Genomic DNA, 57,671 nt, shown 5'->3' with positions numbered 1-57,671 from the left:
TAGCTGTGCCTCGACTGCTATCATAGAGCAAAACTGGCTTGTCTTTGCGAATAGCCGACATCGATTGCTCAAACTGGGCAGCTGGAAAATTACGGGCTCCCAAGATATGTTTTTCATGGAAAGAACTTGCATCACGGACATCAAAGAGTTGACCAGTATGAAGCAGCGCTTCAAATTCCGCATTAGGAATATATTTAGCCGCTTTACGTGCGCGATAATAGTTCCAAACCAGCCAGCAAAGCAAAGCTAGCGCTGCAATCAACAAAATAATGGTAAAAACAGACATTTCTTCTCCTTATTTGATAAATTGACTGGCTAGACTAGCGGCTCCGATGATCCCAGCATCATTTCCCAGCTCCGCTATTTTTACTTTTGTAGAACGACGAACTTGTGGGAAAGCATATTTTGTAAAGTAGTTTTCGACACGGCTACGTAGGAATTCTCCCGCAGCTGAAACGCCTCCTCCGATGACTACTGAATCTGGATTAAGGATATTTGAAATGTTTGCTGTCGCCAATCCTAAGTAATAAGAAACCTTTTCGACAACTGAATCAGCAAATTTATCACCTTGAGCAGCTGCTTGGAAGATATCTTTACTACTTACCGCTTCACCATTATCAATCGCAGCCTTAATGAGAGAATCTCCCTCGTACTCCTCAGCCAAATGGCGCGCTACACGAACAACCCCTGTTGCTGAAGCAACTGTTTCTAGGCAGCCTTTATTGCCACAGGTACATTCAAAACCATCCTCTGGCTCTACAATGATGTGCCCGATTTCGCCACCAGCACCTGCAACCCCGTGAATGAGGTTTCCATCCGCAATAACACCACCACCAACACCTGTTCCTAGAGTTACGAAAACAACATCAGGGTTATTGGCTCCTGCACCTACCCAACGTTCACCTAAAGCGGCCACATTAGCATCGTTATCAATAGCAAATGGAATGCCAACCTCCCTTTCGATAACTGAACCGACCTCTTGCGTGTCTGCCCAATTCAAATTGAAGGCTCCTGTAACTGTTTTTTTCTCACGGTCAACAGCACCTGGGGAACCCATACCAATTCCAACAAAATCATCTTTGGTTAAACCATACAAAGCCAAACGGTGTTTTAGAGAGGCCACAATGTCAGGTACAATATGCTTTCCACCTTCCAAAATATTGGTTTCGATAGCCCATTTTTCCTGTACTTGTCCATCAAGTGTCAAAATACCAAATTTAATGGTTGTTCCGCCAAGGTCAATACCTAAAAGTTTCTTAGTCATGTTTATCTTCCTTTTCAAGTTCTAGTCTGTGCTCGCGTCGTAAAATTAATTCAGCTTGCAGATAGTCTTCTTTTTCAATTAAGCCATTATCGTAGAGCCGTTCAAGCTCAATTTTCATGACTTCAATATCATAAAGCCTTTTGCCAATGTAAACATAAATGCCAAACCGTTTTAAGAGTTGTTGCACATCAAATAATGTTTTCATATATGAATTTTAACAAAAATTGAAAGCTTTTTCAAGAGGAATTACGCAACCGTTTGCTTAAATTATAAAAAATAACAGAGCTATATAATGCCCTGCTATTTAAACTTATTTACGGATGCCTGGAGCTTGTCCCAATTCAGCTTGCAACATCCAGATTGTTTTCTCGGCGTCAGCTTGTGCAGCTGTAAAAAGATCATTGCTTGGTGCATCGCCTTCTTCATCTGTTACATCAAGTCCAACTTGGTAAAGATTTGACAAATAAGTGTAAACTTCTACCAAGCGATTCAAATGATCGGACATTGACTTATCCCAAGTTCCTACTGATTCTTCCAACTTAGAGTTATCATCAAATTCTTTCAGAGTCGAAAATGGATTGCCTCCAATAGTAATCAAACGTTCACTCATTTCATCAAGATGAGCATTTAAGCCATCCATGAGCTCATCCATCTTTGGATGAAGGTAGAAAAATCCTGAACCACGCATGTACCAATGAACTTGATGGACAATGGAAGCTGCTTTAGAAAGATCTGCCACTGCTTGATTGAGAACAGCTTTTGTTTTAACATTTTTATCAGCCGATTTAGCTGAAATATTGTGGGTAACTGAAGCGTAAATGCTTTCAACGATTGTTTGAGTCATAATACTTCTCCTTTTCTATGTCGGACTGACGTTAAATCAGTTAGTGAAACTTATTTAGAATGATTCCTATCATCCTTACACTTTTATTTTAGAACTATTCTAAATATATAGCAAATAATCTGTTTATAAATTATTTTTCGAATAAATAAGTATGATGATAATGACAAACTTAACTTTTCTCTTTTCCTCATCGCAACTGGCTTGGGCACAAGTTTACATGCTGCTACTCAGTCTTATCCTTACTCTCTATGACTGCAAATATCAGGCCTACCCTCTCCTTATCTGGCTTCTAGGAAGCTTACCTCTAACCTTTTTCTTTCCCTTACAATTGTCGACCATTCTTCTTTTACTTTTAGGAATCCTGGCAGAGCTGATTGAGTTAAAAATAGGCAGCGGTGATTTTTTCTATCTGGCCAGCCTGAGTTTAGTTTTAAATTGGCAGAAGCTTCTTTGGCTCATTCAGTTAGGCAGCTGGTTGGGAATTATCTATATCATTTTATTTAGGAAATGCAAAAAAACGATACCTTTTGTACCGTTTTTGTCCCTAGCCTATGTTCTAATCTTATTGATTTCACTTTTTTAAGTAGTTGCTTCATTTTTAGCAATGGATTCATGATTAATCTAAGTCTTTTGGAAAATGATAAAGCTGTGGGTAGTGATCGCATTCAGGATTTTTAGGATGACAAATGGCACGACCAAAACGAATCATGGCGTGGTGCGCAGCATACCATTCCTCTGGCGGTAAAACTTCCATGACCCGCTTTTCAATTTCTAATGGTGTGGCATCTTGTTTGCAAATCTGATGGTGTTTACAAATGCGACTCACATGAGTGTCAACCGCGAAGGCTGGAATTCCAAAACCAACACTCAAAACAACATTGGCAGTCTTTCGACCAACACCAGATAAACTTTCTAGCTGACTACGAGTATGGGGAACTTGTCCATTAAAATCACGAAGCAATTGTTGACTACATTGATGTAAAAAACGTGCCTTGTTGCGATAGAGCCCTAGCTTGGAAATGTAGGGCTCTATTTCTTTTGGTGTTGCTTGAGCAAAAGCTTGCGGATTGGGAAATCTTTTGAATAAAGCTGGCGTGACCTTGTTTACTGCAGCGTCTGTCGTCTGAGCAGACAACATAACGGCGACTAACAATTCAAAGTTATTGCTAAAGTCCAAGGTTGGTTTAGCATCTGGAAAGAGTTTGATAATTTCCCTAAGAACATAACGTGCTTTAGCTTTAGATAACATATAACCTGCCTTTTCTTTGTTTTTTTTTTAATAATGATAACATTATTAGCAACTTAAATCTTGTTGAACATTTACCAAAATCGGTTCTAGCTTTCTGCAATCATTACCAACGATTTGATAGCTTGACGCTTGTCCATAGCTTCATACGCTGCTTGAATATTCTCCAGGTTAAAAGATTGTGTGAAGATTTTGCCTGGATTGATTTCTCCCTTGAGAACAGCATTTAAAAGGACCGTTTTGTCATGAGTTGTGACCGAAGCAATGCCCCCGCGTAAGCCGATATTTTTCCAGAACAGTTGATTGGTGTTCAATTCTGCTTTTTGTGGCACACCTACGCGACCAATCACAGCACCTGGGCGGGCAACTTTGATTGCAGTATCTATAGATTGTTCTGTTCCAACACATTCTAAAATAGCATCTACACCACAGCCATCTGTTAAAGCCATAACTCTTTCTACCGCTTCATCGCCACGTTCTGCAACAATGTCTGTTGCACCAAACTCCAAAGCTAATTGTTGACGATCTTCGTGACGGCTCATAGCGATAATACGCTTTGCGCCCAGCATTTTAGCAGCAATGATACCGCATAAGCCAACTGCGCCATCTCCCATGACAACCACTGTATCATTCTCTTTGACTTCTGCGGTGAAGGCAGCATGATAACCCGTTGCCATCACATCAGATAAGGCCAGAAGAGAGTTTAAGGTTTCTTCAGAATAATCACTAGGCTGTCCAGGAACCTTTACCAAGCCCCAATCAGCATTGTAATAGCGGACATACTCAGCTTGATAGCCAATATTGTGTGCACCAGGATTATTTTGACAATTGCCATCAAAACCAGTTTGACAGGCAACACATCGGCCACAACCGTGGGAGAATGGAACAATGACAAAGTCTCCTTTTTTAACCTGACTGGCTCCTGTTCCAACCTCTTCAACGATACCAATCGCTTCGTGCCCTGCTAAAGTATCTTTGTCACGTTTAGCAATACCGCGATACCACCATAAGTCCGAGCCACAAACACAAGCACGTAAAACACGAATAATAGCATCCGTTTCTGTTTCTAATTCTGGTCTTGCAACCTCTTCTACTTGCATTTTCCCAGGTTCTTTAAAAATTGTTGCTTTCATGATAAGCCTCCTTTTTATATAAGGATTATTCTACGTTATTTTTGAGAAATAGACAATTAATGGATACTTTGCCTATTTTTATAGACGAAAAAATTGGTATTATCATGCGCTTATTCGACAATTTTTGAATCCTGACCCAACAGTTTCTATTTTTTAAAATGACTCCCTTGTGAAACAAAATCTGCAATATCATCAGTCTTACCTTCATGTAGACCTGCAACGATTTTAGAACCGACAATAACCCCATCTGAAGCCTTATTAAAGCGTGCGATATCTGCAGCTGTCGATACACCAAAGCCTGTTAATACTGGAATATCTGCCAACTCTGTCAGATGTGCCAAATGTTGATCAAGGTCATCACGGTAATTACCTGTTTTCCCTGTAACACCGTTGATAGCAACCGCATAGATGAAACCTTGAGCATCCTTAATCAAGGTTTTTTGCCGTTCAATCCCTGTTGTCAAACTTACCAAGGGAACCAAGGCAATATCACTTTCTTCCAAATAAGGCTTAATCATGTCTTCATGCTCATGTGGCAGATCAGGAATAATCAAGCCTTTGACAGAAGTCCCAGCCAAGTCGTCAATAAAATGCTCAATACCATATTGATAAACAGGGTTGATATAGGTCATGATAACCAGAGGCACATCAGTCCTTTGCTCCTGCAATTTCTTCACAATGGCCGTCAGATTGACACCTTTTGCCAAGCTGCGCTGACCGGCCAGTTCAATGACTGGACCATCGGCAACTGGATCGGACCATGGAATACCGACTTCAATAGCTGAAGCTCCGCTATTTTCCAAAAAAGTAATGGTTTCAAAGAGTCCGTCCAACCCCTTGTCATGGTCACCAGCCATAATATAGGGAACAAAAATTCCTCTTTTACTGTCTTTAATCGCTTGAAGATGCTGCGTTAATGTTTTTGTCATGTCTTACTCCCCTTTATTTTCTGCTTCAAAACGTTCTTTGACCTGCATAACATCCTTGTCACCACGGCCTGACAAGCAGATGATCAGCGACTGGTCCGGTCTCATATTTTTTGCAACCTTCTGTGCCAGAGCAATAGCGTGGCTAGATTCTAAGGCTGGAATAATGCCTTCTAATCGAGACAAGAGCTTGAAGCCTTCCAAGGCTTCTTCATCAGTGATGGAATCATAGGTCGCACGACCAATTTCGTTGAAATAAGAATGTTCTGGCCCAACGCCTGGATAGTCAAGGCCTGCCGAAATAGAGAAGGCTTCCATGATCTGACCGTGTTCATCTTGTAAAACATCCATAAGAGCACCGTGCAAAATTCCCGGACGTCCTTTAGCAAAGGTCGCTGCATGCTTGTCTGTATCCAAGCCTAGGCCTGAAGCCTCTGCACCGTACATAGCTACTGATTCATCATTGACAAATGGGTAGAACATACCGATAGCATTTGACCCGCCGCCAATACAAGCCATGACCGCATCAGGCAACTTGCCACCTGTTATTTCAGCAAACTGACGTTTGCTTTCTTTTCCGATAACTGATTGGAAATCACGGACAATTTCTGGAAACGGAGCTGGGCCAAGAGCTGATCCCATGATGTAGTGAGTATCATCAATGCCTGCCACCCAAGCACGCAAGGCCGCATTGACTGCATCTTTGAGCACGCGCGAACCATCCGTTACACTATGGACCTTAGCTCCTAAGAGCTCCATACGAAAAACATTGAGCGCCTGACGTTTAACATCTTCTTCACCCATGTAAATAGTGCATTCCATGTCAAACAGTGCTGCTGCGGTCGCCGTTGCGACACCGTGCTGACCTGCCCCTGTCTCAGCAATGATTTTTTTCTTACCCATGCGACGCGCTAGGAGGACTTGTCCGAGAGCATTGTTGATTTTGTGCGCCCCTGTATGATTGAGATCCTCACGTTTAAGATAAATCTGAGCTCCCCCGATATAGTCTGTCAGACGCTTAGCGTGATAAAGCGGAGTTTCACGACCAACATAATTTTTTAGGAGGTCATCTAGTTCAGCTTGAAAGGCGGGATCTGCCTTTGCTTCACGATAAGCCTTATCAAGTTCAATAACTGCTGTCATCAGCGTTTCTGGGACAAATTGCCCACCAAAATTACCATAAAATCCTTTAGCATCGGGTTGTTGATATGTCATGCTTTCACTCTTTCTATAAATTGTCTAATCTTATCTAAGTCCTTATGCCCGTCAGTTTCTACGCCAGATGACACATCCACTGCATAGGGCTGAAAAAGGGCTTGCGCTTCTCTCACATTTTCTGCTGTCAGACCGCCTGCGATAAAGCAAGGCTTCTTAATATCCTTCTTCGCTAGTAACTGCCAATCAAAGGGCTGACCACTGCCAGCCACAGGAGCGTCAAAGAGCAAAAAATCTGCTGTACTGTCAATTTGGGCTCGGTCATCTCTGATTTGGATGGCACGAATGACAGGCACTGAAATCTCTGCTATCATCTCCGCAGCGAAGTCTCCGTGAATCTGGACCAGATCAAGCTGCACCGCAGCGATAGCTTCCTCCAATTCCTGCAAGGAAGGACTGACAAAAACACCGACTTTTTGGGTGCTTGCCGGAATACCCCTTGCCAGTTCACTTGCCTGCTCTAAAGTCACCTGACGCTTACTTTTGGCAAAGACAAAGCCGATATAATCAGCACCGCTTTTAACCGCTGCCTCTACTGCCTCAAACGTTGACAGTCCACAAATCTTAACCTTTGTCAATCTGTAACTCCTTTATTTTATCTGCTACGTTATTAGCCGTCATGAGGGCTGTTCCCACCAAGATAGCATTGAAATAAGGTGCAACAGTCTGCGCATCCTCTGCTGTAAAGATTGCCGACTCTGAAACGTAAACAGGATTCTCTTTGAAGTGCGTTGACAGCTCCAAGCTGGTATTGATGTCAGTCTTAAAAGTGACCAGGTTGCGATTATTGACACCGATAATCTCAGCACCAATGCGGTGAGCAACCTCCAGTTCTGGCAGGTTGTGAGTTTCGACCAAAACCTCTAAACCAAGTCCTGTCGCAAAGTCATAGAGTTCTTTGAGGCGATCTTCTGTCAGAGCGGCTACAATCAGTAAAACCACCGTTGCCCCAGCATTGCGGCTGCGAACAATCTGTTTTTCATCAATGATAAAATCCTTAGCCAAGGTCGGAATGGCAACTGCACTTGAAATCTGACGCAGGTAATCAATGTCACCTTTGAAGAACACTCGGTCTGTCAAGACCGAAATCATGGCAGCCCCACATTCTTCATAAGTTTTTGCCTGCGCCACAATATCCACATCAAGGTTAATGTCACCCAGACTAGGACTAGCTTTCTTAACTTCAGAAATAACCTGAAGTTTATCCTCGTGGGATTTGAGGAAGTCATAGAGGCGATAAGTCTGGCGCAGTGGCTGCAGGTCTTCCATGAAAAGCTCTGCTACTTCTTTTTTCTTTTGTTCTAAAATGGTTGGTAAAAATTCTTTGCTCATACTTGTACCTCTTGCAGCTGTCTGAGTTTGGCAAGAGCTGAACCGTCTGCAAGTAACTGACGAGCTAGAGCCACACCATCCTTTATACTGTCAGCTTTGCCATTAGCATAAAAGCCAAGACCTGCATTGAGGACAGTCGTCTCAAGATAAGGGCTGGCTTCATTTTGGAGAACGTTGAGTAAAATCTTGGCATTTTCCTTTGCATCGCCGCCAACGATGTCTGCCAGTTCAACCTTTGGCATATCCAAGTCTTCATAGGTAAAGCTATGCTGGCTAATCTTGCCTTCTTCCAAGAGAGTATAGGTGTTAGTGCCATAGAGCGCAGCCTCATCCATGTTATCTGGCCCTGTGATAACAAGAGCACGTTTTCGGCCAAGTTTCTGCATGGCTTGAGCAGCGATTTCCTGCAATTCTACACGATAGAGTCCCATGAGCTGAGTGTCCAAATCAATGGGATTGGCTAGGGGACCCACCAAATTCATGATTGTTGGGATGCCCAAGGCCTGACGTGCCGGGCCGATGAAACGCATGGCTGGGTGCATGGTTTGGGCAAAAATAAAGGCCAAACCGACTTCCTTCAAGGCTTTTGACAGGGTTTCAGGGGTCGCTGCAATATTGATTCCCAAGGCTTCTAAAACATCAGCAGAGCCTGATTTTGAGGATACCGAGCGATTACCAGCCTTGGCCATTCGTACGCCTCCAGCAGCTAGAACAAAGCAGGCAGTCGTAGAAATGTTAAAACTATAAGATTGGTCACCGCCTGTACCGCAGTTACACATGGCATCATCAAAGGGCTGAGGCAACTCCGTCGCATGCTTTTTAAGGGCACGGACAATTCCCGTAATTTCAGCAGCTGTCTCTCCCTTGGTTTTTAATCCCATGAGAAAGGCAGCAATCTGACTTTCCGAGACTTCGTTTTGTAAGATTTTATCAAACAGGTCTTCAACCTGCTCTTCAGACAAATCCTTGCGGTTGGCAATTTGTGTCAAAATTTCTTTCATCATTTTCCCTCTTTCTTGATTCTTTCCAGCCTGATAGCAAGATAAATTCCCAGTTTTTTGACTCCTGCAAGCTTGCGACAAGATCTCTCCTAATCTTTTTAGATCTGTCCTTGCTGGACTAAACTATTGAGTGACTAGCCCAACAAAATTTTCAATCATCTTTAAACCATCTGGTGAACCGATACTTTCAGGGTGATATTGTAACCCATAGATGGGCAGGCTCTTGTGTTGAATCGCCATGATTTCCTGATCATCTGTCGTAATAGCTGTCACTTCAAAGTCTGCTGGCATCTCCTCAACGACGATGGAGTGGTAACGCATGATGGGGACCTCTCTGGCAATTCCCTTAAAAATAGGCGACTCAGCTTGTAGGATAATTTGGCTTTGCTTGCCATGCATGACTTGCCTGGCTAGCCCCAGTTTACCACCGAAGCTTTCAGCAATAGCTTGATGTCCCAGACAAATACCCAGAATTGGTTTTTTGCCTGCAAAATCTTGAATGAGGGCTTCCATTTTACCCGCGTCAGCTGGCCAACCTGGTCCTGGTGAAAAGACTAGGGCATCTGCTTGATGGGCTTTCTCGTGAAGTGCGTCAGCATCATTACGAAGCACTTCAACCTCCGTAAAAGTCCCCAAGTACTGGGCTAGGTTGTAGGTGAAGGAATCATAATTATCAATCAATAAAATCATCTGGCATCTCCTATTCTCGTCATGGCCTTGGCCTTGTTAATGGTTTCGTAAAATTCATTTTCAGGAAGGCTGTCATAGACAATCCCTGCTCCTGCCTGCACATAAGCCTTATTATTTTTGAGAATCATGGTACGAATGGCAATGGCAAAGTCCATATCACCACTAGCTGACAGGTAACCGATAGCTCCCGCATAGATACCACGTTTTTCTTTTTCCAGCTCATAAATGCGTTTCATAGCCCGAATTTTAGGGGCTCCTGATACTGTTCCAGCTGGTAAGGTTGACTTAAGGGCATCCATAGCGCTAAGCTCATCTAGCAGCTCAGCTTTCACTACGCTAGTCAAGTGCATGACATAGCGGAAGAATTCCACTTCCATGTATTTTGTCAGGCGAACACTACCATTTTTAGCAATCTTGCCAATATCATTGCGGCCCAAATCAACCAGCATGCGATGCTCAGCGGTTTCCTTGACATCTTGAAGCAAGTCATCAGCTAACTTGGAATCCTCTTCATCACTCTTACCTCGCGGGCGCGTCCCTGCAATAGGATTAGTAGTCACGATACTATCTTTAACAGAAACCAGACTCTCTGGACTAGCACCGATGATTTGATAGTCTTCAAAATCATAAAAATAGAGGTAATTAGAGGGATTAGTCACACGTAGATTGCGATAATAGTCTAGCGGATCACCTGAAAAATCACTTGAAAATCGTTGACTAAGGACACACTGGAACATGTCTCCCTGACGAATGAGTTCCTTAGCCTTGGTGACCATCTCTTCAAACTCAGCCTGCTCTAGATGATTTTTAAAGGTAAGACTTTCCAAATCCTGAGGGCTAAATTCATTGACCGCCTGTCTTTGCAAATCGCTAATAACCTTTGCCAAAGACTGTCTGACAGCATCATTGCTGCGCTTACTGTAGATACTGTCTTCAACAACGAAAATCTTTTCTTTTTTATGATCAAAAATCAGATAAGACTCATAAATAAAGAAATGCAAATCAGGTGTGCCAATCGTATCTTCTGGAATCTGACCGATATCCTCATAAAGACCAACCATATCATAGCCAACAAAGCCAATAGCGCCACCAGCAAAGGGCAAATCCGAGGAATGCTGTTTGACCGTCAGCTGACTCATGTAGTCCAGTGGATCAGCCTCAATAGCTCTGCCATTTTCATAAAGAGTGCCATTCTGATACTTAACCTCAAAGACGGGGTTATAAGCAATGATAGAGAAGCGGGCATTCTCACGATCACGGGGAATGGACTCCAAGATAACCTTGTGATTGCCCCGCACACGCATGTAAGCCGAAATCGGTGTCAAGGTATCTGCATTTAAAATCTTTTGCATAAAAGCCTCTTTCTATTTACTAATCATTACCATTATTTGCTCTTCTTTCCAAAGTAATGAAGGCATCAATCATAGCTCGCCAGATTGCCTCTGCAACGTCGGGTGATAAACCCACATCAACAGCTTGTTGACGGCATCTCTCAAGAATTTGAGCTACTCGGTCAGATGCTTGGATCGCCTGTTCATCATTTTTAGGTTTTAGCCATCCAGCTTCTTCAACCAAAGTTTGTCTTTTCGCTAGAAGGCGAATAAGCTGACTATCGCAGTCATCAATATCTCTTCTAACTTGAGTTAAATTTCTCATGGGCTTCTCTCCTACTTCCTTTCCAGAAAACAAAACCCTCGCACAGCAAAAACACTGTGCGAGGGCGTTAGTCAATCTAGCGCGGTGCCACCTCAATTCACGGATTTGTATAGTCTACTTCCGCAATCTCTATCTCCTCTAACAAGAAGTTGCACGATAAGGAGTGCCGTCCAGAATTCCTATGATTTAGAATTCTCATTAGTCATAAAAACAAAAAACCTCACACAGAAAAATCTGTGTGAGGACGTTAGTCAAATCTAGCGCGGTGCCACCTCAATTTACGGATTGTATAATCTACTCCCGTAATCTCTATCTCCTCTAACAAGGAGTTGCACGATAAGGGGTGCGCACCTGAAGACTATGTTTTATCTTCGTTTTATCTCATCAGCCCAATTTTCACAACTACCTGCTACTTGTTCACAGTAACCACAAGCTCTCTGAAAACAAATCCTTGCTACTTTCTGATATCTACATTCTACTACAAGAATGATAAATGTCAAGCCCTTATACCAATTTTTTCTTATTATTTCCGAATATTTTTACCTTTCAGACAGAAATAATAAGGAAATCTAGTCTTCCAATTGTAAATAAACGACTCGTTTTTCTGGAGTAATCAGAGCTTCCAAACGATTGAGGAGTAAAACTAGCCAAGTAAAAGCAAGGAGAAAGGCTGACATTTCAAAAGCTGTCAGTGACAAGTAGTGAATGACCTGAAAGGCGATTTCCAAAAGAACCAAGGCACCACCAATGACATAAGAGGTAATCATAAAGTCCTTGGTGATATTGGGGAGTAGCCATCTAACCCCGACAATCAAGGCAATGATAATATAGACTAAGTAACCCGCCATATCAGTATGAATGGCATGCGAGCTAGCATCATTGGGAAAATAACCCACCGCGCCTAAATCGAGTCCCAATAGAGTCAACAATACCCGTAGAACAATTAGCCGCCATGATTTGCCATAACGTTGACTGAGTGCCACAAAGAGGTAGTCCACCAAGGCTATCAAAATAAGAGCTGACAACATTAGTGTAATATTGAACTGCCAACTATCACGCGCCCGCTGGGTCCCTAAAAAGCTGAGGTTAACCTGCCACCAGCGCCTGCTGCTATTAGTCGCCATGGCAATCAAGACGCCGCTCATCATTATTACAGTGAAGAGGCTGGTCAACCAACTGGATTTAATAGACTTGGCCAATTGACTAAAAACCACGATGACCGCATAGGTCATAACCGCAAATAAAACGGTCGAGGTGAATTGGTCAAAGGAAGCTCCCGCAAATAATTGTCCCAAAAGCCAGGCAAAACCCAAGAGCCCCAAAACAATGATAACCGCAAACGAAGCCACAACGACTGGCAATATCCGCCAAAAAACACGGCCTTTTAAATCTCCCAGAAAATTTGCCCGATTTAAAATAAAGTGAATCGTGAAAAAAAGCAAGCCAACACCTGCACCCAACGTCAAGAGAAAGGCTGTAATCGAATAATCCCCAGTTAAGGGCACCTGCTTTATTTTCTGGGCACTAACAATAATAAAAAAGATCAGCGCAGATAGGGCTGTTGCCAAAAACATAATCCAACTGGGAAGATCTCTTATCGAGCGCTCCGCCTGCTTTTGAATAACCAAATGGTTGCTATCTAAAATTGCCTGAATAGGCTGGCCTGATACTAATTCTAACTGCTCTACCACATCATCAGGCAGGTAAAGCTGATTTCTTTTTTCCTTCAAAAAAACCTCACTTTCTACTTGTTTATTATAATATGACAGCCTGAGTTTGTAAAATACTGCTCTTTTAAAATCAAAACGACAGAGGTTGGTTTCAACTTGTTCAGGCTAGTATTCTTTTAGGAACAAGATAGGTTAGACAGATTTTAGTCACTTATCGCTTAGGCTAGCTGAACTCAAGATAAATCCCCTATAAATCGCACAATACCATTGCTAACTGGAAACAAGGCTATACAAACCGCATCAACCTATCACCACATAAAAATCATGACACAAGATGTCAAACTAAAAAGTCCTAGAGTCAAAGAAATAGCAAAATTTCCAGTAGCTATAGGACTATTATATTCATTCTGTAAATTTTTATGCTGCATCACAGCCACTCTCGTTCTTGAGCAATTTTAATGGCTTCGACACGATTGCTAGCACCTAGTTTGTTAAAGATAGAGGTCATGTAATTACGGACAGTGCCATTGGAAAGGAAAAGTTTACTCGCAATTTCCTTACTGGACTTACCGAGGGCAACCAAGTGCAAAATCTTCATCTCCTGCGAACTCAGAGGATTATCATGATTCATGATAGTCTCCATAAGCTCTGGCGAATATTCTTTCTTGCCAGCTAAAACATTGTGGATGGTTGACATAAGCTCTGAAATAGAGCGGTCTTTGAGGACATAAGCATCAACACCAGCTTTGACAGCACGCTCAAAATAACCCACGCGCTTAAACGTAGTGACCATGACAACTTTGACATTGCTGTTTTTCTTAGCCCATTCTAGAACATCAAGTCCTGTTTTCTTTGGCATTTCAATATCTAAGATAGCTACATCAATCACTTCTTTTTGTAAAATGCTAATAGCTTCTGATCCATCCTTGGCTTGTAAGACCTTGTCCACATCATCTTCCATGAGTAAAAGCTGGCAGAGGGCATCGCGCAGCATGGACTGATCTTCAGCAACTAGTAATTTCATTGTCGGCCTCCTTCTTCTAAAGTCACACGTATAAGGGTTGGATCTTGACTAGATAAAATCATGACATCTCCCGTGACCAGTTGTAAACGTTCCCTTATCGAATGCAGCTCCTCACCAGTCAACTGGCCAAACCCACAGCCATCATCGCTAACATCAACAATCAACTTGTCACCCCTGTAGAGTTTGATATGGCACTGATTGGCTCTAGCATGCTTGATGATATTGGTGGCTAATTCGCGCAAAATCATGGTCATGCTAGACTGGATAACTGGCGATAGCGCAGCTAAGTCCAGCCGATTATCTATCATCAGGTCAATCTCTGACATAGCAAACATCTCTGCGATATTGTCCAACTCTTCAGCTACCGTGCGGTATTTGAGATTGTTAATCAGCTCACGGACATTTTTCATGGACTCTTTACTAATCTGGTTGAGATCTAGCAATTCCTGACGGACAGCATCCAACTTCTCCTTGTCCAATTGCCGCAGCGCCAGCTCCGTCTTCAAGGTCATCATAGCAAAGGTATGCCCTAACGTATCGTGCAAATCACGGCCAATCCGATTGCGCTCATTTTCGGCGGCTAAGAGATTGATTGTCTCATTTTTCTGATATAGTTCATCCTGCATCTCACCTTCTACTCGCAGATTATACTGAGAGTAAGTCATAAAGAGAATGAAGATGGGAACAATGGTCACCATAACGTGTTCAATAAAGCTAGTAGCTCGTATCTCCCCGCCAATAACCGTTATCAATAGAGCTAGAAAATAGCTGAGTGCTCGATAGGATCTAACCTTATCTCGAAAACGCCAAACCAAAAGATTGCTGTGAAAAAAGAAGAACCAGGCGAATCCACCATCATAAACACACGACATGTAGACCGTGTAAGCTAGAGAATAAAGCCAAAGAACCGCAATTATCTTGTGGTAAGTCTTTGAAATTCTCACGAGAACGACATAGGAAAAAGCAAAGAGAGCTGTTGGCACTAAAGTCCATAGAGGATAACCCAGAAAAAGAGCTCCAGCAATGGGATAGGCCATAAAAATCAAAGCCAAATAATAAAGCAAGTTATAATTCTTAAAAAGGCGAAACATCATTTTACCTCAAGTTTTTTTCCGACTGCCAAAGCAATTGTTAAAACTATGATAGCATATCCTACGAGAATGAACAGGGAGCGAACAGAAAAATTATCTTTGAAGTAAGAAATAAAGAGATTGTTGAGATGGTAGGTCGGTGTAAACTTAGCAATTTTTTGCATAAAGTCAGGGAAGGTTTGTACTGGCATCCAAAGTCCACCTAAGACTGCCATGCCCATGTAGAAGATATTGGCAACTAAAGATAAGGTCTGTGAGGATTTGATGTGGGCAAAAAGGGCACCAAAAGGCATAAAACAGACTGCTCCTACAAATAAAAGCCCTGCACTCATCAGCCAATCCCCAGCAGACATATTGACACCCTTAACGAAGTGGCCGATAGCAAAAACCGCTATGATAGATAAAGCAAAATAAACCAAAATGCTCAGAATTTTGCTGACATAATATTGCCAAAGAGGAACCGGACTATGGACGATTGTTTTAAAACGATTTCCTTTACGATCTTCTTGAAAAGCATAAGGCAGGGTAAAGAAAGCAAAACTGAGACTGGAAAAGGCTGTCATTTGTATCATATATTGGCGAACCCAAAAGACTTGCTGCTCCTTAGGCATATTATCTGCCCAAATACTGGTGAAAAGCAGGAAGAAACCAATAGGCATCCCAATAGCTAAAATCAAGTCTGAAAGCGAGCGCTTATTGATAAGGTACTCCTTATATAAAATGGCTTTAAATGTTTTCATGGTCTCTCTCCTTTGCCATATCAAAAATCGTATTTAAAAGCGTACGATTGGTCATTTCAATATCCTCAATCGGGCATTTGGCTTTTGCCAGCAAGTCCCAGATGAGCTGCGGCTGTTTGGTGGTGAAGGAAATGGTATCTGTCTTAACGTTTAGGTCACTAATAGCCTGTCCTTTAATAACTGATAGGTAGTCAACAGGCAAAGTGAAGACTTTTTCCTTATCCTCAGCTCTCAAGAGATAAGGCGTTGTATCGCGCAGCAATTTTCCCTCGTGCAAGACCAAAATCCTGTCTGCCGTATGTTCCACTTCTTCAATGTAATGGCTGGAATAAATAATGGTCTTACCAGCCCTCTTTAGCTCAGCAACAATCTCCCAAAAACGCTTGCGGGTACTGGTATCCATGCCAGCTGTTGGTTCGTCTAAAATGAGAATATCAGGCTGACCCACTAACACTTGAACAAAAGTCAAGAGACGTCTCTGACCGCCAGAGAGCTTTTCAGCAAACTGATTTTTCTGCTGCGCTGTAAATTGCAGCAAATCATCAATTTCCTGATTGGATAAGGGATTAGAATAAATCGTTTTTTGAAAGTCTAAAAGCTCTGAAACTTTGAGCTTCTGCTCAGTCTGATTTTCTTGGAAAAGAATGCCAACTTTAGATTTCAGTTGCAAAGCTTGCGCTGACTGACCAAGGACCGTCACTTTTCCTCCTGTTGGCACATAATCTCCCAGCAGGCAGTTAAAGAGGGTTGTTTTTCCCGAACCGTTGGGACCAATCAAAGCCAGACAGTCACCTTCTCTGACCTCAAAAGAAATGTCCTGCAAAACTTTTTTCGTTTTAAACTGCTTGGATAAGTTTGAAACGCTCATAACAGTGTTCGTCATATTATTTTCCTCCATTTCATGTTTTTCGATCTAATAGATGACTGGACAATCACCATAAGTATCGGTAAAGATGCTCACTCCTGCAAAAAACAACTGCAACGATGCCATAAATGATGACAGAGGTTATATTTTTCATGAGATATAGCTCCCTTTCTTTATGCCTTTATTCTACTGGAAAATAGCTGCGCTTTTTAGCCTATAATGTCATGACAAGACGTGACAAAAGTCATATTGCCTAGCATGAAAAAGAGACAAGAAGACCTCCATAAACAGAATAAATACTCTCCTGTTAATATTCAACTCGCTTTCCACCCTGTGGTTTGATTCTTGAAAATACAGCATTTCCTTGAGAAAATCTGATAGTAGGAGATCAAATCGGGTAAGCCTATCAACCAATTATGAGAAGTCTAAATATACAAAAAAACCTTTAAAGAAGCAGATTCTTCCTTAAAGGTTTTACTTAGTATGAAACGCTTTTCACTCAAAATATTGTCACTTCCCCATCATGCCAGCTTGAAGCTGGTACATCTTGTGATAGGTCCCTTGCTTGGCGAGAAGTTCCTCGTGGCTGCCAGACTCAATAATCTTGCCCTTGTCCAGCACGTAAATGCAGTTGGCATCTTGGATGGTAGATAAGCGGTGGGCAATGGCAATGGTTGTGCGTCCTTGACGCATTTTGGCAAGAGAGTTTTGCACGATTTGCTCGGTTTCAGAGTCAATATTAGCTGTCGCCTCGTCCAAAATCAGGATTTTAGGCTGACTGGCCACTGTTCTGGCAAAGGCCAAGAGCTGACGCTGACCAGTTGAGAAACTTGACCCGCGTTCGGCCACTGGCGTGTCATACTTGTCAGGTAATTTCTGAATAAATTGGTCCGCATCAACAAACTCTGCCGCTTCTTGAACAGCCTCATCAGAAATATCCTGATACATTTTAATATTGGACTTAACAGTACCGTGATAGAGGAAAGGTTCTTGCAGCACCAGACCAATATTCTTGCGTAACTCTTCTTGGCTGTACTGACGAATATCCACACCGTCCAAGAGGACTTGCCCATCCTGAAATTCATAAAAACGCATAAAGACATTGATGATGGACGATTTCCCAGAACCCGTTGAACCAACAAAGGCAATGGTTTCACCCTTTTTCACTTCAAAGGAAATATCGTCCAAAATTTGATGCTTGCCATCGTAAGAAAAACTAACGTTCTTGAAGGTGATATTTCCCTCTTGAACCTTAGCTCTGCTATTTTCCTGAGAAGGCTCATAGCCAGTCTCATCGATGAGGTCGAAGACGCGCCCCGCAGAGACCATAGAGGTCTGGAGGGTAGAGAAATTCTGCGTCACTTCAATGAGTGGGTCAAAGAGACGGTTGACGTACTGGATAAAGGCGTACATGAGCCCCGCAGAAATACCAAGCTCCATGCCACGGAAACCAAAGTAGGCCATGAGGATGGCATAAGCTAGCAATTTCAAGAGGGACATGGCAGGACGAAGGAAAAGACTATCCAGCGCCATAGATTTATTAGCGTACTGGTAGTGCTCCTCGTTGATAGCTTCAAATTCATCCTTGAGACGGTCTTCTTGGCTAAAGGCCTGCACAATGCGGATTCCCTCAATGCTCTCTGCCAGCTTGGAATTAATATCAGACAAGAGCGATCTGGTCTTGGCAATGACTTGCACAGACTTTTTGCGGTAGAGATTAACCAAGATAAAGATGAAAGGCAGGAAAAGCGCTACCCAGCCTGTCAGCACCGCGTTCAGACGCAACATGGTCAGTAACGTCACTGTGAAAATGAAAATAGCTGAAATGAAGCTGGACAAAATTCCTGAGAACATATCGCTGATGGCCTCGGTGTCATTGGTGATGCGCGACACAATCGATCCTGCTGGCGTCTTGTCAAAATAAGACATACCCAATCGCTCCATATTGGCAAAGGCATCACGACGAATGTCACGAACAATACTATAAGACACACGCGCAAAGAAGAGATTACCAAAATACTGAATGAGGGTCTGCAAGACATACATGAGATAGTAGCCCAGCAAAATTAGCATAGCCGTCTGATTGATATTCTTCAAGAAATGGTCAATAAAGTAGGAAGCAATCAGCGGAATCAGACTCTTAACGACTGTCGTCAAAAGTAAGAGCCCCAAAGCTAGCGCTGTCAGCCATTTGTATGACTTAAGATAGGACATGAGACGCTTAAACACGCGCCATTGATTGGCATTATTTTTCATCGCTGTCCTCCATTTCTAATTGTTGGGCTTCATAGGTATCTGCGTACCAGCCACCCTGAGCCAAAAGCTCTTCATGCTTGCCTCGCTCAATGATATGACCATCCTGCATGACCAAGATGAGATCAGCGTGTACCACCGCTGACAAACGGTGAGCCGTAATAATAGTTGTCTTATCTTGACGTGTTTCTTTGAGATTTTCGATAATAGCATGCTCAGTCTTAGCATCTACCGCTGACAAACTATCATCCAAAATCAAAATCTCTGGATCCAAAATCATGGCACGACTCATGGCAATCCGCTGCTTCTGACCACCAGATAGACTGACACCTTTTTCACCGATAAGGGTATCAAATCCCTCAGGCATAGCCATAATGTCATCATAGACTTGTGACAATTTGGTGGCTTCTTCTACTTTGGACAATGGCAGAGCAGGATCTCCAAAGCGAACATTCTCTAGGATAGTTGTCGCAAAAAGAAACTGATCCTGAGGCACGTAGCCAATCAAGTGCCTTAAGTCAGCCAATTTGTAGTCACAAATATCATGACCGTTAAGTTTAATCATACCGCAGTTTACATTATACTCACGCAGGAGCAACTTAATCAAGCTAGTCTTACCAGAACCAGTCTGACCAACCAAACCAAGGGTCTGTCCCTTTTCAAGTACAAAGTGGATATCAGCTAGCGTTTCTTCATCCTCATAACGGAAGTCATTGATGTCGTATTCCAGACGGCCATTAAGCGCAGGCGTCACAGGATGTTCAGGATCTTGAATATCGGACTCCTGTTCAAGCAAGTCATTGATTCGCTCATAAGAAACCGTTCCACGCTGCACCATGTTAAAAAGAAAACCAATAGCCATCAGCGGCCAGACCAACATATCCAGATAAGTGATAAAGGTCACCAGACTACCGACAGTCACCTGACCGGCAGAAATCATGAAGGCACCCACCAACAAGGTTAAAACATAAGATGCCCCGATAAACAAAAGCACCAAAGGATCAAACATGACATCGTACTTCATGGTAGTCATGTTCTTCTCAAAAGTCATCTCATTAGTTTCTTGGAAAGAGCGGAGCTCATCAGCTTGGTAGCCAAAAGACTTGGTAACTTTAATCCCAGACACCGATTCCTGAACCTTATTATTAAGCTCTGAAAAGGCAGCCTGCGATTCACCAAAAGCTTTATGCGTTTTTCGTCCCAAGCGACTGGTAGCAAAAGCCATAAAAGGCAGAGGAATAACCGCAACCAAGGTCATCTGCCAAGAAATAGTGAAAAACATAGTCGCCAGAGTAACCAAGGCCGTAATAGAAGCATCAACAGCCGACATGACACCACCACCAGCCAGACGGGTAAGCGCATTGATATCATTGGTAGCGTGAGCCATCAAATCACCTGTACGGTAATTTTGATAGAAAGAAGGAGACATTTTGGTGAACTGCTCAAACAGCCTGCGACGCATCAACTGCCCCAGACGGTAAGACGTTCCAAAAATATACATGCGCCAGATGTAGCGCAAAAGATACATAGCAAGAGCCGCTAAGACCAGCCAAAGCAGACTCCATAGCAATTGGGAATGCGTCAGGTGACCATCTGTGATACCATCAATAACACTCCCCATGATTTTAGGAGGAATCAGATTTAGCACTGCAACTAGACTCAAGGCTAAGATTCCTACAAGATAGCGACGCTTCTCCAAACGGAAAAACCACCACAATTTCTTAATGATAGACATAAAATCCTTTCTTTAACTAAGATACAAGGCCGTTAAACGTTTCTATGAAGTGAAGAGATTTGACGTAGAGCCATGACCTTGAAAAAGTCAAAGAGACCTTTCCTATTTTTCACAGAAACATAGATATGCTCAATTACTAGGATACAATGGGCGCTAAGCAAACCGTATAAAAGTAGTAACAAATACGATTATTATACACCCTTACGCGGGCTCCAAGTCAAGCTTTTTGATTTCAAAAGAAATAAGACGGCTTTTGGTCGTCTTACTTCACTTTATTTTTCAGTTTTCCCACTAAGTACCGGTAGCAAACGAGCGCCAAAGCACCGCCCAAACTATTGGTCCAGAGGTCATCAATTTCAAAGACGCGGTTAGCATCAAACAGCAAATCAATGACAACCTGAGTGCATTCAATAAAGAGACTCATACAAAAAGCAGTTAACAAAATCCTCTTCCAAGAGCGCAGCTTAGGAAAGAGTGCCAGCATTCCCAAAAGCAGCGGGAAGAGCAGCAAAACATTAACTAAATTTTGACCAATGACCCAGAAAAGTTCTCGCGGAGTGTTTAGCTGACCCAAGTTGACAAAGGAATTAAAGGGTATTAATAGAACAACCACCCTACCAAAATGCTGAATACCTGGAGTCTCTACTCCGCTAATTTGATGCTGTGGTCCAAAACACATATAAGCAATAGCCAGAACATAGAGACTAAGCAAAATCCAGGTAGTCTTGCGTCCCCAGGTTGTCAGCTCTGCTTTTTCATCAAAAAAACATCTCATTATTTAGCGGTCTCAGCCATTGCTTTTTGGCGGTCACGTTTCATGGTATTTGAACGCAACTGACCACAAGCCGCATCAATATCGGTACCATGTTCTTGACGGACCACGCAATTGACGCCGTTTTTCTTAAGAACATCGTAGAAAGCTGCAACGCGTTCTTTAGTTGAACGACTGTATTGATCATGTTCGGTAACTGGGTTATAAGGAATGAGGTTGATGTAAGATAGTTTGCGAATTTTCTTGGTCAAATCTGCCAATTCCTGAGCATTTTCAGGATTATCATTAACACCGTTTAACATGATATATTCAAAGGTCACACGACGGTTAGTCGTTTCAATATAGTATTCAATAGCCGCAAAAAGTTTTTCCAATGGAAATGAGCGATTGATTTTCATGATGCTTGAGCGCAGCTCGTTGTTTGGCGCGTGAAGAGAAACCGCCAGGTTAACTTGCACACCTTCGTTGGCAAAGTCACGGATTTTATGAGCTAAACCTGATGTTGACACAGTGATGTGGCGGGCACCGATGGCAAGACCGTTATCGTCATTGATGGTACGCAAGAACTTCAGCACATTGTCATAATTGTCAAACGGTTCACCGATTCCCATGACCACAACATGACTGACGCGTTCGCCTTCGCCACGGTCATCAAAATATTTTTGTACCAACATGATTTGGGCGGTGATTTCGCCATTATTGAGGTCACGTTGCTTTTTGATCAAGCCGCTGGCGCAGAAAGTACAGCCAATGTTACAGCCAACCTGAGTCGTCACACAAACTGACAAGCCATAATGCTGACGCATGAGAACAGTCTCAATCAGCATACCATCTGGCAACTCAAATAAATACTTAACTGTTCCATCTGCTGATTCTTGAACGATCCGTTGTTTCAATGGATTGACGCAGAAGTTTTCATTTAAAACTGCGATAAAATCTTTAGAAATATTGGTCATCTCTTCAAAAGATTGGACACGTTTGCGGTAGAGCCAGTCCCAAATTTGAGTGGCACGGAATTTCTTCTCACCATGGGCGATTGCCCAGTCGATCAATTCATCACGCGTTAGACTATAAATGGATGGCTTATAACCTGGTGTATCTTCCACACGCTTGCGACGGTCTGGGCGCTTTTTTTGAACTTCAATTGTTTCTGACATTTACTTCTCCTTTTTTCTGATGACAAAATGTTGCTTGGCAGAGTTGATTTCACGTTCCTGCTTCTGCTTCATCAAACGCTCTTGGCGGCGTTTATTTTCTTTCTTTTTTTGGCTGGTAAAAAATTTATTATCTACTGTTTTTTGGTTTCCTGAGCGTTTGGAACGATTTTTACGACGTCGCGCTGGGCGTTCCTCTTCAAATTTTACCTCATGAGGTTGAGGATTTTCTAAGATAAAATAAGCACAACCAAAATTGCAATATTCCTTGATATAATCTTCCAAGCGAGAGATACGATTGGACTTCTTGACATCCTTGTCATCCTTGTAAAATCCTTTGAGACGCAATTGATCGTTGCCCCAATCTCCAACGATATAGTCGTATTTGAGAAGAATTTCTGAGAAACGTTGGCTAAAGACAGTAGCATCAAAAGCATTCTTCTCATTTTCCAAAATAAGAAACTCAATGTCATCACTCTTGACATGATTATCAAAAGAAATAAATTGCGGTCCAGGAAATTTATTATAATTATAGAGTTCAGGAGAAATTTCCTTTCTCATAAGTCTCCTTTCATAGATTTTTTTCGTAAATAGTCTTCCAAAACTTCCCTCAATAAGTGTGGAAAAAGTAATTCTGCTTTCTTTGAATGAATCGTTTCAAAGTAGGAAGCAAAGCAATATTGGTCAACAACTACCAGCTGAAGACGGTCTTTTTTGTTTATAACCTGTTTATTATACACTATTTTTCCATTTTTGTAAGCAAAGCCACTGCACAAAACTTGACCAAACTCTTTACCGCGAAATCCCATACCACGAATTTCTTGCCGCGCTAGCAATTTTCCTTGTGAATAAACATCACGGCAAATGGCTTCTAATTCTTCCAAGGTCACATCAATCTTGGCTAGCCGCATCTGATGAGGAAGCGCATGGTGCAAAGTGTCACGGGTAATTCTGGCAGGGAAGGGATTAACAACCAGCCCAGAATTCGTAAGAACCACGTCTGCTTTAGCATAATCCAACATGGCATCCATCAGTAGCTGGCAAGATTCTTGTAAATCCAAGGCTTGAGGCAAGTCTGTTAAAAGAAACTGGTCTAAAAGCTGACGCCCCTTAGTAGTAAAATCTTGGATCCAAATCTTGTCCAGAGGCTCAGAAGGCAAATAACTAGTCTCATGGGCTACGATGTCAATAGCATCTAAACGATGCTGATCAAAAGTCAGATTAATCTCACCTACAAATTGACCGTACTTGCCAGCAGCTGCCAGATAAGTCCCATTTAATTCACCCCCCTCTTCAAAAACGTGGTGGGTATGAGCCCCAATGATTAAATCAATTTGAGGATAAACTTGCGTAATCTTTTCATCTACTTTGATACCTAGATGACTCATTAAAATGCGAAAATCAGCTGTCTTCACTTCTGGAACAGCTAAATCTCTCTCTAAACAAGACAAAGGATCCTCAACAGCCCAACCATTTGGCTGATAAGTTAAATAGTAAGGAAATGTATAAGCTAAGAAAGCAATCTTAGTTCCCAAACGTGTCTCGTAAATGTAGTAAGGCTTAGCCCAAGAGGGGCGTTCCTCCCTGTCGGTTAGATTATTAAGAATGACATGAAACTGAGCCTGATCATAAACCTGATTAAGCTCTGTTTTTGATAGACCTATCCCTTCATTATTACCAATCGTTGCTAAATCAATTCCTAGTTCATTCATCAATTCAATATTAGCACGCCCAGCCGTAACAGCTGTCATGGGATGACTTTTGTCAATATTATCGCCCAAATCAAGCCTAATAACTTCAGCATCACAAACTGAATGCTCAGCAAAAAAACGTTTGATTTTAGGATAGGCTTCAAAGTGAGAATGTAAGTCATTAATATGGAGAATACGCAGATTTTCTTTCATAGGCCTATTATAACACGATAAATAAATTGTTGTGTCTATCAAGTCGTCCTTAAATGAAGTTGAGATGGTGCAAATGTATTCACGTCTGTGTCAAATGAAGTTGGGGCCGTGCAACTTGTGTTTGCCTCTTTGCAAAGAGGATCACAAAACACTTTATGGCTATATCTAAAATAAAGCAGAATATGATGCTTAGTTCCAGAAAATCTAGCCTTGCAGCTATTCAATGGCATCCGTATCGGCTAGGTCAAAAATATTAATCGTTGTAAAAAGAAAGACACTAGCTATCCATCGGAAGAGATAGAATCTGTCACCTTTGAAAAAAACAAAGAAAAACTATAATCAGAAAAATAAAAAACACAAGTTCCTTTTGGAAACATTTCCAGATAGGAGCATGTGTTTATTTGGTTAATCATTTTATTGAGAAAACTTGTAAGATTAGAATATTATTTTGTTTTTTTCAAATAGTCAATGGCATCCTGAACTGTCTTAACAGGGACAATTTTCATCTTGCTGCCCAATTTCTTAGCTACTGCTTTGGCCTCTTGATAGTTGGATTGAGCATTGGGATTTGCTTTCTTCATAGCTTTGGTAACAGGGTTATTCGGTACAAAAAAGATCTCCGCACCCGCTTGATCAGCTGCAACGACCTTAAGACCAGCTCCGCCGATGTCGCCAACCTTACCATCTTGCTCAATCGTTCCAGTACCTGCAATGACACGCCCCTTACGTAGGTCTTCATGATTGACTTGATCATAAATATCTAACGTGAACATCAGTCCCGCACTTGGTCCACCGACATTAGCCGTATTAAAATCAACAGCGGTGTCTGATGCCACTTCTGTATGGTCAACTAGCCCAATACCAATACCGTTTTTGCCATTTGATAGTTTGATAATCTTACCGTCAGCTGACTTTTTCTTACCATTTGTAGTGTATTGGACACTGACCTTGTCACCAATAGCCATCCCGCCCACATATTTAATCAGCTCTGCTGAACTTTTAAAGGTTTTATGATTAACACCCGTAACCGTGTCGGCCAAGTTTAAAACGCCCTTGAAAGTGGAATTTTTGCTGACATTAAGAACATAAACGCCCTGATAATCTAAAGATACCTTTTTGCCAGCTAAGGTCATAGCTTGATAGGTGGCCTCATTCTGCGACGTTTCCATGTAAAATTGGTTAATCCGCATGTAGTCTGCGTCACTATAACCTCCTGTCGTATCTTCCACACTTGTCAATTCTGTAAAAGGCGTCAGCCAAGCATAAATCACTTGCGCAAGGGTAGCACGGCTGACAGTCACGGCAACAAAATTATAAGAGCCTTTGGCGTCATCCTCTTTCTTGTCAACTGTCAGCACACTACGAATGTCATAGGCTCCGCCAGGCATTTCCAAATAATAGGGGAGGGGATAAAAGAGGCAAAAGAGGCCAAAGATAAGAGCTGCTAGTCCGACAAGCCACCATTTAAATCGTCTGATAAAGCCTACTTTTTTCTTAGGTTCACTGATTGCTTGGTTTTCCAAATTTTTTCTCCACTTTTCTAACAACACTTGCAGGCACGTATTTACCAAGGAGGTCAGACTTGAAATGAATCAATTCACGTACATGTGTTGAGCTAATGTATTTCATCTCCAAGCGCGTGAGGAGATAAATCGTTTCAAGTTCTGGGGCTAATTCATGATTGAAGAAATTCAGACGCGCTTCATGCTCCAAATCTTCTGAGCCGCGCAAGCCCCTCACCAAATGAGTTGCCTTCAACTGCCTAGCCACATCAACAGCCAAGCTATTTGCGGCGGTCACTATTGTGACATTGTCAAGATCAGTCAGGGATTCCTCCAACATGGACTGACGCTCCTCAATACTAAAGAGCCCTTGCTTATCCTTATTGTAAAGGATACCGACATAAAGTTTATCAAAAAGGGCACTAGCACGCTTGATAATGTCCACATGACCCTTGGTCACTGGGTCAAAGGACCCTGCAAAAAATCCAATTTTATCTGACATATACCGTCACCTTACTAATGCCATAAACTTTTTGTTTCCAAATGCCAACTGAGGCTATCTCTTCAGGAAGATCAACCGCCTTGTCCGTTTCACAAACAATCATGACATTTTCCGCCAAAAGATTGCGTTCATCCAAGCTTTCAATCGTCTTGACAATTTCCTCCCTGGCATAGGGCGGGTCTAGCAACACCAGATTAAATGCTCCTGTCACCGTCTTCAAGGCGTGCTTAGCATCCATCTTTAAAAGCTGAAATTGCTGGACACTCTTAGTCATCTTGATATTTTCTTGGATAATGGCTTGCGCTCTACGGTCTTTTTCCACCAGCACAGCAGTGTCCATTCCACGTGAGATAGCCTCGATAGCTAGGCTGCCGCTACCAGAATACAAATCAAGCACACGCCCACCATCAAAGAAAGGTCCAATCATATTATAAATAGCACCCTTTACCTTGTCTGTCGTTGGACGCGTCGTTTTACCATCTAGTGTTCTTAGCGGACGTCCGCCAAATTTTCCTGCTACAACTCTCATAAGAAATATTATAACAGAAAAATAAAAGATTTGGCTAAAATCCCTATACAACGATTTTTACGAAAGGGTTTACAAAATTATAAAGAAGTTGCATAATATATTTGATAAAACAAATTAGTTTAGGAGATTTTTTATGAAAAAGAAATGGATAACTCTCATTGGAACTGGGCTTACCATCGCTAGCCTATCTTTTGCTAGTCCTAGTCAAACCACATCTAATCCACCAACACCGACTCCCGTTCTAGCAGCGCAAAAAACAGATACGGCTCTCAGCAAAGCTAAAAAAGCAGTTCGTACTCTTGAAAATGAGCAGACCCATGAAGCTTTAGGGGTTGCCAAAGATCGTCTAAAAGATGTCAAAAGTAGTAAGGAAAGGAAAAAACTTAAAAAGCGGATCGACAAAGTTCATGAACTCATTGAACAAAAAGATTTAGCCACTCAACTCATTAAGAATCTTGAAGATGCTGTCCAAACCTTAAAGGGTGATGAAACTCGAAGCAACCTTGATGCCGCAAATGCAAAATTAAAAATTGCAACAGACAGAATAGCCGAGCTTCAAAAAGAAATCGATAGTTCTAAAACAAACATTGAGAAGAAAGAACAGGCTCAAAAAGCTATTCAAGAGGCTGAAGCGGCTGTCAAAGCACTAGAAGCTGATCATAGCTCCGCTAAACTTGATGATGCCAACAAAAAAGTTTCTGCAATCACTGATACCAGTAAAAAAGCTGAACTCCAAAAGCGTGTTGACGCTGTCAAAGCAGATGTCGAAAAGAAAAAAACTGAGGAAGCCACTGCTGCTGTCGCTAATCTGGAAGCCAATCAATCTCGCGACAATATCTCAGATGCTCAAAACAAGGTAAATGCCCTCACAGATGAAAGTCAAAAAGCCGCTTTAAGCACCCGTATCACTGCTGTTTCCAATGCCATCAGCGCCCACGAAGCACAAGAAGCTGCTGCACAGGCTGCAGCGCAAGCAGCGGCTACCGCTCAACAAGATCAGGACACTACCACCGTTTACATTACAGCGACCGGTTCACGTTATCATTTTGATCCTCACTGTCGTGGTCTAAATCGCTCAAATAGCACGACACCTACCACTTTATCAGATGCTATTGCTAAAGGATTTACACGTTGTAAATTTGAATAGATACAAGAAGGTCACGCTAGGTGGCCTTTTCATATAGCATGAACACGTTAGTTTTAAACTAAAAAAAACGAGGCCTAACCTCGTTTGAAGTTGTAGACAAACTATGGTTTAGTGATAAATCAGCTAAGAAGCTCTGCTAGAAAAAGGAAAAATTAGTTTTCTTTGCGAATGAAGTGAGCACTAAACCAAGACTTTCCGCTGTGATAAAAATGCCTGAAACTACGCTGTTTCAGGCATTCGGAAGATTTGAGACCTAAGGCTCAAATCTTAGGTATGGAATTCCGAAGGAAGTCGCTACCGTCCATATCACCTAAGGAAAGTCCAAAAAAAGACTTTTTTTTCAATCTGAAACGAGGCCTAACCTCGTTTTCATTTTACAAAATATTATCAAATGTATCACGAACTTCTTTTGGCCAAACGCTAGATTGCACTTCACCAATGTGTTTTTTACGTAGTAAGAACATTGCCATACGAGATTGACCGATACCACCACCGATGGTCAGTGGGAATAGACCATTAAGAAGAGCCTTATGCCATTCTAATTGTAAACGATCTTCATCTCCTGTAATCTTGACTTGGCGTTTAAGCGCCTCTTCGTCAACACGAATCCCCATAGATGATAATTCAAACGCTGAACCAAGCGCTTCGTTCCAAACGATAATATCACCATTTAAACCATGATAACCATTTTCAGATTCAGAAGTCCAGTCATCATAGTCAGGTGCACGACCGTCATGGCGTTCACCATCTGGTAAAATGCCACCAATACCGATAAGGAAAATTGCTCCAAATTCTTTAGCAGCAGCATTTTCACGTTCTTTTGGTGTCAAATCTGGATATTTTTCAACCAATTCTTCAGTGTGAATAAATGTAATCTTTTTAGGCAAAACAGCTTCAATATCAAAGCGTGCTTCAACAGCTAATTCTGTCAATCGAATAGCTTTATAAACTTGTTCAACTGTTTCTTTCAAATAAGTAATATCACGACGACCATTAGGAATTACTTTCTCCCAATCCCATTGATCCACATAAATAGAGTGGATGGGATCCAAATCCTCTTCGTCTGGTCGGAGAGCTTTCATGTGTACGAAAAGCCCTTCTCCTTCATTGAAGCCAAAACGTGCCAAAGTGTGACGTTTCCACTTAGCAAGTGAATGAACAACTTCAAATTCAGCATCTGGAATGCGTTTAACGTGCACTGAAACAGGATTTTCGATACCATTCAAATTATCTTGCATACCATCCCCGACCTGGCTAAGAATAGGTCCTTGCACTTCAACGATGTCAAGTTTATCAATCAAATATTGGGTGAAAGTATTCTTGACAAAAGAAATCTCCTGTTGCTGATGAATAAAGCTTTTCTTCATGTTTGCTCCTCCTTTTAATAAGATAGGGCTATTATATACCTTTCAAAAGCAAAAGAAAACCCCTTTTTGCAAATTTTCGCCATTTTTCCGCCAATTTCGAACCTTATATGTTATATAACCTAACATTTGTCCCAGCTTTTTATAAATCTCTTTTGTTCTGGTCTTTCCACATAACCCATTTTTTTATAAAATGCATGAGCGCCCCTTCTAGATATACCTGAATTAACACGGATACCTGAGATATTGGATCGCTGGGCCAACTTTTCTAATTTCGACAAAAGAGCTGCTCCAAAACCTTTCCCTTGATAATCTTGAGATACAGCTAGCGCCATTAGATTCCATAAAGGCTTAAAATACAGTGTTTCATAGAGCTGGGCATGCACATAACCAATCACTCGACCGTTTTCTTCAGCTACCAAAATGGTGTGATTAGAGTCCTGTAAAAGTTTCTCAAGCTGAGCCTTGGTTGCTGACATATCACTGTCATAGCCCAAACTATCACGGTTAATGACATAGAGAGCTTGGGTATCTGATAAACGAGCCGATCTAATCATTTAGGGTTTCCTCAACTTTCTCAATGAGTTCTTTGGTCATGCGACGCGGTCCACGAATATTACTGACACCCAGTTCTTTGAGAACGGATGCCGGAAATTTGCCATCATCAAACTGTCGAATAAGCTCAATGCGCATGAGTCTCTTGATGTCTGGATGGTTGCGGTAGCCGTTACTGTCCATGTCGGCTTCTACGACTCGGCAGAGATAGCGGAGCATCCGACTAGGTGCAGTGATGTAAATGCCCACATAGTCTCCCTTCTTGATGGAGGCTTTTTGAGTCCAGTCAATAATTTTATTTTCCGCAAACTCTGCATCAATATCATAATACTTAGGATTAGCAGGAATCAGCCAGAAATTTGGCCCCTGGCTGCGACCTAGTAGATTAGGAGCAGCTAGGCTACGACTTTGGGTAACTAATTCCCAAAGTTCTTCATCTGATAAACTATCGTCAAGCACTACCGAAACCCAGCTCTTCTTGGACATGTGGTAACTGGGAAAAATACCGTCTTTACTGAGTAAATTTGCTATTTCAGTTGGCTCAACCTTGAGATTAACCACTTCAACTTCCTGCTCTGCTATTGCCCCCGAAAATCCTAACTTTTCCAACTTAAGTGGAAAAATCAAGGCATACCACTTACCACCAACACGATAGGAAGCATACTGAGGATATTTCTCAAAAGGGTAATCGACGGGGTCACCCCACTCACTCGCAATCCAGTCAGCTAGGCGGTTGGCCTGGTCGTTGGAAAATGGCAGAGCTTGACAACAATTGCTAGCTATGCGCTCCAAAACATCCAGATAGGCCTCACGTACTTGTCCAACAAAGATACCACTAGCATGTTCAACATAAAGAGCCAGATACTCTTCATTTAATTCCGAATCCATGACCTTACTAGCTATTTTCCCGTCAAATGTGACCTGTATCCGCACTTCAAAATCACCATTTAAAATACTTTCGCGGAACTCATAACCATTTGTCGATTTGACAAAACCAAAAGGTAATAGTTTTTCAAAACAAATACGTTTTTTTGCAAATATAGAAGAACTCAAGTCACCCCCTCCTTTCTCTTATAGCCATTATAACAAAAAAGGAAGCCAGAATAGACTTCTTAACTTCCTTTTCTTTTTAAACGACATGGTAACGTTTCAGGAGTTTCTCAATATCTGTCCCTTCTGTCTTACGAAGAGCTTGTTTCAGGATAAATTTTTCCACGAAATTTAAATCCATATCAGTGATAGCTTTGCCATCGCGAAGTGCAACTGTCGCATGAAGCAAGTCACGCACATCATAGGTGCTGCCCCAAACTTCTGGCACACCACGGTCAATGTCTAATAAGGTGTAAACAGCTTCCATCCCCGTACGAATAGAGTATTCTGTAGTAAAAATGGTATCACGCTGTGTTTCAGCAAATTGTCCTAAAAAGGCAAAGTTAACAGCTCCATCAGGTACAACATTTGGACGATCTCCCTTTTCACGCGGCATAAAGAAAGCTGTTATGTAAGGCATCATACAAGGAACAGTTTTGGCACTGTGACGCGACAAATTATCAATGTCTGATACGGGCACTCCCATATGATAAAGCCATTCGGCACAAATTTCCTGACCAGTGCAATCGCGCATTGGTTTTTTGATATAGTCGCCTTCCTTGTCGGAAAAGAGACCATAAACCCAAACCACTAATTCATTTTTAGCTTGATTTCTGAACTGTGGTTGGCGGTTAACCGTCCAGCTCATCAGCCAACTTGAATCCTTAACAGTGACAATTCCACCTGTAACAACCTTACCTGAAAATGGATCACGCTTACAAATTTTTTGAATATAGGCTGGAATCTTATCATCAATCGTCGTTACTGTGGCACTCATCCAGTTAGATTGTTCAGGGTCATAGCAGAATTTATCTGGATGACCAAAGCTAGCATCTTGTGCCGCAATCTTACGCCACATATCCCAGCCGCCGCCTGAACGAATCTCCTTATTAAAGCTGGCCGGCTTATCTTGGCTGCCGTAACTTGAATTTTCAACGCAGCCGCCATTGGTGATGAAAACCAAATCATTTTCAGTCAGGTCAATGCTATCTTCTTCCCCCTCACGAATAACTTCAATCTTTTTAGCGACTTTCTTATCTTTTTGACAGTCAAAGAGGACATTAACCACCTTGGTATTGTAATGGAAAACAACGCCAAAAGATTCCAGATACTTAACCATCGGCAAAATCATAGATTCGTATTGGTTGTAGCGGGTAAAGCGCAGAGCAGTAAAGTCAGGCAAACCACTGATATGATGGATAAAGCGTTTGATATAAAGCTTCATTTCCAAAGCAGAATGCCAATTTTCAAAAGCAAACATGGTTCGCCAATAAAGCCAGAAATTGGAATCAAAAACTTCATCATCAAAGACTTCATTGATTCGTTTGTTATAAAGATCTTCATCAGGTGTGAAGAAGAGTTTCATAATTTCCATAGTCGCCTTGTCAGACAAGCCAAACTTCTTATCTGTATGTGCATCTTGACCTTGTTTTTCAGTCGCACGGCAGAGCGAATAGTTAGGGTCTGCTTTATTGAGCCAATAATATTCGTCCAAGACACTAACGCCATCCGTTTCAATGGATGGAATGGAGCGGAAAAGATCCCACATGCATTCAAAATGATTGTCCATCTCACGGCCGCCCCGCATGACATAACCGATATCACTGTATTGATAACCATCACAGGCCCCGCCAGGAATCGGATCCTTTTCTAAGATATGGACTTGCTTACCAGGCATTTGCCCATCACGAACAAGAAAGCATGCTGCTGAAAGAGCAGCTAAGCCAGAACCTATGATATAGGCTGATTTGTGATCAACACCAGCTGGTTTTTTAGGATAAGCAAAAGCTTCATAATTACCACTAGAATAATACATCTTGATACCTCTCATCTTTTTTACTTATCTCTATTGTAAAAGCCTCCCTGCCTAAGAACAATAAACAAAAAAGCTTAAATGATAATTTTTTTATCATTTAAGCATATTTGATAAAAAGCAGAGCTATCTCCCTTTAGTATCATAATGTTGCAGAGCAGCCACAATATTACCATGCACTAAGATGGCCAGACGATTGACCAAGTCTTGAGGGTCTTCTCTCATGTCCTTTTTAATCCAATCCAACATGAGCCCGACTAGGGCATACTTGTAAAAGTCTGCTATAAAGTCCTTATCTTCAGTGCTGACGCGTAAACCAACTGCCTTTTCCTCAACCACATCAATCATGAGCTGATAGGTCAACTGATAGAGATAGGTTTCAATCTGCTCCCGACTCACCGAGTGATAAACATTGAGGATAAAAGGCTTATTTTCCCTGACTGCTTTAAAAATATCCAGCAGCCCTTCCTCCCAGCTATCATAATGCCTATTTTCACCAAGAGCCTTTTGCGCATCTTCCTCACAAGACCACTCCACCAAATCATAAATATCCTTGAAGTGATAATAAAAAGTCATCCGACTAATCCCACAGTCATCCGTAATATCCTGAATAGTGATCTTAGGTAAAGGCTTTTGCAGCAACAGGTGCTTCAAAGACGCTTCCAAAGCTTTTTTCGTTATTTGTGCCATAGTTTCCTCATTTCAATGCTTTTATTATACCAAAAAGCAAAGCAAACCACCCGATTAAATAGCAGAGCTGTAACGTTTGAGTAGGGAAACCTTCATTTTGACTGATAGGTTCCCCTACTCACCAAAGCATTAATACAGGCAAGTACTACCGCATAAATTCAATGATGACCTTTACCACGATGACAGTAGCTAAAACCATGACTTGAAGCCATAACAAAATGAACTAACTGGCAATTGTCAGCGCTCATATCAAACAAGGTCATCTTTATAGCGACTCTGCACCTAATAACTTAAAAATACCTTTTCTAAGATCAGCTAGCTGCTCATTGGTTTGCGGAATAAAACGGGTGCTGTCATCCAGCTCAAAGTACATGTTTTCCTTTACATTCAGTTCCTTATTAGTATCGTCATAAAGAAATGCTATTCGAGGTAAGAGATGGCTGCCATCGTGGTGATCATAGTCAAAGACTGCCTCTCCCCAGTCAACAGTCAAATTTTTCATCTCGCTAGGCGAGTAATGTTTAATTGACTGCGTCAGTAGATCAGCTTTGTCAATTCCATCTGGTGTGATGATAGCATAAACCTCTGAGCGAACACTTTCCCCTTGGTGAAACAACTTGGGTATCGAATCTACCAGTTGACAGCCTAGGGACTCCTTACTAATTTTCATCGTTAACTGACTGACCTGGTTCCAGTCAATCGTCGGATAATCAAAGGTCATTTCCATTTTGTCATGAACAAAATCAAGAATAGTCTTGACCATAGTATATTCCTCAATCTTTTTGTCATATTCTTCTAGCCAGTATGACAGAGCAAGGAAAAGAGGAAAAAATAGAAAAAAGTAAGGCGCTAAAATTGCTTTCCATCGCTCCCTATCTTAAATAGAGCGATAACGGTGTTTAAAACCAGCAAAACGAATAACCGACATCACCCACTTTCTGTCCGTTCCATGCCAATAGACTTTCATAAAAACATCTCCTTCGTGCTTTATCGCTATTTATTGTATTCCAAAATACAAAGAAAGACAACTAGAGATCTAAAAAGGCTCTGAGTGTGACTGGCTACTGTTGTTAAGGCAAAAAACCAAGCCCAGTCGTGTGAATGGGCTTGAGGGATTTAATTTTAGGATATTAAAGTAGACTGACATTTTATATATTATTTCATATACCGTACCATCCAATAAAATTGTAAATACTAACTATTTCTTATAGAATGTGTAGATACTCATCAATTTTTGTAGAAGATATTTTACTACTCAAGAAAATGTATTCTATTCCCTTTTTTGAACTTCCCGCACTATAGTTTAACTGATAAGGGAAATGTTCAAAATTTGAATACATATTCTGGATTTCTTCGTGAAAATCATAAGTAAGAATCCATTTGTGTTTACTCATGTACTTATCAATTGTATCTCGTAATTCTAAGTGATCTATGTATTCATAAAAATTTGTATACAATTGCTTTCCTTTAACAAAATATGGAGGATCAAAAAAAGTTAGGGAACGCTTTGTACGTCTAATATTATTTTTGATAAACTCGATGGCATCTAAATTATACAAGCCAATTCTATTTTTATTTTTAGCAATTAATTCAATTTTATTTACTAATACTTCCGTATTATATCGACAATTCATTTTATAATTGCCTGTCTGATTTTTACCCCCTATAGGCCCTGCCTGAATTATTCCTGAACGATTTGTCCTATTTAAATAAAATGTAGAAAAACCTAGTGAAAGTAGATCTGCGCTTTCTTTCTTTTTTTGAATGTCCTGCTGTTTGTCCCATTCTTCAATTGTAAATTCTGCTTCTTTTACTTTTTTGATAAAAGCTTCAGTATTATGTAAAATGGAGTACCACATTGCATAGATGGATCTATCAAAATCATTCAACATTACTTTTTTTACATCATTATTAAATAATAACTTTAGCGCTACTGCAGCACCTCCACAAAACGGTTCTATATAGGTATCAATATTATTATTTTCAACCAGAAATTTAACATATTGATAAGTTTTATTTTTCCCTCCAGGATAGCGTAACGGGCTGAAGTTATCCATTATTTACTCCTTCCGATAATCTATCAAAAGCAACAGAAAAGTACTTTTGATACTTATTACAGGTTGTTTTAACATCAATAGAACTTATAGTAGTTCCGTAATCATGAATTAAACCATTTAATGTCTCTATATCATTGGTGTTTTTTAATGCCTTTACTTCCTCTCTATTTAATAATCCTTTATCAGATAAATGTCCCTTAACTGTAGTGATTAAGGAAGATAAATTATCATTAGACTTTTTGAGCGGGAATAAATCTATGTAAGCCTTAGCAGTATATTCCAGTAATGCACGAAGTAAAAATGCAAGTATGATGTACTCGTCGTTATTGTGTGATAAAGAGTTATATTTCTGTATATTTCTTATCACCCCACAAATCTTAGAATACTTAGGATTTGCCGATAATTTTGATAGAGACTCGTTATACCATTGTTGGTTAAATAAAACTTCATATTCCTGTTGCTGACCGTTAATTTCTATATTTAAAAAAATTTGAAAATGTTTAGTCTCTCCGGCATACTCAACATCAATAGTATAATGTCCATTTTCAGAAATATCATTTATAACATTATTTTTAATCACAATATTTCGGTGTGTACAACTAATCGAAATTTTAAAGTATTCTGAACTTTGCCTTGAAACTTTATTTCCTACACTATCCACTAAATCGATATCATTAGTCAAATCATAATTTTGCTGTTTTATAATAACTGATTGTTTGGGAACAAAAAATTTATATTTTGTTTCTTGACTTTGCATGTCATTATTATTTGTGGTATTCTCACGCGTATCATTTGCTGGTAAGTTAGGAGTCTCTTTATTATCTCCCACACTATCTTCAGTAGTTTTTGTATCATTACTTATAGGATTATTTTTTGATGACTCTTCATTATGACCTTTGTTTTTTTCAAATTCTTTATATTCCTTAATTTCGTCAGCTAAACCTGGTATTACTTTGTCACTTTTGACAATTTCATTCCATTGCTTTTGAACACTAAAAACACGAGTATTTAGATTTTCATCAACCCAAACTGATTTCCCTAATAAAGCTAAAATTTTATTATAAATTGTGCCATTTCTCACAATAACTTGAAAATCTTCGTCAAATTTAAGATTTAATTCTTTAATTAGTGGTCTGAAAACCCTTGAAACAAGAACATCTGTATCTAAATGTGTTAATTGCTTTAAATCAGATTTATAGGATTTCGTTGCATTATAAACAGAGGTTAGGTAATTCAACTCCTTTATTGCATTTTTAATAGCAACCTTTCCTTCTGGAGTAATACCTTTAATTTTATCTAAAGCCTCATTACTTGATAACCCTTTACTTCTATATTGGCTATAAAGATTGTGATAAAACACTCTTTTATCTATAGAGCTCCACGTTTTAATCCCATCAACATGTTTTGCACTAATTTTAAAAAGCGCTTCGTCTCTAGTATCTTCTTTTACTACATCACAACTAACTTCAAAATCTCTTGGATTCAGATTTAATTGTTTAAGTTTATTTCTTTCTGAACTTGTTAATAGAGAGGAATACTGAAACAAAAGTTTCAGCGAAGCAATTCTTCGATTACCTTCTAATACAGTATAATTAATCTTTCCAGCATTTTTGCTTTTTAAAACGATAATACGTTCACCTATTGTATTATACCCGTTTTCTCCAATTTGAAATGCAAGTTCTTTAATCTGTTCAAAATCAATCAGATATTTGACTATTTCCTCCTCAGTATTAAAATCAAACATCGAAAATCTAGGATTATTAAAATCTAAATTAATTTCTAAAGGATTTAAAACAATAGTATCAAACATACGCATTCCTCTCATAACTTTTGTAACTATATTTGGCATTATACCACAAAAAACATAGCCTTTCGACTGTGTTTTCTGATACCTAGTATGGCTGATTTCTCCATCTCACTTAAGATTGTATGTAATTATTCCACCAACTTCTCCATCTCTTCAATGCGCGCCACCGTCGCGTCGTACTTGGCTTGGTAGTCGGTTTGTTTGTCGCGTTCTTTTTGGACGATTTCTGGTTTGGCGTTGGCGACGAATTTTTCGTTGCTGAGCTTCTTGGCAACCATATCCAGTTCTTTCTGCCATTTGGCCAGTTCTTTGTTGAGGCGGGCTAATTCTTCTTCAACGTTGAGCAGGTTGGCCAGCGGCAGGAAGATTTCAGCGCCTGTGATGACGCTTGACATAGCCAGTTCTGGGGCAGCAATAGCTGAGCTGATTTCCAAATGTTCTGGATTAGTGAAGCGTTTGATGTAGTTGACGTTGCTATTGAAGAAAGCTTCTAAGTTGCTGTCGCTTGTTTTGACAAGGATAGTGATTGGTTTGCTTGGTGCTACGTTGACTTCGCTACGTGCGTTACGAACAGCGCGGATCAGGTCTTTAAGACTTTCCACGCCAGAATGCGCAGCTTCATTTTCAAATGCTGGGTTAATAGTTGGGTAGGCGGCAGTCACGATAGAGCCTTCTGAGATTTGACCGAAGATTTCTTCCGTCACGAAAGGCATGATTGGGTGGAGAAGACGCAGAATTTTGTCCAAAGTGTAGAGGAGGACAGAGCGGGTGATGACTTTTTCGTCTTCGTTGTCGCTGTAGAGGACTTCCTTAGTCAATTCCACATACCAGTCGGCAAATTCATCCCAGATGAAGTTGTACAGGATATGACCAGCCACACCAAATTCAAATTTATCAAAGTTTTCAGTGACTTTGGCAATGGTTTCGTTGAGGTTGTGAAGAATCCAGCGGTCAGTCACGTTACCAGCCGTACCAGCAACAACTTTGTCAACATTTGCGCTAGCTTGGTCAAGCGTCAAACCTTCATTATTCATCAAAATGTAACGAGAAATGTTCCAAATCTTGTTGATGAAGTTCCAAGCAGCGTCCATCTTTTCATAGCTGAAACGCACATCTTGACCTGGTGCAGAACCGTTTGAAAGGAACCAGCGCAGGGCGTCAGCACCGTATTTATCAACAACATCCATGGGGTCAATACCGTTACCAAGTGATTTAGACATTTTACGTCCTTGTTCGTCACGGATAAGACCATGGATAAGCACGTTTTCAAATGGACGGCGTCCTGTGAATTCCAATGATTGGAAAATCATGCGGGATACCCAGAAGAAGATGATATCGTAACCTGTCACAAGGGTTGAAGTCGGGAAGTAACGTTTGAAGTCTTCACTTTCAGTATCAGGCCAACCCATGGTTGAGAATGACCATAGTGCTGAACTGAACCAAGTGTCAAGCACATCTTCGTCTTGAGTCCAGCCATCACCTTCAGGGGCTTCTTCACCGACATATATGTCACCGTCGGCATTGTACCAAGCAGGGATTTGATGACCCCACCAGAGCTGACGAGAGATAACCCAGTCGTGAACATTTTCCATCCATTGGAGGAAAGTATCGTTGAAACGTGGTGGGTAGAATTTCACTTCGTCATCAGTGTCTTGGTTAGCAATGGCATTTTTAGCCAATTGGTCCATTTTAACGAACCATTGTGTTGACAAACGTGGCTCAACTGGCACACCCGTACGTTCTGAATGACCAACGCTGTGAACCATTTTTTCGATTTCAACAAGCGCACCGATTTCTTCCAATTTTTTAACAACAGCTTTGCGAGCTTCAAAGCGGTCCATACCAGCAAATTCACCAGCAAGTTCGTTCATTGTACCGTCATCATTCATGACGTTGATTTGTGGCAAGTTATGACGCTGACCAACTAAGAAGTCATTAGGGTCGTGTGCTGGAGTGATTTTAACTACACCAGTACCAAATTCTGGGTCAGCGTGTTCATCACCAACGATTGGAATAGCTTTGTTAACGATTGGTAGGATAACATTTTTGCCAATCAGGTCTTTGTAGCGGTCATCATTTGGATTGACAGCGACAGCCGTATCCCCAAACATGGTCTCGGGACGCGTGGTGGCAACTTCCAAAGCGCGCGAGCCATCTTCCAGCATATAGTTCATGTGGTAGAAAGCACCTTCGACATCTTTGTGGATAACTTCGATATCAGAAAGGGCTGTACGAGCTTTTGGATCCCAGTTGATGATAAATTCACCACGATAAATCCAACCTTTTTTATAAAGTTCAACAAAGACTTTACGAACCGCTTTTGACAATCCTTCATCAAGGGTGAAACGTTCACGTGAGTAGTCAACAGAGATACCCATTTTACCCCATTGTTGTTTGATTGTTGATGCGTATTCATCTTTCCATTCCCAGACTTTATCAAGGAATTTTTCACGACCAAGGTCGTAACGTGAGATACCATCTTCAGCAAGACGCGCCTCAACTTTTGCTTGTGTCGCAATCCCCGCATGGTCCATACCAGGAAGCCATAAAGTATCAAAACCTTGCATACGTTTTTGACGGATAATAATATCTTGCAAAGTAGTATCCCAAGCGTGACCAAGGTGAAGTTTACCAGTTACGTTTGGTGGTGGAATAACGATAGAATAAGGGTGTGCCTTCTTGTCGCCTGACGGCTTGAAAACATCCTCATCAAGCCATTTCTGATAACGCCCAGCTTCTACTTCTGCTGGATTGTATTTTGGTGATAATTGTTTTGACATTAGTTTTTCTCCTTTGTTTATTCGACAGTATATAATTCTTCATAGGAAACACAATCATTACTTGGTGCTGTTGATAGAACTAGTTCTTCTGTTTTTCCAAATTTTAAATAGGCAAAATCGTTACTGCACCATTCTACGTCCCATTTTACAATCAAATCATCTTCAATTGGAATCATTCTTATTTTTAGCTTATTCATTCTGCTTTCTAGCTCAGCTCCTTCAACACAAGTAGACAACGGGCTATCTGGTTCAGAAAATAAAAACCAATTTCCTTGTAAAACGTTACAGTGCTGACAATAGTTAGCAAAAGTGCGTTCCCCAAGTGTTTTAGAATACATCATTTTGACAAAATAATGTTCTTTTAAATAATTCAATAATTTAGGAGGTATATCAGATTCTTTCTCAGTCCAAGCCAAGTGCACTTCTTCTCCTACACCCACAGAATCTTCAACAATTTCAATTTCTGCATTATAGAAATCCCCAAAAATATGAATATATTCACCTATTCCTAGTCCTACGACTAAAGTAGATTGCTTACATTTCCAGCATTCTTGATGTCCCTCAATAATATATAGATAATCTGTTGCAATAATAACATCATCGCTTCTTTTCAATAGCCATTTTGAAAATCTAACATATTCTTCTCTTTCACACTGAGTGTACCATTTTTTCATTTGTGGATGCCATTTAGCACCTAGCTGTTTTGCCTCATCTTTTTCAGAATAAGGAACATCTAGAAATAGCCTTATTGATAAATCATCTTTATCATATCTGAGTTGATTGACTGGTTTAATTTTTTTCCGAAAGAACTTACTCAAAAAACTCATCTCCCCTCCTTTCTACTGCATCGTTTTTACTGCTATTATCTCTTAGATGAACAGTTTCTGTGATTTTCTACCCCAACTGTTCGATTTTTCCGAACAGTTCACTTTGTGAAAATTCTACACGAGCTCCTAGCTCTTCTTAAACCTCACGCCGTTTTCTTTGAGCTTTTTGACTGTTGCTGGGCCGACTCCTGAAATGGCTAAGATTTCTTTTTCAGTGTGTGTTTCTAAGTCCTCTTGACTCATAATGCCGGCATCGCATAGATATCGCCCTTTATCTATCTGAATTCCTTTCATGCAGGGGGAATTAAAAAATTCCAATCGTTTGCGCGGAGAATCAGGCAGACTGTCTTGGTATTCTTCTGCTATGGCAAGCATTTGATGGATAACAAAGGGCTTGGTTAGCAAAAAGGCTTGTAAAGGATGCAAGGCAATCTGGAGGGATAAAGCTGAATTAGGGCGATAAGCTGAAGCTTCATTAGCCATATCAAGCAGGTGAACCCAATATGAGCTATCAAAAACATGCAGAACTTCACCATTGATTGCAGCTAAGTCAGCAAACAAGGCTCTAGCCGCCTCAATGTCCCCGTTTAGCAACTTAGCAATAATCAGGTGCACAAGCACACCATCATCCTGCCAATCTTGGGCTAGCTGCTCTTCATAAAAGTCTTCAATGTCCTCTTCTTGATAAAGGGCATTGTAAACACTCATCATAAGATGGATAAATCCAGGTGGAAAAGCCTCATCAATCTTGGAGCGTACAAAATCTACCACCTGCCCAGCCAGACCAACCAGCCCTTCCTGCAGGTAAATCTCTGTCACAAAAGTGATAACGGTCAAAGGACTGCGCGCTTCCAAACTATACCAAGATTCATAATCAGCTTTCTTCCACTTTGCTAAAGCCACTTGATAAAAATCCTGCAGCTCTTTGAAATAGTCAGCTGAAAATTCTGTACTTCTCAAGATCAAAGATTGAAATCTTGCTTCAAAGTGGTCTGGATATTCTGCCAGTAGATTGGTAAGTAAACGGAGCTGTATTTCTTCGTCTACCTCTTCCATAGCTTGGTAAAAGAGCTCATCTGCTTCGTCCATTTCAATATCTCCAAACTCTAAAATAGAAGCTAATTGTTCTAAAATTTCAGAATTCCCAGTTTGTTCAAATTCTTTAAAAAGTCTATTAACTGATTCTTCATCTAATTCAGGTTCAGACAAAGCTAGTGGATAATCAGCCTTTTCTGCAAAAGAAGCAAAATCAATAATTTTGTTATCTTCTCGTCTTTGCTTCCGCTTTAATTCTTTTTCCCGATTTTTCTTCTTAGCCATGATTTTTCCTTTTTGTTCTGAAGTATCAAATTAAGCACACAGCTTCCCCATAGTGTACCTCGTAGGGTTGTTGTTCATTTGGGACATTTTTTAGCCTATATTAGCTTGTCTTCTCACTCACTTTTCAGCAATCCATCAATCGAATTTGTGCAACGTTTTTCTTGATCGTTTTGATACCTATGAGTATAGGCATTTAGGTAAAACAGATAAAGATAGAACTTTGCTATTTCTAGTTTTCAGATATAGTCTTTTAGTTTGCTTTTAGTACAAGGCAACGAGCTGCAGGCAGTACTGGAGTACGGCAAGGCGAGTTAACGAAGTAATAAAAGATAAACTAATTGACTATATCAAACTACGACGTTTCAATGGAACTTTACACGTCGTCAAGTCAAGCTAATAGGGCCTAAATTGATTTTCGAAGAATATTAAGTTTCATTTAAGCATTAATCGATATACTATAACCAATCCTAAAACTTTTCTTTTTCATAAATCTCCTAGGAAGTAGTCAGCTTATATTAACTGGCTACTTCCTTTATTTTTTCCAAAATCAGCTGAGCTGTTTCTTGCGCAGAAAGGTTGGTGTTGTTAATTTTGCAATAATGCTGTAGATTTTCTGGAGCTTGCTTGGGATTAAAATTCGCAAAACTAGCAGTATCAAGAATATCCTTCTCAGACCATTCTAAATTTCGCTTCAAAGGCTTGTGCTGCAAACGATTTTCAGTGCCATTGCGACGCAAACGCTCCTGCAAATCTGTCTCAAGTTCGACAAATAAAACCTTTCTCTCGAATGTGTGAAAAACATCTTGAATTTGTCTTAAAAAATCAACATCATTTGAGTCATCAAAGTCAATCACAACTGTAAAAATTAAAGGTTTATTACTTTGAGCAAATGCTTCAAAAAAATTCATTCTAATTTTTCGAATAAGCTCGGTTGAGATTGGTCCATATTCCATAAAACGCCGGACAAAATCAATGCTATCGTGATTATGAAACAAAGTCATATCAGTCATCTTTTCAACTTCTTGACCAATTGTCATCTTGCCAGATGCCTGTGCACCAATAATAACAAGATTCATCATCTCTCCTCCCACTCACTCTTCAACAGCCCATAAGCCAAATCATCACAGCGATTGCCTTGGGTATCTTTGCGGTCACGGATACGAGCTTCCAAAGTAAAACCTAGTTTTTCGGCCACGCGCTGGCTTTGTTTGTTTGAGCCATAGCAACGAATTTCAACTTTGTGAAGGTTGAGAAGGGTAAAACCAATTTCAATCAAAGCACTGACAGCCTCTGTCATGTATCCTCTACCCCAAAAATCTGGGTGGAGCATGTAGCCAATCTCAAAGACATCATCTTCGTGACGGTGGTTGAAATCGCAAGAGCCGATAACGCGGTCACTCCCCTTGACTGTAATACCATAGCCTGATGGCAGATTTGCTTTTTCAAGATTTTGGTAGTAACGATTTTCAAAATAATCATACTCGTCTTCCAGAGTTGCAATGGGTGGCAGACCAGCTGGATAAGCCACATTTTCTAAGCTGACGTAGTCAAACATGTCTGGTACATCATCTATCGTCCGTTGCCGTAAAACAAGACGATCAGTCTCAACTTTTGGCAGCTCTTTACCATTATAGGTTTCCAGTATGTTCATCCCCCCACTCCTTTCTCAACAATCCAAAAATCAATTTGTCATAATAGACATCACCCACCTTTTGGCGCTCACGAAGTCTAGCTTCCATTTGAAAGCCTAGCTTCTCCGCCACGCGTCGGCTCTGATGGTTGTAATCAAAGACCGCAATTTCAATCTTGCACAAATCCAATTCTTGAAAGCCGAAGGCAACTAAGGCTGCTACCGCTTCTGGCATAAATCCTTGTCCCCACAAGTCTGGATGAAGAACATAGCCAATTTCCAAGATATCAGGTGCAATTTTCTTGAAAATTTACCGTCCCCATCAAGCAGTCTTGTCCTTTTAGGCAAATAGCATAGATCCGCTGCCTGGTCTCATCACCTGCTTTCTCCAAATCCATCTGGATAAAACTCCGACATTCCTCAACCGACTGATTGACTGGAAAACCAGCCAATTGCGCTACTTCTGGTCGGTGGCCATAATCATACATGGCTTCCGCATCCGATAGACGAACTGGTCTTAAAACTAAGCGCTCAGTTTCTAAGCTCACAAATTCATTCATAAATTTCTCCAATACCCTATGCAATCAAAATTAGCTATCAGCTTACGTCGCTAGTAGTTATTAAAAAATCCCTGTCTAGCTCACACTAGACAGGGACGAATGGATTATCCGCGGTACCACCACTGTTTCAGACGTCAGGCGTCTGCTACTCATTTCTTTGATTGTGACATCAGCAACTAGCTTTGACATTTGTGCGGATTTCTCAGTAACGCCGCTTCCTGTGACAAATGGGACTCAAAACACCTCTGAATGACCTTATTTTAACAAAAATCAAGTCAGAAAGCAAACCAACTTCATTACTTTAGGCTAATCATCATCCATAAAACAGTCCATAAAAGTTGAAGGAGGCTAGCAAATGTTTTTGAAAAGTACTAAAAAATGGCAACGAGTCATTAAAAGTTTTGACGGGCATTAAACAAACTGTGACAGGCTATCAAAATGATGGACACCCACCGGAGAGTAAGCTAGTCAATGAAAACTACAGAGATGCGCTAGCCTAAGACAACCACCCCACTAAATGACCAAATGAGGTGGTGTCGTGACAGGGCGCGCTTAGCTCACTTTCAAGCTGACGCCATTTTCTTTAAGTTTCTTGACAGTAGCTGGGCCAATGCCTTTGAGAGCAAGAAGGTCGTCTTCGGTTTGCTGCTTAAAATCAGCCATAGATCGAATACCGGCTTGGTAAAGTGTTGCAACTAGGTTGGCTCTAATGCCTTCTACAGCTCCAAGAGCTGAAAATTCCTCCAAACTCAATACAGCTACACTCTGCACAGGTGATTTTACTGGACTAGTCTCCTTGGTTGGCAAGGTCGTCTTGATTAGACCTTGACGTTTAAGAGCACGTTTATATTCTTTCTTGCGATTTTTAACTTTAGCCACGAAAAAACTCCTCTTTCTTAATATTTTCTCTCACCAAATAGACCGGCTGGTAAGTCATGGAATCCCTTGCCATCATGATAATTGGCAAATTTTCCTTGTAAGAAACGATAAGCATCCAACTTGCTTTCATAGCGGATGTAAGCATCTGCTGCGCGCTCATCTTTATCCTCTTCGATAATCTTTTGCGCCTCTTTTAAGGCCACTTCATTGACCATAATCTGCGTTTCTACCCAAGCTTCAAAGTCCTTTAAAAATTCCTGTTCGTAAGACATGGTATCCTCTTCTCTTTTTTATTTCCTCAACATTATAGCATACTTCAAAGGCTTTTGAAAAATAGCAGAGCCTTTTAGGAAGCACAAAAGCTGATGGTTGATGGATTGGCCATGTCAATGATGCCGATTTTCTCTAGGTTGTCTTCATAAAGCGCCTTGATATTTTCATTGTACCGGGTGACATAGCGAGCTAACTCTTCAGCCGACATATTGGCCATCTGTGCATAATTTCATTATTTTATGAGTTGCTGCGAAACCATGCCATGCGACACGATATTTAAATGCTTCTGCTCGTCCTGCGTACCAGACCAATAAAGCTTGCCATAAAACCGATAAGCATTCCGTTTTAACCATAATTCGCTAACTGTCATCTGTATTTCCTCATTCGTTTTTTTGTCTATTATACCTTTTTCAATAATATTTAACTCAATTTTACCATAGCCTCAATCGCCTGCAGCTCTCCCCCTTTTTTAAGTTAAAATAAAAACACGATATTTCTCTTGCCACATTGTCACTTTCATGGTAATATAGATAAGTAATCGCCGCTATAGTTAAATGGTATAATAGAGCAATGGTAATGCTCCGTTCCGAGTTCGATTCTCGGTGGTGGCAAAATCGAGAGGATGGAAATTCCAACCTCTTTTTTTGTTGTCTTATTGGACTTATCAAATTAAAATATAGAAATAAACAACAAAACGAAGCCAGCCAAGAAGTGTATCTTTCCCGAATAATGCTATTTGGTTTTACTTCTGCAAAAAAGTATCCCAATGCAAAACAGGCAAGCCTAGTTGCGCCTTCAATTGACGCGAAAAAGTCGGCTTGCCAGCTCCAGAACTACCAACCAATAAGATTTTCATGTCTATAAAACCTTTCTTATATTGCCAACCATAACTTGTATCCCTTCTTCACTGGGTCTAACCTCGTCAGCATACCTTTCTTCAAAGGGCAAGCACCAAACTGGTCCATGCCCATTATGCCCATAACTCCCCAAGTCTCCGGCGCAACTAGGAAAGCCATGAAAAAGCAGGTGAGCATCGCCATTCCCCAAGGATTCCACATTCATTTTCTCTGCATCAAAAGCCTCGGCTGCCGCTTCTAAAACATCAGCCATTCGCTCAAATATTTACCGCGCAGCTTCTTTTTCCAAAAATGCAAATCAGTCACATGATGCTTACACAAAAAGAGCGTGTAACCTGAGAAACGCTGCTGATCACCAAGCACAACATAGCCTGTTTCAAGTTCCGACACAGCGTAGTGATTTTCTCCCACCTTAATCATATCAATCCGTTTACAAATCAGACACATAATATCTCCCTCTTTATTCTTTTCCATCTTATCAAAATCCAGCAAAAAAAGTCCACTTGCTTCAGACTGAAAATAAACTATATTTTGTATGAATAAACCTCAAACCTGATGAAAAATTTGCAATATTAGGTAAGCGTAGCGAACTCTGAACAAAGAAGTTTCCGCTGTGATAAAACCACCTGAAACTGAGCAGCTTCAGGTGTGCGGAAGATTTTAAATTTTGCAGGATGTCGCTACCATCCGCTATCACTTAAGGAAAGTCTAAAAAGGAATTTTATCTATATTAAAAGCAAGGTCTCCCTTGCTTTCAATATTTAACAATATTCGTCAACTGCAGTTTGTCCTGCGATGCGACCAAAGGTGAAGATGTCAGTCAGTGAGTTACCACCTAGGCGGTTACCCGCATGAAGACCACCTGCCACTTCACCTGCTGCATAGAGACCTGAAATGCGTTGACCAGCTTCATTGATAACATGGGTAGTCGTGTCAATCTTAAGACCGCCCATAGTATGGTGAACCGCTGGTTTACGAGGGGTCGCGTAGAATGGGGCTTTCTCACATTTAAGGTCAAAGCCACCCTTGTCAAATTCAGGATCGTAGCCCGCATCAACGTAAGAATTATAATTCTTAATAGTGGTCACAAAGATTTCTGGATCCACGCCTATTTGTTTGGCTAAGCCTTCTAGAGTATCATCTCGGTAAAGGGTTCCAGCAGCTACTTGCGCATCAATTTTTTCTTGGCTGGTATTGTAAGCTGTCGCCTTGATATTGTCATCAGCGATAAGGTAGAAAAGACCACCATTGTCAATGGCTGCTTGTGACAATTTATCACGGCTTCCGTATTCGTCAACGAAACGTTTCCCTTCTTTATTAACCATGATGAAGTTAGCTGGTGGTACTTGCAGACCTGAGAAGAGAGCTCCCGTGTTAGGGTCAGACACCGGCATCATTTGGCTGAAGCCCATACCGACAAGGTCAGCACCGACGGATTGACCAAGTATAATACCGTCACCAGTGATGGCTGGTGAATTAGAGGTCTTAATGTCATCATCAATTTTAGTCCAATAAGTGTTGTATTTTTGCAACATTTTGGTATTGGCACCAAAACCACCTGACGCTAGAACAACAGCCTTTGCTTTGACTGTGATGGTTTGACCATTACGACCAGTTCCTCGAACACCACGAACGACACCATTTTCAACAATAAGTTCCTTAACAGGTGTGTCGGTTAAGATTGTTCCACCATTCTCACGAACGTATTTATCTAAGACAGAGATAAAGGCGTAGCCCATCGGTATTTTTGGTTTATGACCACGGCGCCAGAGGGCACCAACTGGCATGGTCACTTCCTTGCGATCAAATTCAACACCAACAGACTCCAGCCATTTGACCGACTCTAAGGCTCGCTCAGTCAGGATTTTAACCAAGTCATAATTACCATGAATTTCATTGCCTTGCAAGTCTTTGCGTTTACCACCAATGTAGGTTTGAATGCGGTAGAGGAGTTTAGAGTCAAAGAGGAAGTTTGGATTTGTGAGATATTCTTCCAGTTCCAACTTCAAGGCACGAAAGTCTTCCAAGTATTCTGGATCAATGCTGGCCTCATCTGTGTCATGCAATTCTTGTAAGTTATGAGCTTCACCAGGATTAGCAGCAAAGGTATTTTGCCATTCTGGCCAAGGTGCGTTGATAGGTCCACCAGCGCGGACCGTATTTCCGCCCAAAGCTGGGAATTTTTCAACAACAATGACTTTCTTACCAGCCTGGAGAACAGTTGCAGCTGCTGCCAGACCAGCACCTCCACCACCAACAACAACGACATCCGTTTCATATGTCTTGTCCTCCTTATCCAATGCAGATGGTGCCTTTGGACGCTTACGAAGGGCATCTGGATTGGCACCAGCCAATTTAACCGCACGCGCCACACCATCCAAGACACCATTGGAAGTTACTGAAGCACCTGATACAGCATCCACATTGAGGGTTTGCCCTTCAATAATTTCATTTGGCACACGAGTGAAGACGATATCTGAGATACCTGAGGTTTCACCAGAGGAATCAATATCAATTTTTTCAATGCGTTCTTCAGACAAGGTGACAGACATTGGCAATTTGCCGTTGTGACCCTGAGTTGTTACTTGGTAGGTACCTGGTTCAAAATGAACTTCTTCTGGTTCATTGAGTTTATTGGCAATTTCTGCAAAGCGCAAAAAGCGGAAGAAACAAGAGTCTAAGAAATCAACCGTTCCTTCGTTTTTGATATCACCATTTTCATCAAAGGCTTGATGAGCACGGCCTAATAGGAATTCGCTGCCTGGCATAACCGTCGCATTAACACCTGGAGCATCAAGAATCTGGCGCAAGTGGAGTTGAGCACGCGATGATCCTTGCACATCATAGGAAGCTCCGACAATCATGGTTGGCTTGCCAGCCAGTGGGTGCACGTTGAAAGATAGCCATTCTAAGAGACTATTGAGACTTGATGGGATGGTATGGTTGTGCTCAGGCGTCGCAATGATAACCCCATCAGCTTCAGTAATCTTATTATTAAAGTTTTGAATAACCGCTGAATCTGTCTGGTCATCTGTTTCATTGAACATTGGCACATCTTTAATTTCCAGAATCTCAATGTCAGCCTTCTTGGCAAAGTGATCCTTCATGAATTCAAGCAACATACGGTTATAAGATTTTTTAGCATTGGTTCCGACAATAGCAACTAGTTTCATAATGACTCCCTCCATTATTCGGCATCCCAAGCAAATTTAAGCTTGCGGTCGGTGTCTGCTTGTTTGACGATTTTATTAGTAATGGTAACAAATTCTTGAAATTCAGCAAAGTGCTCTTCCAACTCTGCTACTTTTTCCCCATTATTAAGATTGAAATCATCATCCAGTACTTGTTCAGAATGCCCTAGGAAGAACTCGCTTCCAGGCATGACACGTGCTTTCAGCTCTGGAGCATCCAAGATTTGACGCAAGTGTGCTTGGGCACGTGACGTTCCCAGAGCACCTAGAGAGCATCCCACAATCATGGTTGGCTTATTAATCAAAACGCGGCTGGTGTAGGCAATCCATTCCAAGGCGCTAGCCAAAGGAGCTGGAATTGTATGATCATACTCAGGTGTCGAAATGATAACACCGTCAGCGCCAGCAATTTTTTCAGAAAAAGCGGCCACCACAGCAGGGGCTTTCTTGTCCTCAGGCTCATTGAAGGCTGGCAAATCCTTGATTTCCAAGATTTCAATGTCAGCCTTGTCCGCAAAATGCTTAGCCATGAACTTGAGCAACTTACGATTGGTTGAACGGTCAGAATTGGTTCCAACAATAGCAACTAATTTCATTATGTTACCTCTTTCACATTGTTTTTTTAGTATGATTATACTACTTTACCTGTTTTTGTAAACGCTATCTCTCAGATATCAGGACAATTATATCATTTTTTCGAACAATTGTATCATTTTCAACAAAAATTCATGGTTTTATTCACTTTTATTTTTGAAAGCGTTGACAAGGGGATTTTATTCTGTTATTATGCATGTGAATTAGCAAACAAACTCTCACAAGAAAGGAGCTTTCCTAATGAAAAATAAACTCAATCGTTGGCAAGTCATTGCCGCCTCAACTGCCATCCTACTCTGTACAGGAGCAGTCTATGCCTTCAGCGTTTTTGCTGGCCCGCTTAGTGGTCAGACTGGCTGGAGCATGTCAGACATCATGATGGCCTTCACCATTAACTCAGCCATTGGTCCAATTCCTATGATACTTGGCGGTTACCTAGTTGATAAAGGTTACGTCAAATGGACCATTGCCATCGGTGCTCTGTTATTTGCTACAGGTTTCTTCCTAACTGGTTTTGTGACTAGTCCCGCTATGCTTTACCTCACTTACGGTCTCATGGCTGGGCTTGGACAAGGATTTGCTTATTCTGGTGCATTAAGTAACACCCTTCGGCTCTTCCCAGACAAGCGTGGTCTGGCTTCTGGTATTTTGACTGGAGGAATGGGCTTCGCTGCTGTTATTGCTTCCCCTATTGCTAGCAGCCTCATTCAATCACACGATGCTAAATTTGCCTTTCGTGTCATTGGCTTAGTCTACATTGTCATTGCTCTTGTGGCAAGCTACTTCATTAAACCTGCTCCTGCTGGCTTTAAACCAGAAGGTTGGAATCCACCAGCTCAGACTATTAAAGGTGCTGTTAATAAAACTTGGACAGACATGCTCAAAACACCAACTTTCTATGTTATCATTTCCATGTTTTTCATTGGTGCTTTCTCTGGACTTATGATTGCTTCTCAAGCCTCTCCAATTGGCCAATCCATGTTCGGATTGTCTGCTGGAACGGCTGCCCTATACGTCAGCCTTTACTCCATCGCTAATTCTAGCGGTCGTTTTATCTGGGGAACAGTATCTGATAAAATCGGTCGTAGCAAGACAGTCATGGTCATCTACGCTGTTGTTGCTGCTGCTCTACTTGTTTTGACCCTTGTTCCAGGACAATTCGGCTTTGCAGCGGGTATTATTGGACTGGGAATCTGCTTTGGTGGTGTTATGGGCGTCTTCCCTTCCATCGTTATGGAAAATTATGGTTCTACTAATCAAGGTGTCAACTATGGTATCGTCTTTACTGGCTATTCATTGGCTGCCTTCTTTGCACCAAAAGTGGCTGTGCAAATGGCTGCCACTAACAAGGGCAACTACTCTAACGCTTTCTATGTAGCCATCGTCTTGGCTCTTGTTGGACTAGCACTAAACGCTCTCTACATGAAAATAACCAAGAAAAAATCTGCCTAAAGGGATTTATCTGTAAGCTAAAAAAGTTTGAAAATAACTTCAAACTTTTTTTGGATCCATTTCAAAATTCGCTGTGCTATAATGGAAGAACGAGAAAAATGAAAAAATAAAGGGAACAAGTGACCTTCAGACTAGTTCAGCTTGTTTTCACAAAATCTGGCAGAAATAAAATGACAAATAAAATACCTCAACCCATACGCAAGGATCCCTCTGGTTTTCCCTACGACTTTTATCATATTCGAATTGAGCACGGCTACCCCGATATCATGTACCACTGGCACCCTGAATTTGAAATCATCTATGTCCATCAGGGAACGGCCCGCTATCATATCAATTACGATTATTTTAATAGCCAAGCTGGAGACATTATTTTGGTTCAGCCGTCAAATATGCACTCCATCCACCCTATCGCAGACAAGGAGCAGGTGACCGATACCTTCAGCATTCATCTGGACAATCTGGGGCGTTCGACTATTGATAGTTATAGTCAGCGCTACCTCCAACCGATTCACAATGGGCATTTTCAGCTGACAAATCGCATTCAAGTAGATATGCCAGGTTATGACAAAATCAAGACCTGCCTCTTTGAGATTTTTGATCTCGTTAAGGAGGAGAAACTCTATTATGACATGATGCTCAAATCAAAATTACATGAATTTCTCTACCTACTCTTCAAGTTTCGCTATGTCAATCGGCACTATACTGACGATACCTATCAAAAATATCAGAAACTCAAGAGACTCATCGATTATATCAACACACACTACGCTGAAAACCTGACCATCCCATTCTTAGCGGACTATTTTGGATACAGCCGAACCCATTTTATGACCATTTTTAAGCAACACACTGGCAGTAGCTGTCTAGAATTTTTACTACAGGTTCGGCTTAATAAGGCCTGTGAGCTACTAGTGCGGAGTCCCCTTCCTATCCAAACAATTGCCAGCCAAGTTGGCTTCTCTAACCTGTCAAATTTCAATCGCCAATTCAAGAAGAACTATCAACTAACCCCTAAACAGTATCGAAATCAGTTTAACAAGACTAATCATTCTTAAAAATAGCTGCCGCTGGCTAGTAGATTTGTAAAAATGATCATTTGGTCTACGCAAAACGTGCAACCCCTCAACAAAATCTCTAAGTAAAAGAAGACAAGAAAAAACAAGTCTCACTATGAAACTTGATTTTTTCTTATTTCCTCACTAATTTCACAACCGCCTCTGTCCTTGCTGTATGGGGAAACATGTCAACACTTTGGATATATTTGACATCATAGACTTTAACTAGTTTTACAAGATCACGAGCCAATGTGGAAACATTGCAGGAGACATAAACCATCTTCTCAGGCTGATATTTCAAAATAGTTGCTAGTAGTTTGTTATCTAAACCTGTTCGAGGCGGATCAACAATCAAAGCATTAGCACGGTAGCCTTCTCGGTACCATCTCGGAATAATATCCTCAGCTTTACCAGCTTCATAATACGTATTGTCAAAGCCGAGAGCCTTGGCATTTTTCTTAGCATCTGCAATGGCCTGAGGAATAATATCCATACCGCGCACGCTCTTGACCTTATCCGCAAAAGCAAAACCAATCGTTCCAACACCACAGTAGGCATCAATGAGATTATCGCTTTCATTGACATCCAAAGCCTGTACCGCCTGACTGTAAAGCTGTTGAGTCTGCTCAGGATTGAGCTGGTAAAAAGCCCGTGGTGACAAGGCAAAATGATAATCCAAGACCTCCTCGCTGATGCTTTCTTGACCCCAGACGATTCGAGTCTCCTCACCATAAATTTCACTGGACTTGCTCTTATTAAGATTAACAGCCACAGTCCTGATAGCAGGATATTTATCGGTCAGCTCCTCAATCAACCTTGAAAAATCCAAAGACTTGCTAGTGACCAGAATCAGCTGAACTTGACCGCTTGCCTGACCCCTACGAACCATAACTGTCCGCACACCAGCAATTTGACGCTCATTATAGATGGGTAGATTGTATTTTTGTAAAAGCTGTGCGACATCATTGACGATGGCCTGAGTCACTTGGTCTTGAACCAGACAATTATCCAATTGAACCAAGTGATGGGAGCCTTCTGCATAAAGTCCCGCCTTAACTTGATTCTTAAAAAGACGAGTTTGAAATTGCAGCTTGGCACGATAATGCTCAGGTTTTTCCATTCCGATCGTCGGACGAATATCATACTTTTCAAAGCCCTGCGGTTGGAATTTTTTTAAAGCTTGTTTAAGCAGATCCGCCTTGAACTCCAATTGCTTGTCATAGCGCAAATGCATGATTTGACAGCCACCACATTCTTCGTAGATGGGACACCTGGGATTCACTCGAAATTTAGATGCCTTATTGACCTTGAGTAGTCTTGCCTCAGCAAAATTTCGCTCAACCTTGGTTACTTGGCAAAAAACTTCCTCACCTTTGAGGGCACCAGGTACAAAGACCAGCTGCTTTTTGTAAAAGCCAATCCCCTCACCGTTGATTCCCATGCGCTTGATTTTCAGAGGAATTCTTTGTTTCACTACAATCGTCATTTTGAATGATTATCCTTTTCTTCATAATAGTGTTTGAGGTAGGAGTGAATATAAGCATGGGCACTAAAGACCAGAGGCATCATCTTACCGAAAGCAAGGTAAAGATCAGAGGGTTTAACCTCCCAGTCTTCTTCGTCAAACATGTCGTCCATATCACTGACCTTCATGACGTCTGCTAAAGGAAAGGCTTCATCTCTATAAAAATTAACCCAATCAGGGCAATTCTGATCAAGCTGCTCCAGATACTGATTGGCCTCATCCAAATTATCAGCCAACAAAGTTAGCATAAAAAGTGGCAGCAAAAAATAAATATCATCCGCATAGTCTGTCTTGGACAGGTAGAGATTTTTAGCCTCCTCATAACGATAACTCAAGGCATAGAGAGCCATCAACTCACGGCGACTAGCCAAATAATCAGACTTATCCATGCGATAAATTTCTAGAAACTGATCTATTGCGGGCCCATAGAGGCCATTCTTCTTGGCAACCTTAGCAATTGAGAATTTTCCATGCAAAAAGCTGCTATCACGTTCACGCAAAATTTCAACTTGGTAATCAACGACTACATCACCTTTAAATTTTTTCTCGTTATCAGCCAAACTGCGATACATAGCATAAGTTAGATCGGACGGACGATGCCATCCTTGAAACTTCTTAGCCAATATTTCCAATTGGCGTTCCAGATAGTCAGAAAAGTCCTCTTCATCATCGTCATCGTAATCTAGCCACTCATCGTTCAGCCTATTATCCTCACGATAACGATTAAAATCAACAATTTTATCTCTTTCATCTTTATCGAAATCTTTCATTTTACACCTCTTTTCTAAATATCTAAATAGGAAGTAATACCTCTATTCTACCATTTTTGATATAATAAAAACTATGAAAATCACTAAAATTGAAAAGAAAAAACGCCTTTACCTGCTTGAATTAGATGGAAATGAAAAACTTTACATTACTGAAGACACTATTGTTCATTTTATGTTAAGCAAGAACAAAGAAGTCAATCAGCAGGAGCTTGAAGAAATCAAGTCCTATGCTCAATTTTCCTATGGAAAAAACCTAGCGCTCCACTATCTTTCCTTTAAACAACGCAGCAAAAAAGAAGTCAGAGATTATCTTATCAAACACGAGATTGATAAGATTATCATTCCACAAATTTTGACCAGCCTAGAAAAAGAAAATTGGCTTAATGACCGCAAATACACTGAAACTCTCCTCCAACAAAACCTTGGAACAGGAGATAAGGGACCTTACGTTTTGCAACAAAAGCTCAAAGAAAAAGGAATTGACCCCCAAGTCATCTCTGAAGAGCTGGCAAAACTTGATTTTTCGGAACTCTTGGAAAAACTTAGCCAAAAACTATTACGCCAATATCAAACCAAACTCCCCCAGAAAGCTCTGCGTGATAAAATAATTCAACGATTAACCAATAAGGGATTCGATTATCAGACCGCAAAAGAGACTTACCAACAGTTAGATATCATAAGTGAAGAGGAAAATGAACAGGAACTTATTTACAAAGAGCTTGATAAACTTTATCCTAAATACAGCCGCAAATACCAAGATTATGAACTCAAACAACGATTGATACAAGCTCTGTCCCGAAAAGGGTTCGGATTTGATGATATTAAAAGCGCTTTAAGAGAATATTTATAAGATAATATTACTTTGGAAGTGATTTTTTCAGAAAATTATGCTAAACTATAACAGATAAGTTTAATTGTAGAAAGTTGGTAAGGCATGAAATTACCTAAAGAAGGCGACTTTATTACAATTCAAAGTTATAAGCATGATGGTAGTTTGCACCGTACTTGGCGCGACACTATGGTACTAAAAACAACTGAAAATGCTGTTATTGGCGTGAATGATCATACCCTCGTCACTGAGAGTGATGGGCGACGTTGGGTAACTCGTGAACCAGCTATTGTTTATTTCCATAAAAAATACTGGTTTAATATCATTGCAATGATTAGAGATAATGGCGTTTCTTATTACTGCAATCTTGCCAGCCCACAAATCATAGATGAAGAGGCTCTGAAGTATATCGACTATGACCTTGATGTCAAAGTGTTTGCTGATGGTGAAAAGAGACTCTTAGACGTGGACGAGTATGAGTTACATAAGCAAGAAATGGGTTATTCTCCAGACATTGATTTCATTTTAAAAGAAAATGTCAAGATCCTCGTTGATTGGATCAACAACAAAAAAGGACCATTTTCACAGGCCTACATAGACATTTGGTACAAACGTTATCTTGAACTGAAGAATCGTTAAAGTTGCAAGGAGCTGGGAGATGACCCTGACTCCTGTTTTTATTAGTCAAATAATCATAAGCTTCATCAAGAAAGGAGATACTATGGCATTTAAAAATACAAAAGAACGTTATGCTAGCTTCGGTATTGCAACAAGTCTTCCCCATGATATTATAGATACCTTCTGGGACCTTCTTGATAACTATCTCAAAGACGTTGTTCCACTAGACAACATCTTACTTTTTCGACTTACCCAAAAGAATAATAAACTTTCTTTTGAATATCATGATCACAAAAGAAATATTCTCATCGTCTTTGACTACAATGTTCCATTTGACCCATTTTTTCCAGAGATTATCAATATCGTTGACAATCACGGCATAGAGACAATTATGCTTCCCTATGAGTTTGACTAGCCCCATTTTCAATAAAGAAAGCGGCGTTTTATTTTTCATAAATTTTCAATTGTAAAGCTCTCGTATGCAACTAATTTTCATATTGTACACGATTTAAACACCAAAGTAACTCCTAGTAAAGACCTTTTTCGTTAAGAAGAACCGTCAATCACACAATTCGTAACCCCAAAATAGCTCATCAGCTGATAATCCCAGTTGCAATGTGAATCGGTTACACTAAACTAGACAGAATCTATAAAGTGTTCTACACTAAAGAAAAGAGGAGAACAGATATGTCTAGAAAAATTCGCCGTCATTTCACAGATGAGTTTAAACAACTCTTGTTGACCTACACAATACAGGTATGAAGCGAAGCGAGATTATCAAAGAGTATGACTTGACCCCGTCTAGCTTTGACAAGTGGGTTAAACAAGCAAGAACAACTGGTTCCTTTAAAACTGTTGTTCATCTGACCGATGAACAGCGTGAGTTGATAGAACTCAGAAAACGAAATAAAGAACTCGAAATGCAATTAGACATCCTAAAG

57 protein-coding genes, 1 tRNA gene and 2 pseudogenes (1 of these 60 running past the window's edge) are annotated in these 57,671 nt (G+C 40.9%); 8 read left to right on the top strand and 52 right to left on the bottom strand.

All coding sequences use genetic code 11. The annotated features are described in order from the left end of the window. From A3GS_RS0109320 to rsmD, 28 genes are all read right to left on the bottom strand, one after another. A protein-coding gene (locus tag A3GS_RS0109320; RefSeq protein WP_018365136.1) for a rhodanese-like domain-containing protein crosses the window boundary here: on the bottom strand, positions 1–286 show its 5' portion. 95 nt of this gene lie to the left of the window's left edge; the window shows 286 of its 381 coding nt (coding positions 1–286); the start codon lies at positions 284–286; its stop codon lies off the left edge, out of view. Positions 287–295: 9 nt separating this feature from the next. Continuing rightward, complete coding sequence (locus tag A3GS_RS0109315) at positions 296–1,264, bottom strand: ROK family glucokinase (protein ID WP_018365135.1); 969 nt, start codon at positions 1,262–1,264, stop codon at positions 296–298. After that, on the bottom strand, positions 1,257–1,469 hold the full coding sequence (locus A3GS_RS0109310; RefSeq protein WP_018365134.1) for a YqgQ family protein: 213 nt from the start codon (positions 1,467–1,469) through the stop codon (positions 1,257–1,259). The genes A3GS_RS0109315 and A3GS_RS0109310 overlap by 8 nt, the downstream gene beginning before the upstream one ends. A gap of 105 nt (positions 1,470–1,574) precedes the next feature. Continuing rightward, positions 1,575–2,108: a DNA starvation/stationary phase protection protein gene (dpr, locus tag A3GS_RS0109305; RefSeq protein WP_018365133.1), complete on the bottom strand. Its 534-nt coding sequence runs from the start codon at positions 2,106–2,108 to the stop codon at positions 1,575–1,577. Positions 2,109–2,724: 616 nt separating this feature from the next. After that, a complete protein-coding gene (gene nth / locus A3GS_RS0109295) occupies positions 2,725–3,357 on the bottom strand; it encodes an endonuclease III (RefSeq protein WP_018365131.1) in 633 nt (210 codons plus the stop codon). A gap of 86 nt (positions 3,358–3,443) precedes the next feature. Then, complete coding sequence (locus A3GS_RS0109290; RefSeq protein ID WP_018365130.1) at positions 3,444–4,487, bottom strand: zinc-dependent alcohol dehydrogenase family protein; 1,044 nt, start codon at positions 4,485–4,487, stop codon at positions 3,444–3,446. A 146-nt stretch (positions 4,488–4,633) separates the two neighbouring features. Beyond that, positions 4,634–5,416 (bottom strand): tryptophan synthase subunit alpha, encoded by a 783-nt coding sequence (gene trpA / locus A3GS_RS0109285; protein WP_018365129.1) that lies wholly within the window; start codon positions 5,414–5,416, stop codon positions 4,634–4,636. 3 nt (positions 5,417–5,419) lie between these two features. Then, positions 5,420–6,628, bottom strand: coding sequence for a tryptophan synthase subunit beta (trpB, locus tag A3GS_RS0109280; RefSeq protein ID WP_018365128.1), 1,209 nt, complete (start codon positions 6,626–6,628; stop codon positions 5,420–5,422). Then, positions 6,625–7,206 (bottom strand): phosphoribosylanthranilate isomerase, encoded by a 582-nt coding sequence (locus A3GS_RS0109275; RefSeq protein WP_018365127.1) that lies wholly within the window; start codon positions 7,204–7,206, stop codon positions 6,625–6,627. Before A3GS_RS0109275 ends, trpB begins: the two co-directional genes overlap by 4 nt. Then, positions 7,193–7,960, bottom strand: coding sequence for an indole-3-glycerol phosphate synthase TrpC (gene trpC, locus A3GS_RS0109270; protein ID WP_018365126.1), 768 nt, complete (start codon positions 7,958–7,960; stop codon positions 7,193–7,195). Before trpC ends, A3GS_RS0109275 begins: the two co-directional genes overlap by 14 nt. Then, positions 7,957–8,961: an anthranilate phosphoribosyltransferase gene (gene trpD / locus A3GS_RS0109265; protein WP_026216350.1), complete on the bottom strand. Its 1,005-nt coding sequence runs from the start codon at positions 8,959–8,961 to the stop codon at positions 7,957–7,959. The genes trpC and trpD overlap by 4 nt, the downstream gene beginning before the upstream one ends. 123 nt (positions 8,962–9,084) lie before the next feature. After that, positions 9,085–9,651: an aminodeoxychorismate/anthranilate synthase component II gene (locus A3GS_RS0109260; protein WP_018365124.1), complete on the bottom strand. Its 567-nt coding sequence runs from the start codon at positions 9,649–9,651 to the stop codon at positions 9,085–9,087. Beyond that, positions 9,648–11,003: an anthranilate synthase component I gene (gene trpE, locus A3GS_RS0109255; protein WP_018365123.1), complete on the bottom strand. Its 1,356-nt coding sequence runs from the start codon at positions 11,001–11,003 to the stop codon at positions 9,648–9,650. Before trpE ends, A3GS_RS0109260 begins: the two co-directional genes overlap by 4 nt. 19 nt (positions 11,004–11,022) lie before the next feature. Next, on the bottom strand, positions 11,023–11,307 hold the full coding sequence (locus tag A3GS_RS0109250) for a chorismate mutase (RefSeq protein WP_018365122.1): 285 nt from the start codon (positions 11,305–11,307) through the stop codon (positions 11,023–11,025). 569 nt (positions 11,308–11,876) lie between these two features. Continuing rightward, entirely contained in the window at positions 11,877–13,037 is a 1,161-nt protein-coding gene (locus A3GS_RS0109245) for a hypothetical protein (protein WP_018365121.1), read from the bottom strand. A gap of 367 nt (positions 13,038–13,404) precedes the next feature. Next, positions 13,405–14,001, bottom strand: coding sequence for a response regulator transcription factor (locus A3GS_RS0109240; RefSeq protein WP_018365120.1), 597 nt, complete (start codon positions 13,999–14,001; stop codon positions 13,405–13,407). After that, positions 13,998–15,092, bottom strand: coding sequence for a sensor histidine kinase (locus A3GS_RS0109235; RefSeq protein ID WP_018365119.1), 1,095 nt, complete (start codon positions 15,090–15,092; stop codon positions 13,998–14,000). The genes A3GS_RS0109240 and A3GS_RS0109235 overlap by 4 nt, the downstream gene beginning before the upstream one ends. Continuing rightward, on the bottom strand, positions 15,092–15,832 hold the full coding sequence (locus A3GS_RS0109230) for an ABC transporter permease (protein ID WP_018365118.1): 741 nt from the start codon (positions 15,830–15,832) through the stop codon (positions 15,092–15,094). The genes A3GS_RS0109235 and A3GS_RS0109230 overlap by 1 nt, the downstream gene beginning before the upstream one ends. Then, positions 15,819–16,715 (bottom strand): ABC transporter ATP-binding protein, encoded by an 897-nt coding sequence (locus A3GS_RS0109225; protein WP_018365117.1) that lies wholly within the window; start codon positions 16,713–16,715, stop codon positions 15,819–15,821. The genes A3GS_RS0109230 and A3GS_RS0109225 overlap by 14 nt, the downstream gene beginning before the upstream one ends. 492 nt (positions 16,716–17,207) lie before the next feature. After that, on the bottom strand, positions 17,208–18,953 hold the full coding sequence (locus tag A3GS_RS0109220; RefSeq protein WP_018365116.1) for an ABC transporter ATP-binding protein: 1,746 nt from the start codon (positions 18,951–18,953) through the stop codon (positions 17,208–17,210). Further along, a complete protein-coding gene (locus A3GS_RS0109215) occupies positions 18,943–20,685 on the bottom strand; it encodes an ABC transporter ATP-binding protein (RefSeq protein ID WP_018365115.1) in 1,743 nt (580 codons plus the stop codon). The genes A3GS_RS0109220 and A3GS_RS0109215 overlap by 11 nt, the downstream gene beginning before the upstream one ends. A gap of 262 nt (positions 20,686–20,947) precedes the next feature. Then, entirely contained in the window at positions 20,948–21,460 is a 513-nt protein-coding gene (locus A3GS_RS0109210) for a VanZ family protein (RefSeq protein WP_018365114.1), read from the bottom strand. Further along, positions 21,460–22,614, bottom strand: coding sequence for a dual-specificity RNA methyltransferase RlmN (gene rlmN / locus A3GS_RS0109205; RefSeq protein WP_018365113.1), 1,155 nt, complete (start codon positions 22,612–22,614; stop codon positions 21,460–21,462). Before rlmN ends, A3GS_RS0109210 begins: the two co-directional genes overlap by 1 nt. Beyond that, the gene (locus A3GS_RS0109200) at positions 22,615–23,172 is read right to left on the bottom strand and encodes a YutD family protein (protein WP_018365112.1); all 558 of its coding nucleotides are present in this window, start codon (positions 23,170–23,172) and stop codon (positions 22,615–22,617) included. Beyond that, complete coding sequence (locus A3GS_RS0109195; protein ID WP_018365111.1) at positions 23,169–24,515, bottom strand: bifunctional metallophosphatase/5'-nucleotidase; 1,347 nt, start codon at positions 24,513–24,515, stop codon at positions 23,169–23,171. Before A3GS_RS0109195 ends, A3GS_RS0109200 begins: the two co-directional genes overlap by 4 nt. Before the next feature lie 443 nt (positions 24,516–24,958). Next, positions 24,959–26,038 carry a SepM family pheromone-processing serine protease gene (locus tag A3GS_RS0109190; RefSeq protein ID WP_018365110.1) on the bottom strand — a complete coding sequence of 360 codons (1,080 nt, stop codon included), beginning with the start codon at positions 26,036–26,038 and terminating at the stop codon, positions 24,959–24,961. Further along, entirely contained in the window at positions 26,016–26,519 is a 504-nt protein-coding gene (gene coaD, locus A3GS_RS0109185; RefSeq protein WP_018365109.1) for a pantetheine-phosphate adenylyltransferase, read from the bottom strand. Before coaD ends, A3GS_RS0109190 begins: the two co-directional genes overlap by 23 nt. After that, positions 26,509–27,048 (bottom strand): 16S rRNA (guanine(966)-N(2))-methyltransferase RsmD, encoded by a 540-nt coding sequence (rsmD, locus tag A3GS_RS0109180; protein WP_018365108.1) that lies wholly within the window; start codon positions 27,046–27,048, stop codon positions 26,509–26,511. Before rsmD ends, coaD begins: the two co-directional genes overlap by 11 nt. Before the next feature lie 133 nt (positions 27,049–27,181). Here rsmD and A3GS_RS11780 point away from each other — a divergent pair, with 133 nt between their 5' ends. After that, positions 27,182–28,195, top strand: coding sequence for a coiled-coil domain-containing protein (locus A3GS_RS11780; protein WP_018365107.1), 1,014 nt, complete (start codon positions 27,182–27,184; stop codon positions 28,193–28,195). 374 nt (positions 28,196–28,569) lie between these two features. Here A3GS_RS11780 and asnA read toward each other — a convergent pair whose 3' ends face one another. From asnA to A3GS_RS12780, 19 genes are all read right to left on the bottom strand, one after another. Beyond that, positions 28,570–29,562: an aspartate--ammonia ligase gene (asnA, locus tag A3GS_RS0109170; RefSeq protein ID WP_018365106.1), complete on the bottom strand. Its 993-nt coding sequence runs from the start codon at positions 29,560–29,562 to the stop codon at positions 28,570–28,572. Positions 29,563–29,681: 119 nt separating this feature from the next. After that, positions 29,682–30,116, bottom strand: coding sequence for a GNAT family N-acetyltransferase (locus tag A3GS_RS0109165; RefSeq protein WP_018365105.1), 435 nt, complete (start codon positions 30,114–30,116; stop codon positions 29,682–29,684). Continuing rightward, positions 30,109–31,167, bottom strand: coding sequence for an MmcQ/YjbR family DNA-binding protein (locus A3GS_RS0109160; protein WP_018365104.1), 1,059 nt, complete (start codon positions 31,165–31,167; stop codon positions 30,109–30,111). Before A3GS_RS0109160 ends, A3GS_RS0109165 begins: the two co-directional genes overlap by 8 nt. Positions 31,168–31,243: 76 nt before the next feature. Further along, entirely contained in the window at positions 31,244–33,019 is a 1,776-nt protein-coding gene (locus A3GS_RS0109155; protein WP_018365103.1) for an oleate hydratase, read from the bottom strand. A gap of 123 nt (positions 33,020–33,142) precedes the next feature. Beyond that, the gene (locus A3GS_RS0109150) at positions 33,143–33,706 is read right to left on the bottom strand and encodes a TetR/AcrR family transcriptional regulator (protein WP_018365102.1); all 564 of its coding nucleotides are present in this window, start codon (positions 33,704–33,706) and stop codon (positions 33,143–33,145) included. A gap of 265 nt (positions 33,707–33,971) precedes the next feature. Beyond that, positions 33,972–34,469 (bottom strand): hypothetical protein, encoded by a 498-nt coding sequence (locus A3GS_RS0109145; protein WP_018365101.1) that lies wholly within the window; start codon positions 34,467–34,469, stop codon positions 33,972–33,974. A 442-nt stretch (positions 34,470–34,911) separates the two neighbouring features. Then, entirely contained in the window at positions 34,912–35,763 is an 852-nt protein-coding gene (locus A3GS_RS0109135; protein ID WP_018365099.1) for a DNA adenine methylase, read from the bottom strand. Beyond that, a complete protein-coding gene (locus A3GS_RS0109130; protein ID WP_018365098.1) occupies positions 35,756–37,573 on the bottom strand; it encodes a hypothetical protein in 1,818 nt (605 codons plus the stop codon). The genes A3GS_RS0109135 and A3GS_RS0109130 overlap by 8 nt, the downstream gene beginning before the upstream one ends. 125 nt (positions 37,574–37,698) lie before the next feature. After that, positions 37,699–40,350, bottom strand: a complete 2,652-nt coding sequence (locus A3GS_RS0109125) for a valine--tRNA ligase (protein WP_018365097.1) — start codon at positions 40,348–40,350, stop codon at positions 37,699–37,701. A 17-nt stretch (positions 40,351–40,367) separates the two neighbouring features. Continuing rightward, the gene (locus A3GS_RS0109120) at positions 40,368–41,177 is read right to left on the bottom strand and encodes a DUF5710 domain-containing protein (RefSeq protein WP_018365096.1); all 810 of its coding nucleotides are present in this window, start codon (positions 41,175–41,177) and stop codon (positions 40,368–40,370) included. Between the two features lie 126 nt (positions 41,178–41,303). Next, positions 41,304–42,497, bottom strand: a complete 1,194-nt coding sequence (locus A3GS_RS0109115) for a helix-hairpin-helix domain-containing protein (RefSeq protein WP_018365095.1) — start codon at positions 42,495–42,497, stop codon at positions 41,304–41,306. 515 nt (positions 42,498–43,012) lie between these two features. Then, entirely contained in the window at positions 43,013–43,573 is a 561-nt protein-coding gene (locus tag A3GS_RS0109110) for a shikimate kinase (RefSeq protein ID WP_018365094.1), read from the bottom strand. Next, positions 43,573–44,148 carry a GNAT family N-acetyltransferase gene (locus tag A3GS_RS0109105; RefSeq protein ID WP_018365093.1) on the bottom strand — a complete coding sequence of 192 codons (576 nt, stop codon included), beginning with the start codon at positions 44,146–44,148 and terminating at the stop codon, positions 43,573–43,575. Before A3GS_RS0109105 ends, A3GS_RS0109110 begins: the two co-directional genes overlap by 1 nt. Continuing rightward, entirely contained in the window at positions 44,126–44,410 is a 285-nt protein-coding gene (locus A3GS_RS13195) for a GNAT family N-acetyltransferase (RefSeq protein ID WP_018365092.1), read from the bottom strand. Before A3GS_RS13195 ends, A3GS_RS0109105 begins: the two co-directional genes overlap by 23 nt. Positions 44,411–44,414: 4 nt before the next feature. Continuing rightward, entirely contained in the window at positions 44,415–44,687 is a 273-nt protein-coding gene (locus tag A3GS_RS13190; RefSeq protein WP_018365091.1) for a GNAT family N-acetyltransferase, read from the bottom strand. A 552-nt stretch (positions 44,688–45,239) separates the two neighbouring features. Further along, complete coding sequence (locus tag A3GS_RS0109095; protein ID WP_018365090.1) at positions 45,240–45,566, bottom strand: helix-hairpin-helix domain-containing protein; 327 nt, start codon at positions 45,564–45,566, stop codon at positions 45,240–45,242. A 17-nt stretch (positions 45,567–45,583) separates the two neighbouring features. Then, entirely contained in the window at positions 45,584–45,838 is a 255-nt protein-coding gene (locus A3GS_RS0109090) for a DUF1912 family protein (RefSeq protein WP_018365089.1), read from the bottom strand. Positions 45,839–45,912: 74 nt separating this feature from the next. Next, a complete protein-coding gene (locus A3GS_RS12785) occupies positions 45,913–46,056 on the bottom strand; it encodes a hypothetical protein (RefSeq protein WP_018365088.1) in 144 nt (47 codons plus the stop codon). Positions 46,057–46,071: 15 nt separating this feature from the next. Next, positions 46,072–46,209, bottom strand: coding sequence for a hypothetical protein (locus A3GS_RS12780; protein ID WP_018365087.1), 138 nt, complete (start codon positions 46,207–46,209; stop codon positions 46,072–46,074). Positions 46,210–46,379: 170 nt separating this feature from the next. On the opposite strand from A3GS_RS12780, the gene A3GS_RS0109075 reads away from it, so the two are divergent. Continuing rightward, positions 46,380–46,450: transfer RNA gene (locus A3GS_RS0109075), tRNA-Thr, on the top strand. Between the two features lie 247 nt (positions 46,451–46,697). On the opposite strand, the pseudogene A3GS_RS12465 reads toward A3GS_RS0109075, so the two are convergent. The 3 genes and pseudogenes from A3GS_RS12465 to A3GS_RS0109050 all read right to left on the bottom strand — a co-directional run bounded on the left by A3GS_RS12465 (position 46,698) and on the right by A3GS_RS0109050 (position 50,483). Next, positions 46,698–47,143: pseudogene (locus A3GS_RS12465) on the bottom strand (HIT family protein). Between the two features lie 314 nt (positions 47,144–47,457). Then, positions 47,458–49,869: a flavocytochrome c gene (locus A3GS_RS0109055; RefSeq protein ID WP_018365083.1), complete on the bottom strand. Its 2,412-nt coding sequence runs from the start codon at positions 49,867–49,869 to the stop codon at positions 47,458–47,460. 14 nt (positions 49,870–49,883) lie between these two features. Then, positions 49,884–50,483 carry an NADPH-dependent FMN reductase gene (locus A3GS_RS0109050; RefSeq protein ID WP_018365082.1) on the bottom strand — a complete coding sequence of 200 codons (600 nt, stop codon included), beginning with the start codon at positions 50,481–50,483 and terminating at the stop codon, positions 49,884–49,886. A 238-nt stretch (positions 50,484–50,721) separates the two neighbouring features. Here A3GS_RS0109050 and A3GS_RS0109045 point away from each other — a divergent pair, with 238 nt between their 5' ends. Then, complete coding sequence (locus A3GS_RS0109045) at positions 50,722–51,933, top strand: L-lactate MFS transporter (protein WP_018365081.1); 1,212 nt, start codon at positions 50,722–50,724, stop codon at positions 51,931–51,933. Positions 51,934–52,103: 170 nt separating this feature from the next. Next, on the top strand, positions 52,104–52,988 hold the full coding sequence (locus tag A3GS_RS0109040) for an AraC family transcriptional regulator (RefSeq protein WP_026216346.1): 885 nt from the start codon (positions 52,104–52,106) through the stop codon (positions 52,986–52,988). 133 nt (positions 52,989–53,121) lie between these two features. On the opposite strand, the gene rlmD is transcribed toward A3GS_RS0109040, so the two are convergent. Both rlmD and A3GS_RS0109030 read right to left on the bottom strand, forming a co-directional pair. Beyond that, positions 53,122–54,474: a 23S rRNA (uracil(1939)-C(5))-methyltransferase RlmD gene (gene rlmD, locus A3GS_RS0109035; protein ID WP_018365079.1), complete on the bottom strand. Its 1,353-nt coding sequence runs from the start codon at positions 54,472–54,474 to the stop codon at positions 53,122–53,124. Further along, positions 54,471–55,283 (bottom strand): hypothetical protein, encoded by an 813-nt coding sequence (locus A3GS_RS0109030; RefSeq protein ID WP_018365078.1) that lies wholly within the window; start codon positions 55,281–55,283, stop codon positions 54,471–54,473. Before A3GS_RS0109030 ends, rlmD begins: the two co-directional genes overlap by 4 nt. A gap of 73 nt (positions 55,284–55,356) precedes the next feature. Here A3GS_RS0109030 and recX point away from each other — a divergent pair, with 73 nt between their 5' ends. The 4 genes and pseudogenes from recX to A3GS_RS11765 form a co-directional block, all read left to right on the top strand. Next, on the top strand, positions 55,357–56,133 hold the full coding sequence (recX, locus tag A3GS_RS0109025) for a recombination regulator RecX (RefSeq protein WP_018365077.1): 777 nt from the start codon (positions 55,357–55,359) through the stop codon (positions 56,131–56,133). Positions 56,134–56,217: 84 nt separating this feature from the next. Beyond that, complete coding sequence (ntdP, locus tag A3GS_RS0109020) at positions 56,218–56,751, top strand: nucleoside tri-diphosphate phosphatase (protein WP_018365076.1); 534 nt, start codon at positions 56,218–56,220, stop codon at positions 56,749–56,751. An 82-nt stretch (positions 56,752–56,833) separates the two neighbouring features. Further along, entirely contained in the window at positions 56,834–57,145 is a 312-nt protein-coding gene (locus A3GS_RS0109015) for a DUF960 domain-containing protein (RefSeq protein ID WP_026216345.1), read from the top strand. Positions 57,146–57,417: 272 nt separating this feature from the next. Next, positions 57,418–57,671, top strand: a pseudogene (locus A3GS_RS11765) (transposase); the annotation flags it as partial.

Origin of the sequence: Streptococcus caballi DSM 19004, assembly GCF_000379985.1 — a bacterium.
GTDB lineage: Bacteria > Bacillota > Bacilli > Lactobacillales > Streptococcaceae > Streptococcus > Streptococcus caballi.
Note: the sequence above shows the minus strand (reverse complement) of the source record. Positions and strands in the feature narration are given on the sequence as shown.

What these genes read in the sequence shown, in the direction of transcription:
- A3GS_RS0109315 (WP_018365135.1), bottom strand. Translation starts at nt 1,264, where the DNA reads ATGACTAAGAAACTTTTAGGTATTGACCTTGGCGGAACAACCATTAAA.
- A3GS_RS0109310 (WP_018365134.1), bottom strand. Translation starts at nt 1,469, where the DNA reads ATGAAAACATTATTTGATGTGCAACAACTCTTAAAACGGTTTGGCATT.
- dpr (WP_018365133.1), bottom strand. Translation starts at nt 2,108, where the DNA reads ATGACTCAAACAATCGTTGAAAGCATTTACGCTTCAGTTACCCACAAT.
- nth (WP_018365131.1), bottom strand. Translation starts at nt 3,357, where the DNA reads ATGTTATCTAAAGCTAAAGCACGTTATGTTCTTAGGGAAATTATCAAA.
- A3GS_RS0109290 (WP_018365130.1), bottom strand. Translation starts at nt 4,487, where the DNA reads ATGAAAGCAACAATTTTTAAAGAACCTGGGAAAATGCAAGTAGAAGAG.
- trpA (WP_018365129.1), bottom strand. Translation starts at nt 5,416, where the DNA reads ATGACAAAAACATTAACGCAGCATCTTCAAGCGATTAAAGACAGTAAA.
- trpB (WP_018365128.1), bottom strand. Translation starts at nt 6,628, where the DNA reads ATGACATATCAACAACCCGATGCTAAAGGATTTTATGGTAATTTTGGT.
- trpC (WP_018365126.1), bottom strand. Translation starts at nt 7,960, where the DNA reads ATGAGCAAAGAATTTTTACCAACCATTTTAGAACAAAAGAAAAAAGAA.
- trpD (WP_026216350.1), bottom strand. Translation starts at nt 8,961, where the DNA reads ATGAAAGAAATTTTGACACAAATTGCCAACCGCAAGGATTTGTCTGAA.
- A3GS_RS0109260 (WP_018365124.1), bottom strand. Translation starts at nt 9,651, where the DNA reads ATGATTTTATTGATTGATAATTATGATTCCTTCACCTACAACCTAGCC.
- trpE (WP_018365123.1), bottom strand. Translation starts at nt 11,003, where the DNA reads ATGCAAAAGATTTTAAATGCAGATACCTTGACACCGATTTCGGCTTAC.
- A3GS_RS0109250 (WP_018365122.1), bottom strand. Translation starts at nt 11,307, where the DNA reads ATGAGAAATTTAACTCAAGTTAGAAGAGATATTGATGACTGCGATAGT.
- A3GS_RS0109240 (WP_018365120.1), bottom strand. Translation starts at nt 14,001, where the DNA reads ATGAAATTACTAGTTGCTGAAGATCAGTCCATGCTGCGCGATGCCCTC.
- A3GS_RS0109235 (WP_018365119.1), bottom strand. Translation starts at nt 15,092, where the DNA reads ATGTTTCGCCTTTTTAAGAATTATAACTTGCTTTATTATTTGGCTTTG.
- A3GS_RS0109230 (WP_018365118.1), bottom strand. Translation starts at nt 15,832, where the DNA reads ATGAAAACATTTAAAGCCATTTTATATAAGGAGTACCTTATCAATAAG.
- A3GS_RS0109225 (WP_018365117.1), bottom strand. Translation starts at nt 16,715, where the DNA reads ATGACGAACACTGTTATGAGCGTTTCAAACTTATCCAAGCAGTTTAAA.
- A3GS_RS0109220 (WP_018365116.1), bottom strand. Translation starts at nt 18,953, where the DNA reads ATGAAAAATAATGCCAATCAATGGCGCGTGTTTAAGCGTCTCATGTCC.
- A3GS_RS0109215 (WP_018365115.1), bottom strand. Translation starts at nt 20,685, where the DNA reads ATGTCTATCATTAAGAAATTGTGGTGGTTTTTCCGTTTGGAGAAGCGT.
- A3GS_RS0109210 (WP_018365114.1), bottom strand. Translation starts at nt 21,460, where the DNA reads ATGAGATGTTTTTTTGATGAAAAAGCAGAGCTGACAACCTGGGGACGC.
- rlmN (WP_018365113.1), bottom strand. Translation starts at nt 22,614, where the DNA reads ATGTCAGAAACAATTGAAGTTCAAAAAAAGCGCCCAGACCGTCGCAAG.
- A3GS_RS0109200 (WP_018365112.1), bottom strand. Translation starts at nt 23,172, where the DNA reads ATGAGAAAGGAAATTTCTCCTGAACTCTATAATTATAATAAATTTCCT.
- A3GS_RS0109195 (WP_018365111.1), bottom strand. Translation starts at nt 24,515, where the DNA reads ATGAAAGAAAATCTGCGTATTCTCCATATTAATGACTTACATTCTCAC.
- coaD (WP_018365109.1), bottom strand. Translation starts at nt 26,519, where the DNA reads ATGTCAGATAAAATTGGATTTTTTGCAGGGTCCTTTGACCCAGTGACC.
- rsmD (WP_018365108.1), bottom strand. Translation starts at nt 27,048, where the DNA reads ATGAGAGTTGTAGCAGGAAAATTTGGCGGACGTCCGCTAAGAACACTA.
- A3GS_RS11780 (WP_018365107.1), top strand. Translation starts at nt 27,182, where the DNA reads ATGAAAAAGAAATGGATAACTCTCATTGGAACTGGGCTTACCATCGCT.
- asnA (WP_018365106.1), bottom strand. Translation starts at nt 29,562, where the DNA reads ATGAAGAAAAGCTTTATTCATCAGCAACAGGAGATTTCTTTTGTCAAG.
- A3GS_RS0109165 (WP_018365105.1), bottom strand. Translation starts at nt 30,116, where the DNA reads ATGATTAGATCGGCTCGTTTATCAGATACCCAAGCTCTCTATGTCATT.
- A3GS_RS0109155 (WP_018365103.1), bottom strand. Translation starts at nt 33,019, where the DNA reads ATGTATTATTCTAGTGGTAATTATGAAGCTTTTGCTTATCCTAAAAAA.
- A3GS_RS0109150 (WP_018365102.1), bottom strand. Translation starts at nt 33,706, where the DNA reads ATGGCACAAATAACGAAAAAAGCTTTGGAAGCGTCTTTGAAGCACCTG.
- A3GS_RS0109145 (WP_018365101.1), bottom strand. Translation starts at nt 34,469, where the DNA reads ATGGTCAAGACTATTCTTGATTTTGTTCATGACAAAATGGAAATGACC.
- A3GS_RS0109135 (WP_018365099.1), bottom strand. Translation starts at nt 35,763, where the DNA reads ATGGATAACTTCAGCCCGTTACGCTATCCTGGAGGGAAAAATAAAACT.
- A3GS_RS0109130 (WP_018365098.1), bottom strand. Translation starts at nt 37,573, where the DNA reads ATGTTTGATACTATTGTTTTAAATCCTTTAGAAATTAATTTAGATTTT.
- A3GS_RS0109125 (WP_018365097.1), bottom strand. Translation starts at nt 40,350, where the DNA reads ATGTCAAAACAATTATCACCAAAATACAATCCAGCAGAAGTAGAAGCT.
- A3GS_RS0109120 (WP_018365096.1), bottom strand. Translation starts at nt 41,177, where the DNA reads ATGAGTTTTTTGAGTAAGTTCTTTCGGAAAAAAATTAAACCAGTCAAT.
- A3GS_RS0109115 (WP_018365095.1), bottom strand. Translation starts at nt 42,497, where the DNA reads ATGGCTAAGAAGAAAAATCGGGAAAAAGAATTAAAGCGGAAGCAAAGA.
- A3GS_RS0109110 (WP_018365094.1), bottom strand. Translation starts at nt 43,573, where the DNA reads ATGAATCTTGTTATTATTGGTGCACAGGCATCTGGCAAGATGACAATT.
- A3GS_RS0109105 (WP_018365093.1), bottom strand. Translation starts at nt 44,148, where the DNA reads ATGAACATACTGGAAACCTATAATGGTAAAGAGCTGCCAAAAGTTGAG.
- A3GS_RS13190 (WP_018365091.1), bottom strand. Translation starts at nt 44,687, where the DNA reads ATGAATGAATTTGTGAGCTTAGAAACTGAGCGCTTAGTTTTAAGACCA.
- A3GS_RS0109090 (WP_018365089.1), bottom strand. Translation starts at nt 45,838, where the DNA reads ATGTCTTACGAACAGGAATTTTTAAAGGACTTTGAAGCTTGGGTAGAA.
- A3GS_RS12785 (WP_018365088.1), bottom strand. Translation starts at nt 46,056, where the DNA reads ATGGCCAATATGTCGGCTGAAGAGTTAGCTCGCTATGTCACCCGGTAC.
- A3GS_RS12780 (WP_018365087.1), bottom strand. Translation starts at nt 46,209, where the DNA reads ATGACAGTTAGCGAATTATGGTTAAAACGGAATGCTTATCGGTTTTAT.
- A3GS_RS0109055 (WP_018365083.1), bottom strand. Translation starts at nt 49,869, where the DNA reads ATGAAACTAGTTGCTATTGTCGGAACCAATGCTAAAAAATCTTATAAC.
- A3GS_RS0109050 (WP_018365082.1), bottom strand. Translation starts at nt 50,483, where the DNA reads ATGAAATTAGTTGCTATTGTTGGAACCAATTCTGACCGTTCAACCAAT.
- A3GS_RS0109045 (WP_018365081.1), top strand. Translation starts at nt 50,722, where the DNA reads ATGAAAAATAAACTCAATCGTTGGCAAGTCATTGCCGCCTCAACTGCC.
- A3GS_RS0109040 (WP_026216346.1), top strand. Translation starts at nt 52,104, where the DNA reads ATGACAAATAAAATACCTCAACCCATACGCAAGGATCCCTCTGGTTTT.
- rlmD (WP_018365079.1), bottom strand. Translation starts at nt 54,474, where the DNA reads ATGACGATTGTAGTGAAACAAAGAATTCCTCTGAAAATCAAGCGCATG.
- A3GS_RS0109030 (WP_018365078.1), bottom strand. Translation starts at nt 55,283, where the DNA reads ATGAAAGATTTCGATAAAGATGAAAGAGATAAAATTGTTGATTTTAAT.
- recX (WP_018365077.1), top strand. Translation starts at nt 55,357, where the DNA reads ATGAAAATCACTAAAATTGAAAAGAAAAAACGCCTTTACCTGCTTGAA.
- ntdP (WP_018365076.1), top strand. Translation starts at nt 56,218, where the DNA reads ATGAAATTACCTAAAGAAGGCGACTTTATTACAATTCAAAGTTATAAG.
- A3GS_RS0109015 (WP_026216345.1), top strand. Translation starts at nt 56,834, where the DNA reads ATGGCATTTAAAAATACAAAAGAACGTTATGCTAGCTTCGGTATTGCA.